The organism is Microbacterium sp. NPDC019599 (assembly GCF_040632175.1).
In the GTDB taxonomy this organism is placed as follows: domain Bacteria; phylum Actinomycetota; class Actinomycetes; order Actinomycetales; family Microbacteriaceae; genus Microbacterium.
Genome location: NZ_JBEYBL010000003.1, coordinates 399,848 through 455,841, shown reverse-complemented (window position 1 = coordinate 455,841; position 55,994 = coordinate 399,848). Strand labels below are relative to the sequence as shown.

Below are 55,994 nucleotides of genomic sequence, written 5' to 3'. Positions count from 1 at the left end.
CGACCCCTGCTGAACTGGGCGCGCGAGGCCGGCCGCCTCCACATCTACGTCGGAGAGTCGCCCGACGGGTATGACGAGGGTCTCGGGATCGGCGAGGGCGACGAAGTGCACCGCAGCTTCGCGACGTGGTACGCCGAGCTCGTCAAGTCGGCCGCGAAAGGTCGGGCGAGCTCGATCTACAAGCCGGGCGAAGTCCAGCTGACGCTCGCCGGCATGAAGGAGCACGTGGCGATGCTCCCCGCAGTGAGCCTCGTGCGCCTCCGGGGCGGGAAGGTCGGCCGAGTCGGCGCCGGATCGCGCAATTTCGCGCCGATCCCCCGCGCGATCATGTGGCCGTCGAATGCCCTGAGCAACTACACGCGCTGGCGAGACGTCCGCACTGCTGACTACCTCGGCTTCGGCCCCGCGATGCCCGATCTGGGCTTCGCGGAGGGCCTGGACGAGGCGGCGATCCGTGCGGCGATGCTCGACGACAGCCGCAACGTCTTCGCGATCTCCCTCCGCGAGGATGTCGAGGTCGCCCCTCGGCCCTACCCCGACGAGACGTGGCTTCGCGGCGTGCGGTCGTTCATCGAGGAGTCCGGCCTCGAGCCGTGGGTCGTGACGCAGGTCTCGGTCGACAACGACCGCTCTCGCCGCCTCGCCGCCGACCTCGGCGCCGACCTCCTGGAGTGGCCGGTGCTGTCCGGCCACCGGGAGCAGGAGGACCGGCTGCGCGCGCTCTACCGGCGAGCTCAGGTGGTCGCGAGCGATCGCCTGCACGTCATCATCGCCGCCTACACGGAGGGCGCCGCACCGGTCGGCCTGCAGCTCGACGACTCCGACAAGATCTCGAGGCACTTCGACACGATCGGGGTCGAGGACGTCGGACTCAACACGACGGGACTCTCCTCCGACGACATCCGCGCGGCTCTCGCGAAGGCGTCCGCAAGCCGCGAGGAGATGCTCGAGCACCTGCTCCCGGCTCGCGCACGCCTCACGCAGGTGCGATCCGACGTCGTCGCGCTGCTCTCGGGGAGTGACGCCTGATGGCAGCTGCTACGCGCCCGACGGTCTACCACGTCGGACGAGCAGGCGACATTCCCGGCGGCATGACCCAGGTCGTCAACGCCTATCTGCGCTGGCCCTTCCCGAACGTGACGGTGGACGTCATCCCGTCGCGCGGGGATCCGGGAGACCACGTCGCGTCGGCGAAGCGTCTGGTCGGCGCCCTGCGCAGGATCAGGGCGATCCGCAGGTCGCGCGAGCGCGCGGTCATCGTCGTGCATCTCTCGGAGCGCGGCTCGTTCATCCGCGAGGGACTGGTCGCCCGCTACGCGCGCCGCTGCGGCCTCCCCGTCATCGCGCACCTGCACGGCAGCGAGTTCGCGGCGTACGAGCGGACGAGTCCCGACCGCGTCGGCAAGGTCCTCAAGGCATCGACCCGCGTCATCACCCTCTCCGAGGAGACGAGCGAGATCTGCCGGCGCCACGTCAGCGCCGACATCGTCACGCTGGTCCCGAACGCGATCCCCCCGGGGCGACCCGTCGAGAAGACCCGCACGGTCGTCTTCGGCGGGGTCGTCTCGCACCGCAAGGGCATCGACGTGCTGCAGGCGGCCTGGCGCGAGCAGGAGCGCAACGGCTGGAAGCTCATCGTCGCCGGCCCGCTGCGCGAAGCCGAGCTGGTCGACAGCGGTCTTCCGGATGCCGAGTTCCGAGGCAGCCTCGAGCACGACGCGCTCATGGCGCTTCTCGACGAGGCCGCGGTCGCGGTCCTGCCGTCGCGCGACGAGGCCATGCCGATGTTCATCCTCGAGGCGATGGCGCGCAGAGCCTGCGTCATCTCCACGACGGTGGGCGGCATCGGTCCGGTCCTGTCCGACGATTGCGGCGTGCTGGTCGCACCGGGATCGGTGCGGGAGCTGTCGGCGGCATTGGGGCGCGTCATGCGTGACGACGCGGAGCGGGAGCGCATCGCTCAGCGCGGACTCGATCGATTCGAGTCGCGATTCTCGGCCACCGCCGTCTTCCCGGTCGTGGAGGAGATCTGGCTCGACGCCCTCGAGCCGAGGCGCAGGCCCGAGACCGTATCCACCACCTGAAAGGCCGGGCATGCCGATGAGCAACCCGATCGTGAGCGTCGTGATCCCGGCTTACAACGTCGCGGAGTTCCTCGGTTCCGCCGTGGATCAGCTCGTCGCGCAGACACTCGACGACATCGAGATCATCATCGTCGACGACGGGTCGACGGACGGCAGCGCTGAGCTGGCCCTCGAGCTGGCCGCGGCCGAACCCCGAGTGCGCGTCGTGATCCAGCCCGAGAACGCCGGCGTCGCCCGCGCGCGTCGACGCGCCACCCAGGAGGCCCGAGGGGAGTACCTCTGGTTCGTGGATGCCGATGACGCGTGGCCCGAGACGGCGCTGGAACAGCTGGTCGCCCGCGCTCGGCAGGGCGATCTCGATGTCACCGTCGCCGGTGCGACCTTCGTCTACGGAGGAGGCGCCTCGACGAGACCGCTCAGGGCCCCCGCCTCGCCCGACGTCGACGGACGCGACGCCTTCCAGATGCTGCTCACCGGCGGGATCACCGGCCATCTGTGGAACAAGCTCTTCCGTCGCGAACTCATGGCCCGGTGCACGTTCGCCCCGGCGCGGGTCCAGTCCGACTTGATCATGGTGGCGGACGCCCTCTCACGGGCCGGGCGAGTCGGCTTCCTCGATCGGTCCGTGTACGACTACCGGCTTCGGTCCGGGTCGATCATCACGTCGAACTCGCGGCGGGCGGAGTCCCTCGCGATCATCGATGCGGCCGTCGCCGAGAACGTCGAGCGACTCGGGCTCGCCGACAGCCCCGACTACCGGTACTTCCGAGCGCGCTACGTCCATCTCTCGGGCATCAAAGATGCGCTCGTCGCCTCGTACGACCGGCAGGAGCGCGCCGAGCTGCTCAAGAGCTGTCGTGAAGCCCTCTCGCTGTCCGATGTCTGGCGCTTCGCCCGCGACCGCGACTTCAAGCGGTTCACGCTCGCTGCGACGGCCAAGACGAGCGTCAGAGCGCACCACGCGATCCTCCGGGCCGCGGACCGCTGACACGGGTCCGCGCCACGGGCGACGGCCGTGCCGCTACCGGGTGCGGCCCTTGCGCGATGCGACCGTCCGCAGCCGGTCGGTCAGCGCTGCGAGCTGCGACCGCGTCTCGGCGATCGCCGCCATGATCTCCGGGCGGCGGCCGAGGGCGCCCTGGACGGCCGCGAGCACCTCATCGCGATCCGACAGGCCGCGCGGGATGCTGGTCCCGGTGATGCCGGCGCCCTCGAGGGTGCGCGTCACCTTGTCCAGCGGGCCCGCGCTGAGGGCGATGGGAACAGCCCCCTCCGTCGCCGCGATCACGACCGCGTGGAGGCGGTCGCTCAGGATCACGGCGCTCTCGCGATAGACCGCCCTCAGCCGCTCCTCCTGGCGCGCGTGGTTGTCGTCGAGCCAGGTCAGCGCCTCGCAGCCCAGCTGATCGGCGAGCTCCTTGGCCAGGGGTCCGTCCCGCTCGATCTGGGCGACCACGATCGGCTCCAGACCGAGCTGCTCGGCCACCCAGCTGATCGTCTGGACCCATTCGGCCGTCGGCTTCTCGCGCGGCGCGTGACTGAGCCCCTGCCGGTAGGCGATCGCGAGACGCGGCCGCGGCCGGTCTGCGTCGAGCAGCAGTTCATCGGGCGAGCCGAGGGCGAAGGCCCAATCGGGGGTGACCTTGCCGAAGCCCATGATCTCGCGGCTCATCGAGTCGCGCCACGACACCATGTGGCACAGCCTCAGGATCGCCGCGATCGGATACCGCCAGCCGGCCGATTCGCGGACGCCCACACCCAGCTGGACCGCGACGCCCCCGCGCAAGCGGTTCACGGCGAGCAGGGGCGCGATGCGGAAGTAGCGCTTCGCGAATGCGGCACGCACCTCGGCCTCGCCGGTGTCGAACGCGTAGATGCCGTCCCCGTTCAGCAGCTGCCGCGACACGGCGCGGCGCCACTCCTTGGAGTCGCGCACGGGGGTGTCGTCGGGGTGCAGGCCCAGGCCGCTGATGTAGTCGTCGGACTTGTCCCCGACGTAGACGCGCAAGGGGGCGATGGTTCGCAGGTGGTCGAGGAATCCTCGACGCAGCACGGTGTCGCCGACGTTGTCGTACTGCCCCACCGCGGACACGAGGATGGTCATGCGAGCCCTTTCAGTTCCCGAGCAATCCATTCGGCGCTCTGTCGGGACCCTACTGAAGCGATGTTGCGCGGTGGTTACCGGCATACTCCAGACGAGCACCCGTTGCCGCGCTGTCTCGAGTGTGACAGACCCGAACCTGCCCGCGACCCCGTCGGACTCGCTGTTGCCCCGTTCGTAACAGCGTCGTAACCACGAGTTGGCACGGAGCGACCAAGATGGCTGATGACCGTCCCTCGGGCGCGACGGAGAGCAACACTCTCGTCGCGCTCTCCTGCCGTTTCCGAGACCGCGATTCCGCCTCGGAGGTGTTCATCGGATGGCAGCGACCGTTGCACTAGACGACGATCGGGGTGCGATCCCCTCACCGCTGCGCGCCGCAGCGGCGACACGGCCCCTTCGCTGGGAGCGCCGGTATGCACGTGCGCTCGTCGTGTCGGACGTCGTCCTCACGACCTTCGCTCTCGCGGTGGTGACCTTCCTCGTCCCGCACCCGTGGACGCTGCGTGTCGACGAAGCGCCGAGCGACGTGACGATCTGGGTCGTCATCGCCGCGATCGCGATCGCGATCTGGCTTCTGCTGTCGCTCTCGGGCAGCCGCAGCGCGCGCGTCGTGGGCGTCGGCAGCCAGGAGTACCGGGCGATCGTCCAATCGACGTTCCTGGCGTTCACGACGGCCGCACTGGTGGCCTATGTCTTCCAGCTGACGGGCCTCCACTTCGTCCTCGCCTTCGGCCTGTGCGCGACGATCGGCGTCCTGGTCCTCAGCCGCTGGGTGTGGCGCAAGTGGCTCGTCGCTCAGCGGAAGGCCGGCCGGATGTCGAACCGCGTGCTCCTCGTGGGCTCGGAGGAGTCGATCGCCTCGACCGCGCGCGACCTCCGCAAGACGCCTGCAGCAGGCCTCTACGTCGTCGGGGCCTGCACGTCGTCCGGTCGCGTGGCGGATCACATACCCGGGACGGACATCGCCGTCTCCGGATCGGTGTCGAACGTGATCCATGCGCTCACGCGCGTCGATGCGGACACCGTGCTCATCACGAGCGCCAACGAGCTGAGCACCGAAACGGTCCGCTCGCTGAGCTGGCAGCTCGAGCCGGGTCAGCAGCACCTCATCGTGGCGCCGAGCCTCACCGACATCGGCGGCCCGCGCCTGCACACCCGCCCCGTCTCGGGTCTCCCGCTCGTGCATGTGGAGACGCCGCGATACGCGGGCGGAAAGCTCTACGCGAAGCGCACGTTCGACATCTTCGCCAGTGGAGCCCTCATCCTCCTGCTCGCACCCGTCCTGCTCGTCGTCGCGGCCGCCGTGAAGGTCTCAAGCCCCGGAGGCGTCCTCTTCCGTCAGGAGCGCATCGGCCTGCGCGGCGAGAAGTTCTCCATGCTCAAGTTCCGCTCGATGTACATCGACGCCGAGGCACGCCTGGAAGAACTGTCCAAGTCGGCGGACCGCGACCGTGGGAACGACATCCTGTTCAAGATGCGGGACGACCCCCGCGTCACGAACGTGGGGAAGGTCCTGCGCCGGTTCAGCCTCGACGAGCTCCCGCAGCTGTTCAACGTCTTCCTCGGTGACATGGCCCTCGTCGGGCCGCGGCCGCCGCTCGAGCGCGAAGTCCGTCAGTACGCGGACACGGTCCACCGCCGGTTCCTCGTCAAGCCCGGCGTGACGGGTCTCTGGCAGGTGAGCGGGCGCAGCGACCTCGACTGGGATGAGACGGTCCGTCTCGACCTCTTCTACGTCGAGAACTGGACCCTCACCGGCGACCTGACCATCCTCCTCAAGACGGTCAAGGCCGTCTTGAAGAGCGAAGGGGCGTACTGAGTAAGACCCCGGCGACCCTCAGGCCGATATGACGTCGGACTGAGGGGCTGTCTGTTCCGCGGCACCGACCTGGTCGCGCACGGCTTCCTCGCGACGGAAGGCCGCAAGCTCTCGCTCGTGCTCTGCGGCGACGGCCACGCGGCCGAAGATGTAGCCGCCGACGACGGCGCAGACGGTCCAGACGGCCAGGACGCAGCCGACGATGACCAACACGGTCACAACGTCCATGAGAGACTCCCCGATGAGTCGATTCCGACACGGTCGATGCCGGGTCCGAAGGGAGCACACCCCGACGTCAAGGAGAGACTTTACTCGGTGCGCAGCCGCAGCTCCAGACGACGCCGGATCGGCTTCGGGAGGTTGTACACGCCGCCCAGCGGGCCGAGGAGGGCATTCAGGCCCAGCGACAGGCCGATGGCGACGGCCGTGAACAGGACGGCTGCGACGACGGCCGACGTGACGCCGGCCGGCACGAGAGGAACCAGCACCGCCAGCAGCATCGCGTGCGTGACGTAGATCGGAAGAGTCCTGCGGCCGACGCCGATGAAGGGTGCGGCGAGCCACCGCACGCGAGCGATCATCGCCGCGATGACGATGCAGGCCGCGACGCAGACCACCGACAGGCACACTCGGGCCGGGCCGGCGAGGGAGTCCGGGAGCAGCCCGAACAGCAGGATTCCGGCAGGGATCGCCAGCAGGGCTGCCACAAGCAGCCGGAGATCCGCCCGCGCGGCAAGGGACTTCCACGCATCGCTCAACCGCGCACCCAGGAGGAAGAACAGCAGATACAGCGCGATGGAGCGCCAGACCGGATTCCCGCCGGTGGGGATCAGATCGTAGGCGGCGAGGCCCGAGATCACCGCCGCGACGCCGAGCGGGAGCCAGACCGGCAGGCGACGGGTGAGCCTGCCGATGACGATGTAGAGGATGAGCGCGAAGAGGAACCAGAGGCCGTTCGTCGGCCACAGGGGTGACAGCAGGAACGCCTGCCACGGCTCGACGTCCCCGAGCGGCCACGGCACGAGGCTGAACCAGATCGCGCGGAGCAGCATCCACAGGAAGTAGACGTAGACCAGCAGCGCAAGGCGCGACGCCCACAGCGCGCGCCACGACCTCTGGATCGCGCGCGCGGCGAAGATGCCCGCGACGAGGAAGAACAACGGCATGCGGATGGCCGTGAGATACAGGTTCGCGGTGTCGAGCCAGCCGAGCTCCCACCCGCCCACCTCCATGAGCTGGAGCGTGTGGGCGAGCACGACGAGCATCATCGCGCCGCCACGCGCGACATCGGCCCAGCCCAGCCGCGGCTCAGCCACGCGGATCGTCCCCGACCTGTTCAGCGGGGGTCCGAGTCGGCCGAGCGCCGTCCGCGGGGACCGCGGGCTTCGTCCGGGATCGGAACGGGTACACGAACAGCCACGAGATGCGGGTCAGGTAGCGCGTGATGACGATCGAGAGCAGGATGACCGCCGTCGTCAGCAGCGTTATGAGGATCAGTCCGCGTCCGGGCAGGATCGCGTCGAGCTGCGGGAAGAGGGCGAGCGGGGCCACCAGCAGCGCGATCACGTAGATGTGGACGAGGTAGATGTTGAGCGTGCGGACACCGATGTAGTTGATCCACGAGAGCGGTCTGAGCCGAACGAGGTAGAACGCGAGCGCGAAGCCGGCGCTGACGGCCGCGACCTGGCCGACGAGCGCGACACCGGGGATGCGGATGACGGCCGGGACGATCACGATGACCGCCGAGATCGCGATGAACCCGAGCACGATGGCGATCGCGGACCTCGGGCGCACCTTCTCGACGGTGTCGTAGATCCGGCGGTGGAAATACGCGCCGATGACGAAGAACAGCAGGTACTCGGTCATCCGGTTGATGCCGACGTTGCGAGCGTCCAGGAGCCCCGACGAGGAGAGGACCGACAGCACGCCCGCCAGCGCGAGCAGCACCCACGGCGGCGCTTTGCGGAAGAGCCAAACGACCACCGTGAAGAGGAACAGCGCGTAGATGAACCAGTACGAGCTGATCGGCCAGACCAGGATGAGAAGCAGGGCCAGCGGATCCGAGGCCGCGCCGCCGGCGCCGTCGGAGCGCACGTTGGGTGCGACGGCGTAGAAGAGGAATCGGATGACCGACCACAGGACGTACAGATAGAGATACTGGCGCAGTCGTCGGCGCCACAGATCCGCGAAGGACCAGCTGCCGACCCGCGACTGGAACAGGCCGGAGATGAGGAAGAAGGCCGGCATCGGGAAGAGCTCGAGAACGAACTTGAGTCGCCCCGTGCCCGCTGACGCCATGTCTATCGAGTTCAGGAAAAGGGTCGTGTGATACGCGACGATCAGGATGATCGCCGCCCCCTTCGCGAAGTCGACCCACTCTCGTCGGCCGACCTCGGCGCGGATCAGCCCGCCGACGCGTCGCTTCGTGTCGCCCATGCCGGCGCCCCCTGTTCATTGACGGCGCGACGTGACGTGGACACGTCTCCCAATGCGCCGATTCTTTCGATGTTGGCTCGAGCAGCTGCCCGCGCCCGTTCCGCGCCCCGCGACACGAGGTCACGCGGTCCCTGTCCGTCGAGTGCCGTCTCGGCGACGGACACGATGGTCTCCGACATGCCGGCTCGAGGCGTGACACACAGCTCCGGCCACTCGAAGAGCCTCATGAGGCCCTCCACCTTCCCCTGCGATGCGAGCGTGATCGCCGGCGTCCCTCTCGACAGCGACATGACGGCAAGGTGCATGCGTCCCGTGATCGCGAGGCTCGCGTCGGCGGCGAGGGCCCGGATGACGGACGGTGCAAGGGTCTCCTCGACGAGCGTGACGCCCTGCGGACCGGTCGCCTCGAAGACGGCTCGGCACGCCGCGAGATCGTCCGCGCTGCTCCGCACGACATGCGGGAGGAGCACGACATGCAGCCCGCGCGCACGGAGCCAGTCCGCGACGGCCGCATACTCCGGCACCTGATCCACCTTGCGCGCGATGAGCCCGCTCGCGTTGACCAGGGCATACGGACGGGGCAGATCCCGCAGCGGTGAGGAGGGACGGAGGATGCGGTCGTCGGTGAAGACGATGTCGGCAGTCTCGACGACGCCCTCGATGCCGGCATCCCGTACCCGTGCCGCCGATGCCGGATCGCGCAGCATCAGACGCACTCCCGAAGCGCCGGCGCGGCGCAGCGCGGCCCACGCGGGCCGCGGTGCCGCGCCGTTCCAGCTGAAGCCCACCACGGTGGTGTCGAACCCGCGGGAGGCGGCGGCTTCGGCCAGGCTCGCGCGGCGCAGAGACGGGCGCAGGACGTAGACGCCGTCCATGATGTCCGCGCCGACGATGGAGACCGTCGCCGCGCCGTTGAGGAGCGCGCCCAGCTCGCGGACGTCGGCGTAATGCCCGGCGCCGTCCCCGTAGAGCAGGTTCGGCAGCGCGGCCAGGCGGACGTTCCCGGACAGATCCTCGGGCAGCACGAAGTCGTCGGGATTCCGCGTCACGACGATGACGGGACGGTCCGCCGCCGCGACGAACGCCTCGACCATCGCCTGATCGCCGATGTTGCCCGCGCCGGGAGGTGCGATGAGCACGTGGTGCGATGCGCCGGGCACGGGGGCCGCGGCCACGAGCGCTCGGCGGAATCGCCTGGCGCTCCATCCGGTGCGGTCGATGACCTCGCGCGGCACGCGGCGCAGCCGCCGCCACAGTCGACGCAGTTTCATCATCGCTCCTCTTGGGTGGTCGTGGTCGGGTCGGGCGCCGCCGCAGGGGTGCGACGGAAGTAGCGCCGAGCAGAGGCCATCGCGAGCACATCCCGGCGATAGGGCGGGAAGACGAGCGCGACGATCGCGAGCGCTGCCAGGAGGGTCACGAACCCGACGACGAGCCGCACGATGGCCTGCTCTTCGGGGATCGCGATGGTCGATGCGAACGAGACAGCCGCGGCGATCCCGTAGACGACGAGGGTTCGCAGGGAGCCGAGGAAGAGCCTCAGCGCCGGTGCGATGGATCCGCGGACGATCCAGAACGAGCCGATCGGCCACAGCAGCGCGTTGCCGACGGCGAACGCGATCGCGACCCCCTGGACACCCCAGATCGCGCCGACGACGATGAGCCCGATCACGAGCGGCCGCGACACGATCGTGTAGGTCAGGTACCGCTTCATCAGCCCTTGCGAGAGCACCACCCAGTAGGTCGCGTACGCGGCCGCCTGGAAGAAGCCGGCGATCGCGAGCACCTGGAAGATCGGAACGGACGGCGCCCACTGCGGTCCCAGCGAGATCGAGATGACGGCCGGAGCCTGCGCGATGCTGAAGGCGAGGATCAGGCTCACGAGGTTCAGGAGGATCGTCTGTCCGAACAGGATGAACTCGGCGTACCTCTTGGGCTGGTCCTGCAGTCGGGCGAGCGTCGGGAGCGCGACCCTGGTCGACGGCGCGTTCACCTGATTGAGCGGCAGCAGCATGAGCTGGAACGCCCGGTTGTAGTAGCCGAGGCTCTGCGCGCCGAACATGCGACCGATGACGAGCGAGTCCACATTGCGGCTGGCGTAGACCAGGAGCTGAGCCGTCACGAGGCCTCCGCCGAAGGTCAGGAGCGAGCGCATCGGCTCACCGCGCCGTGGAAGCCCCGGCAGCCAGCGTGCGAGGAACGGCAGGATGACGACCTGGAGGAACGCCTGGATGACCTGCTGCGCGACCAGAGCCCAATAGCCCCAACCCCAGAGCGCCAGCATGAGGGCGATGCCGAGCGCGCAGGCCTGAGCGAAGATCTCGACGCCCGCGAGCTGCCCGAATCGGAACCGGCGGTTGAGGTCGGCGCGGAACTGCGTCGCGATTCCGTTGAACAGGAATGTGGGCGCCAGAGCGAGCGTGACCCCGAGGAGGCGCGGGTCGCCGTAGAAGTCCGCGATCGGCACGGCGAGCGCCGCGACGATGGTCGTGAGCACGGCGCCGATTCCGACGTTGATCCAGAAGAGGTTCGTGCGCTGACCGACCGAGAGCGTCTTGGCCTGGATGGCTGCGCTCGACAGGCCGAAGTCCCTCAGGATCTCGCCGACTCCGATGATGGCGAGGACCATCGCGGTGACGCCGTAGTCCGTGGGCGAGAGGAGGCGAGCCAGCAGGACGATCCCCGCGAGCTGCAATGTGACGCGCAGGATCTGGCCGACGAGGGTGACCGCGGCACCGCGCGACGCGATCTTCCCGAGCCCGCGCTTCGGCTGCACCGACGTCATGCGGCGCACGCTCCTCGAGGAAGCGCGCCGCGGCGCGGGGCCCGCCGGAAGGCAAGGTCGAAGGAGGTCACGTCAGTCCTTTCGATCTGTCGGGGCGCCCCACCGTCGGGACTGGCGTGCGATGGTCAGATGGTGGCGCGGATCCTCGGCTCGCTCGCCTTCGCCTGCGCGAAGGCGGGCATCGGCTTCGGTGCGTCGGCGAAGGACGCGGCGCCGTGCGTGGCGATGATGACGAGGAAGCCCAGAATGACGTGCATCGCGCGGACGGCGTCGAGGGAGTTGAAGCCCGAGATCGCCACGACGTAGGCGATGATCGCCAGGACGATCCCGAGGTTGCCTCGCACCCATGCCTGCCACATGAGCGACGCCATCAGGAGGAGGAAGAGCAGGAGGCCGGGGATGCCGACGCTGATCAGGAGCTGGAGCATCGAGTTCTCGATGATGATGTCGTCGAACAGGCGCCCGGTCACACCGGAGGTGCCGGGGCCCGTGCCGAGCCAGCCCGAGACCTGCGATGCCTGCAGCGCGACCTCGATCGCGCGGTCGCGCACACCCGCCGACAGCTGCGACTCGATCGAGCCCGCACGTTGGACGAGGGGCCCGAAGTTCAGGACCAGCACGCCGCCGACAACGGTGATGCCGAGCAGCTGGAGCCAGCGGGTGACGTTCTTCCAGCCGATGAAGACGGGACCGATCAGCAGTGCGAAACCCACCGCGACGCCGATCGCGGCGATGGCTCCGCGAGACACGGTCATCACGACGCCTGCCGCCGCCAACGCTCCGCAGACCAGCGCCCAGCGCCGGCCCGAGACGAGCCACGTGCCGATCCCGAGGGCGGCGGGGATCGTGAGGAACGCCGAGGCGAAGAGCGGGTGGGAGAACGCGGCACGCGCACGGTAGACCGAGAACATGAAGTCGTCGCCGCCGCCTACGAGGAGCCCGTAGATCGGGGAGGTGCCGAGCGTCCCCTCCACCAGGAGGTAGCCGCCGACGATCGCACCGAGGACGAGGAACACCCGCGCGAGCAATCGGGCCTCTGCTCGAGCATCGAACACGAGCAGCGGCAGGAGCACGCTCACGACGAAGCTGAGCGTCCAGCCGAGAGTCGTCTCGCTGATGCCGCCGAGGACCGTGCTGATCCCCAGCCAGACTGCGAGCAGTCCGGCGGTCGCGTAGACGGCGAAGCGCGGGCCCATGCGATCGTGATCCGGGAGCGGGGCCTCGTCACCAGGCGGGCGCTGGCCGAGCACGAAGCGACGGAACACCCAGATGCCCATGAGGATCGCAAGAGGCGGGAGCGCGTTGAACGGTCCGTCGTTCGGGATGAGCCGCGTCGGCACGAGCGCCAGCACGGCCAGCGCGAGGGCCGGAAGCGTGTGAACGGGCAGCGCGAACGCCAGGACGCCCACCACGGCGAGCACGGGAAGGGCGACCGCGAGTTCGATCGACGGCTCGGCGACCGCGAGCAGGGCGGCGGTCGTCAAGGCTGCGAGCACGAGTGCCGCGAGAACCGCGCCGAGGATCTGGAGCCGTCCCCGCGCGCTGCGTCGCACAACGAGATGGCCCTTGGCCGTCATACCTCTGCGGCTCCTCGGCTCCGGGCGAGTGGCGGCCGGAGGTGGTGCTTCGTGTGCATGGCCATGACGCTATCCCCCTCACATGAAGACTCTGTTTCGTACCAATTAATCCTGGCCGTCGATCTGGACCGCCCCTCGGCACGCTCTGGGCTTCGTCGACGCGACTCCGCCGTCCGAGGGGATTTCAAGTCTGTTAATTGTTGGTGAAACGGCGCCTGCGCCGCCGTCGCGCTCCGTAATCTCGGCCTCGAGAGTTGTTGCGCCGATGGGGTCACGGGACTCCCCGCGCGAACGAATCATCGGATTCGCGCGGGAACTGATCCGAACCCTGGATGGGCCATGACCTCTGACGCATTTCCGAGAATCACGAGCGGCAGGCTCGGGTGGGCGGATTTCGCGCGCGGTGCGGCCATCGTCTGCGTGGTCTACTTCCACGCGACGCTGTTCCTCGGCACGGTCGGAATCGACCAGACGCTCGGGCGCGTGAAGCTCGCGCTCGAGCTCTTCCCGCTCCCTGCGTTCTTCTTGATCGCCGGCATCTTCAGCGCGCGCAGCATCCTGGACGGCTCTTTCCGCGACCTCGTGCTCAAGCGGCTGCTCCCACTCGGCTACGTCTACGTCCTGTGGTCCGTGCTGCGCTTCGCCCTGTTCGCGGCGTTCCCCGCGCTCCCCTCCCGCGAGACCGACATCGCGCCGACCGACCCGATGTCCCTCGTTCTGCTGCCGGCGCTTCCCGCGAGCCTGTACTGGTTCCTGTACGCGCTCCTGCTGTTCACGATCGTGATGAGACTCGTCCGTCGACTTCGTCGGTGGATCGTCCTGACCGCCGCGGCGGTCCTGTCGACGCTGTTCACGACGGGCGTCGTCAATACCTCGACGATCGCGTGGGACCGGATCGGCGCCCTCCTCTTCTTCTTCGCTGCTGGGGTCCTCATGAGCCGCGAGATCATCGCCGCCATGAGTCGCGCCCGGGCACATCACCTCGTCTTCGCGGTGGCCGGCTATGCAGCGATCGTCGCGGTGCTGTTCTTCTTCCGCGGGGCGTCACGCGTGCCGTTCGTCGTGCTGGCGGGTCAGTGCCTCGCCGTCGCTGCGGCACTGCTCATCTCGAGACAGCTCGTCAAGGTGCCGATGCTGGGCTTCGTGTCGTCGATCGGCCGTACGTCGCTGCCGATCTATCTCGTTCACATCCTCGTCATCCCGCCGATCGCGTACGCACTGGGACTCGTCGACCCCGACTGGCCCGCCGTGGTCAACATCACCGTCACGGTCGCGGTGACGACCGTCGCCCTGCTCGCCGGCTACGGTCTCCAGGCACTCGCCTTCCGAGCACCCTGGCTTCTCGCCCCCATCCTCCGAGTCCGCTCCCGCGGTCGTCCCGATGCACAATCGGAACGGCACCCGACGAGATCGACCGCTCGATACCGGCAGAATTGAGAACGTTGAGAACGAGGAGACCCATGAAACTCTCTGTCATCGGATGCGGCTACCTCGGCGCGGTGCACGCCGCTGCCATGGCGTCGATCGGACACGAGGTCGTCGGCATCGATGTCGACGAGAGCAAGATCGCGACACTCTCGAAGGGCCTCGCGCCGTTCTTCGAGCCCGGATTGCAGGAGATCCTCGAAGAGGGCATCGCGTCGGGCCGCCTGAGCTTCACGACCGACATGTCCGCGGCATCCGGCGCCAAGGTCCACTTCATCGGCGTCGGCACGCCTCAGCAGAAGGACGGGTACGCCGCCGACCTCACGTACGTCAACGCCGCGGTCGACGGGCTCCTCCCGTACCTCGCTCCGGGCGACATCGTGGCGGGCAAGTCGACGGTCCCCGTCGGGACGGCCGCGAACCTCGCCGAGCGCGTGACCCCGACCGGCGCGACGCTCGTGTGGAACCCCGAGTTCCTCCGCGAGGGCTTCGCCGTCCAGGACACGGTCGACCCCGACCGTCTCGTCGCGGGCGTCCCCGCCGGCGAGGAGGGCGAGACCGCCGCCGACATCCTGCGCGAGGTCTACCACCCGTCCGTCGCGAAGAACACGCCCTTCATCGTCACCGACTACGCGACGGCCGAGCTCGTTAAGGTCTCGGCGAACGCGTTCCTGGCGACCAAGATCTCGTTCATCAACGCGATGGCCGAGATCGCGGAGGTCACGGGTGCCGACGTCACGCAGCTCGCGGATGCGATCGGGCACGACGCGCGCATCGGACGCCGCTTCCTCGGCGCCGGCATCGGCTTCGGCGGCGGCTGCCTCCCGAAGGACATCCGCGCGTTCTCGGCCCGGGCCGAGGAGCTCGGCCGCGGCGAGTCCGTCAACTTCCTCCGCGAGGTCGACGCCATCAACCTGCGCCGTCGCGACCGGGCAGTCGAGCTCGTCGTCGACGCGCTGGGGGGCACGGTCTTCGAGAAGAAGGTCGCCGTCCTCGGCGCGGCGTTCAAGCCGCACAGCGACGACATCCGCGACTCCCCCGCACTCGACGTCGCCGTGCGTCTCAAGGGTCTCGGCGCCGACGTCGTCGTGACCGACCCGGCCGCGATCGAGAACGCCAAGCGCGTGCACCCGCAGCTGACGTACAACGAGGATCTCGACGAGACGCTCCGCGATGCGGACGCCGTCATCGTCGTGACCGAGTGGGACGAGTGGCGCCGCGAGCTCGCCCCCGAGCACGCCGCCTCGCTCGTCGCGAACACGATCGTCGTCGACGGCCGCAACTGCCTCGACGCCGCCGCATGGCGCGACGCCGGCTGGACCTACTTCGGAATGGGCCGCCCCTAGCTCCGTTCTTCGGGCAGCACTCGACCGCACCGCTTCCGGCAGGCGATTGGCGGGCGACTGCGCACGCCGTAGACTCGGCCGCAGCATGTCTCGTGCCCTTCGCAGCGTCGTATCGGCGACGGTTCTCGCCGCCGCCGTCCTCGTCGTGTCCGCTCTCCTCCACATCGCAGCGCCGACCGCGCGCGCCGACACGATCTACCCTCCGTCGGGCTCGTGCACGACGAGTCCCGCGACGATCGCGCCCGGCGGCACGCTGAGCTTCCAATGCGCCGCCGCCACGTTCTCGGCCGACGAGGATGTCACGATCACGGTGACCGGCGAGAACGGCGGGGGCGCCGTCATCGGCATGATCAAGCTCGCGATCTCGACCGCGAGCGGCCACGCGACGTCCGCGGCCGACGGATCGCTCCCCGCCGTGGACATCACCTTCCCCACGGACGCGCGGGGCACCTACAACATCGAGGCCATCTCGCCCACCTCGGCCGGTGGGACCGCCGCCGTCACCGTCACGAACCCTGACGGCTCCCTGCCGATCACGGGCCTGGACTCGGGCACCCTGACGGGTTTGTGGATCGGCGGTGCGCTGCTGCTCCTCGCAGGCGCGGCGCTGGCCGTCGTCGCCGTCATCCGGCGCCGGCGCGGATCGGCCTGACCGACCCGTCAGGCGACGTCGATCTCGGCTTCCTCGCCCGCCGCCTTGGCCTTCGGCGTGGGGTTCGCCGTCACGAGGATCGGCAGGTGGTCGGAGAGGCCCTGCGGAAGGGTCGTGACCTTGTCGATCGAGAAGCCGACCGAGGTCGCGAAGTCGTAGTGACCGCGGAAGAAGCGGTAGCGCGTGTACGTGTGCGCGTCGCTGAGCGTCAGCTCGTACCCGTGCTCGCGCACCTTCTGCCCGAGGTTCTCCTTGAAGACGGGGTAGTTGTAGTCGCCCACCATGAGGATCGGGAGAGCCTCGCCGAGTCCGCCGAGCTCCGTCAGCGCCGTGCGGATCTGATGCCGTCGCAGCGAGTTGAGCGCCGTGAGCGGAGCGGCGTGGAACGACGCCACGATGAACTCGCGATTGTGGTCGATGTCGTACAGCCGGACGCCCAGCATCCGCTCTTCGGCGGGCTTGAGCACGCGATCGTGGAGCGACTTCTTGAGCGCCATCGACCGCACCTCCTGGGCACGGTAAGTGTTGTCGCGATAGTAGACGGCCAGGCCGAGCCGGTTGCGCTGCGTCGAGTCGGCCAGCCGCAGGCCCGAGATCGACTCGGGGATGTCGGTCGTGTCGGCCTCCTGAAGGCACAGCACGTCGACACCGTGCCGCTCGACGAGGGCCGCGAGTTCGCGCGCGGCCCTGTGCTTGCGGAGGTTGTACGAGATGAGCTTCAGCATGCTCGTTCCAGATTAGGACGACGGCGTTGCCTGCGGGTGTCCTCTTGACGAAGCGCTGAGGTGTTCACCACGAACCCCCAGGATTCGGTGCGCTGCGGCGAACAGGCCTGCGCAGAGTGGACTGCGATTGCGCATTGCGGCGCGGTCCATCCTCGTCGCGACAGCGGTCTGCGATAGTCGCACCACAGCGCCGGACTTCGGCACTCGCAGACCCGATCTCGCGAGCGCCGGCTGGGGGCCCGTCGCTGGACCGGGGCCCGGGCACTCGCCGGCGTCCCTTCGCACAGCGTCTCGCCGCGCTTTCGAGCATCGTCGCTGGGGGTTCAGGAGCTTGTCATGGGGGGCTCGCGGCCCGGTGCCGCGCGATGACGAAGGGGCGGATGCTGTGCCGCTCGCAGGCTTTCGGGCTGGAGGCGGCCGCGGCGATCGTGGGGGCGATCATCGCTGGGCCGCGCGGGCGCCCCAGGCGTACTTGGGAACGTCTGGGTCCGTGTCGGCGGTGGCGGGCTGGGGTGCCGATCGTGCCCGCCGCCGCCGACCATATGCGGGGACCGACCGTCCACGCATCGGAGTTCTGCCGGGGCCGGCGCACGTCGGGAACGCCGGTCCCGGCAGGCGTCACTCCCGGTCGCGGCGCGCGCGGGTCTGATCCGCACGGGCGGCCAGAAGCGCATCCTCGGGGTAGCCGACCGCAGTGAGTGTGAGCCCGCGCGCCGCCAGGACCTTCACCTCGGGCACGCGCTCGAGGCCGTCGCGGATCGATGCGACGTCCTCGATGTCGAGCCGCCCCTCGCCCACGGCGACGCAGGCGCCGACGAGCGCCCGGACCATCGAGTGGCAGAAGGCGTCGGCCTTGACGTTGGCCATGAGCACGCCGTCGGCCACCGCGCGGCGCCAGTCGAATTCGAGGAGCGTCCGGATCGTCGTCGCCTCTTCGCGCGGCTTGCAGTACGCGGCGAAGTCGTGGAGCCCCGTGAGACTGCGGGCTGCGGCATCCATCGCCTCGACGTCGAGGTCCGCGCGCACCGACGTCGTCCGCAGCCGCTCGAGCGGGTCGTAGCCCGCGATGCGGTCCGCGATCCGGTATTCGTAGCGCCGCCATACGGCCGAGAAGCGCGCGTCGAAGCCATCGGGAGCGATCGCCGTGCGCTGAACGGTGACGTCGGAATACGCACCCAGCACGCCGCGCAGTCGCGGTGCGAGCCGCTCGGCGGGGGTGGGCGGAGAGGCGGATGCCGCGTCCCCCCGCGCAGGGCGAGCCGTGAGCCGCGCGAGCTGGGCCTCGTCGAGGTCGAGGTGGGCGACCTGTCCCGAGGCGTGGACGCCCGCATCGGTGCGTCCCGCCACGACGAGCCGCGGCTCACCCCCGAGGACGCGCGCGATCGCGTCCTCGAGCGTGCCCTGCACCGACCGGAGGCCCGGCTGCCGCGCCCAGCCCCGGAACTGGGTGCCGTCGTAGGCGATGTCGAGGCGGATCCGCACCCGCCAAGCCTATGGCTCGTTCAGCCCATCACCCGGCGCGTCGGGTCGAGCCGCTCGCCCACCGCCTCGAGCGCCGACCGCGCGAGCCGGACGCGGTTGTCGTTCTCCCGGACGACCTCGCGGGCGAGCGACGGATGCTCCCGGACGATGTCGTCGAGGACGCGGACGGGGATGCTCACGACCTCGACCTCGGTGAGGGCGACGGCGCGCGAGATCGTCCGCGTGCGGGTCAGAGCAGTGAGCCCCACGGCGTCGTCGCGGCCGAGCTCGGTGATCTGGACGAACCCCGCATCGTCGGTCGGCACGCCGAGCATGACCCGCCCCACGAGGATGAACCGCGTCGCCTGCGGCACGGCGCCCGGGCGCAGCAGCACCTCGCCCTGCGCGAAGCGTTCGAGCCTTGCCGTGTCGGCGAGGGCCTCCGCGTCGGCCGGACGCAGGCTCAGCGCGGGGGCGATCTGCCGGAGCCCGGCGAGCAGCCGGTCGGGCGTGTTCCAGTCGTCCGTCACATCGCCGTCCAGGTGCAGGTCGGCCCGTCGCGCGGCATACCAGAGCCGCGTCGTGAAGGCATCGAGGACCACGCCCTCGTCGCCCGGGGACTGCAGCGGGATCGACACCTGGTACTTCGCCCCGCCCGCCGTCGACACCGACGGATCGCGGTCCGGCGCGACGAGCGGGATGTCGCGCGCGACGTCCATCAGCATGTCGCGGACGCGCAGCGGCGGATCGTCCGTCGAGAAGGAGACGTCCTTCGTCGCGGCGTAGGGCTCGGAGGCGCGGCTGAGATTCGTGAACGAGCCCTCGGCGAGCTCGGCCGTCGGCATCACGACGATGCCGTTTCCGGTGTCCAGGTGCACGGCGCGCCAGTTGACCTCGATGATCTGGCCGCGCGTGCCACCCGTCTCGATCCAGTCGCCGAGCTGGAAGGGCGACTCGAAGATGAGGAAGAGACCCGACACGATCGAGCCGACGGCGTTCTGCAGCGCCAGGCCGACGACGATCGACGTGATGCCGAGGGCTGCGAAGACGCCCGCGACATCGGCATCCCACACCCACCAGAACACGAGCGCGATGCCGACGATGATGAACACGAAGCGGATGAGGTCGCTGAAGATCGTGGGGAACCGGTCCCGCCAGGAGCCCTTTTCGGCGCGGTGGAAGACGAGGTGGTTGATCGCGTTGATCGTCACGACGATGACGAGCAGGCCGAACACCGTCCAGATGACCTTGGGCCAGGTGCCCGAGCCCTCCCACGCGCCGGGCTGGCTCAGCAGCACCAGGACGCCCGCGACGGGCACGAGGTAGTTGCGCACCATCAGGACGATGGGTGCGGCGCGACTGCCTTTTCGCACGAGCATGTTCGACAGCTCGGTGAGCCCGATGAGCACGAGCGGAAGCCCGACCGAGACGATGACCGCGGGCCAGAACCACGGCTGCGACGTGATGTCGTTCATCAGGCGACGCTCATCCCTCGATGACCGGCACGCCGGTCTCCACCCGCCACACGCGCTGACTGCCGCTCTTGGTCGTCACCTCGCCTGCCGGCACGACCGTGATCGTGTCCGGGATGCGGTCGGCGACGCGCTGCGTGATGTAGATGCCCGCCTCGTCGTAGTCGCCCTGGACGCGGTAGGCGAGGTTCACAGCATCCCCCCACATGTCGTAGACGATGCGCGCCCGCCCGATGAGGCCGCTCGTCACCTGTCCCGAGTCCAAGCCCGCGCGCAGGTCGAGCTCGATGTCCTGCTGAGCGGAGTAGCGCTCCAGGATCGTGTGCAGCTCGATCGCGAACTCGACGGCGCGGCGGGCGTTGTCGACGCGGGGCGTGCCGAGCCCGACGCTCGCGACGTAGGACTGGCGGGTCGTGCGGACGCGCTCGACGCCGTAGCGCTCGGCGGCCTCGTCGAAGATGCGGATGAGGTCGTTCAGCCGTGTGACGGCCTCCTCCGACGAGAGCGTCAGCGCGAGCTCCTCGAAGCCCACGATGTCGGCGAAGATCACCGTGACGTCGTCGTTGTCCTGCGTGATCGCGTCGTCGCCGTGCTTGTATCGGTCCGCGATGCCCTCGGGCATGAAGGAGCGGAGGAGCGCCTCGTTGGCCTTCTCCTGCTGCTCGATGAGGTTGGACTTGACCTGCAGGCTCCGGCTCATGTCGTTGAAGGCCCCGGCGACGTCGGCGAGCTCGTCGCTCGAGCCGGCATCCACCTGCACGCCCTCCTCGCCCGCCGCGATCCGCTGCGCCGCGAGCTTGAGCCGCCGCAGCGGCCGGACGAACACCTGCGCGAGGACGAGCGAGAGCAGGCAGACGAAGATGATCATGCCCGCCGTGGAGAGGATGAGGTTGCGCGTGAAGTCCTCGACGGGCGCCATCGCCTCGTTGTACGCCTCCTGCGCGACGATGACCCACGACAGTCCGTCGACGCTCAGCGGCGCGAACGCCGTGATGGCCTCACGGCCGAGGTAGTCGCGCTGCACGATCGCGCCGTTCTCGCCCGACTGGGCGCGTTCGATCGCCTCGCCGGCGACGACCTGCTGAAGGAGCGTGTTGCCGTTCTGGACGCTCAGCGCCGCGGCCGCGGGCGCGAGTCCGGCCGCCACCGCGGCATCCGCGTACGAGTCCGGAGAGGACTGCAGCTCGCGCGAGATCGAGCGCATCGTGCCGTCCTCGCCGACGAGGTACGTCTCGCCCGTCTGACCCAGCCCGTTGTCGGCCCACGCGCCGCTGACCGTCATGACCTCGTCGATGCGGTCGATGGGCAGCTCGATCGCGAGCGCTCCGACGATCTGGTCGTCGACGGCGATCGGCGTGACGGCCCATCCCGCCGGGTTGCCGAGGCTCGGGCTGTAGGCCGCGAAATCGGCCAGGACGACGTCACCGACGATGTTCCGGCTCATGACCTCGCGGTACGCATCGGCGAGGTTGGACAGCCGGTAGGGGCCGTCGAGCAGGTTCGCCCCGAGATCGACGCCCTTGAAGGCCGTGTAGACGACGTTCCCCTGCGTGTCGAGCATGAGGACGTCTTCGAAGCGGTGCAGCTCCGTCATCGACCGGTAGTAGTCGTGGTACTTCGCGTGCGCGGCCGACCAGGCGCTTCCGTCGCCCGCGTCGTCGATGAGGATCGCGTCCTCCCACGACCCGTACGGGATGACGTAGTGGTACTGGAGGTAGCGCGCCGCGGCGTCCTGAGGCGCGAACGCGGAGCCGTCGACGTCTTCGCCCGTCGCCTCCTCGAGCTGCGTCGCGAACGTCTCGTCGTAGTAGTCGTCGACGGCGTCGGAGGCCTCGGGGTCGAGCTGACCGTCCTCGAGCTGCCCGAACCCCTCCGTGAAGGCGACGACAGCCTGCTTGCTCGTGTCGTTCTTGGCGCTGAGCCGCACGGAGTTCTCGATCGTCCCGAACAGCGCGACGACCTCGCGCGCGCGGTTCTCGCGGATCTCGACGAGCTTCTCCGTCGCGATCGCGCGCAGCGCCTGCGTGCCGTTGACGTAGCCGATGACGCCCACGACGATGCTCGACAGCACGCTGACCGACAGGAGCATGATGAGCAGGATCGAGTAGATCGACAGACCGGCACGCCGACGGGGCCGCGGTGCGCCCACCCACTGGGCTCCTCCCGCCGCCGCCTCGATCCCGTCGGACTCCACCGTCCGCTCATCGGAACTGCGCGTGACGCACGCTCCCCTGTACCCCACGCCCCCGGCCCCCGGAGGCTGGGCTCAGGATAGCGGCACGATCGCCTCGCGGGGTAGGCGCGGCTGTGACCTGTGTTGCAGATGTGACCTGCGCAACCCCCTGGAACGGCGAGACCCGCGGGCCCCTGGGGGCACGCGGGTCTCGCGATACGGGATGCCGGTGACCCGGCGCAGCCGGATTACTCGGCCTTCTCCTCGACGGCGTCTTCGGCGGCGGCCTCGGCGGCAGCGCCCTCGTCCTGCGACTCGGCACCGGCCTCGGCGGCCTCGTCAGCGGCCTCGACCTCGGCGGTCTCGGCGGCCTCGTCCTCGGCGGGCTCCTCGGCGACCGGCGCGGCAGCGGCGGCCGGAGCGGCCTTCTTGGCCTTGGCCTTCGGCGTCACGGGCTCGAGGACGAGCTCGATGACGGCCATGGGCGCGTTGTCGCCCTTGCGGTTGCCGATCTTGGTGATGCGCGTGTAGCCGCCCTCGCGCTCCGCGACGAGCGGGGCGATCTCGGTGAAGAGCGTGTGCACGACTTCCTTGTCACCGATGACCGAGAGCACCCGGCGACGGGCGTGCAGGTCGCCGCGCTTGGCGAACGTGATGAGGCGCTCCGCGAGCGGACGGACGCGCTTGGCCTTCGTCTCGGTCGTCTGGATCGACTTGTGCGTGAAGAGGGCCGCGGCGAGGTTCGCAAGCAGCAGGCGCTCGTGGGCGGGGCCGCCTCCGAGGCGGGGACCCTTCGTGGGCTTGGGCATATCAGTTACTCCAGTGGGAAAAAGTCGGGCTCAGAGGATGCTCGGCCCGGCCGCGCGGCCGGGCCTGCGGCATCCGATCAGAGGTTCTCGTCGTCGTAGCCGCCGTAGAAGTGCGCGCCGTCGAACCCGGGGACCGAGTCCTTCAGCGACAGGCCGAGCGAGACGAGCTTGTCGCGCACCTCATCGACCGACTTCTGACCGAAGTTGCGGATGTTCATGAGCTGCGTCTCCGACAGGGCGACGAGCTCCGAGACCGTGTTGATGCCCTCGCGCTTGAGGCAGTTGTACGAGCGGACCGACAGGTCGAGGTCCTCGATCGGCATCGACAGCTCGTTCGAGAGCACCGTCTCGACCGGCGCGGGGCCGATCTCGATGCCCTCGGCCTCGACGTTCAGCTCGCGCGCGAGACCGAACAGCTCGGTCAGCGTGCGGCCGGCCGACGCGACGGCGTCGCGCGGCGCGATCGACGGCTTGGTCTCGACGTCCAGGACGAGCTTGTCGAAGTCGGTGCGCTCACCGGCACGGGTGGCGTCGACGCGGTAGCTGACCTTGAGCACGGGCGAGTAGATCGAGTCGACCGGGATCTGGCCGGCCTCGGCGTACTCGTTGCGGTTCTGCGTCGCCGAGACGTACCCGCGACCGCGCTCGATCGTGAGCTCGAGCTCGAACTTGGCGGTGTCGTTGAGGGTCGCGATGACCAGCTCGGGGTTGTGCACCTCGACGCCCGCGGGGGCGGAGATGTCGGCCGCCGTGACCTCGCCGGACCCCGTCTTGCGCAGGTACGCCGTGATGGGCTCGTCGCGCTCGCTCGAGACGACGAGCTGCTTGATGTTGAGGATGATCTCGGTGACATCCTCCTTGACACCCGGAATGGTGCTGAACTCGTGGAGGACGCCGTCGATGCGGATGCTCGTGACGGCCGCGCCGGGGATCGACGAGAGAAGGCTGCGACGCAGCGCGTTGCCGATCGTGTAGCCGAAGCCGGGCTCCAGCGGCTCGATGACGAAGCGGCTGCGGAACTCCCCGATCTTCTCCTCGGTCAGGGTGGGACGCTGTGCGATGAGCACTATGTGTTCCTTTCGATCACGTGCCCGCTATATGACACGTGCGGTGAGTGAGGTGTTGAGTTTTACTCGGGATGCCTCGAAGCGAGGCACCGTAAGCGTGCGGTAGCCGGGGCACCTGTGCAGGTGCCCCGGCTCCGGAAAGATCAGACGCGGCGGCGCTTGGGGGGACGGCAGCCGTTGTGAGCCTGGGGCGTGACGTCCTGGATCGAGCCCACCTCGAGGCCGGCGGCCTGCAGCGAGCGGATCGCGGTCTCGCGACCCGAGCCCGGGCCCTTCACGAAGACGTCGACCTTCTTGACACCGTGCTCCTGCGCCTGGCGGGCAGCGGACTCCGCGGCCATGCCGGCGGCGTACGGCGTCGACTTGCGCGAGCCCTTGAAGCCCACGCCACCCGACGACGCCCAGCTGATGACGGCGCCCGACGGGTCGGTGATCGAGACGATCGTGTTGTTGAACGTCGACTTGATGTGGGCCTGGCCCAGCGCGATGTTCTTCTTCTCCTTGCGGCGCGGCTTGCGCGCGGCGGTCTTGGCCTGTGCCATTGCTTTGCTCTCCTAAACCTTCGGGCCCGCGATTACTTGCGGCCGGCCTTCTTCTTGCCGGCGACGGTGCGCTTCGGGCCCTTGCGGGTACGCGCGTTCGTCTTCGTGCGCTGACCGCGCACGGGGAGGCCGCGGCGGTGGCGCAGGCCCTCGTAGGAGCCGATCTCGACCTTGCGGCGGATGTCGGCGGCCACCTCACGGCGGAGGTCACCCTCGACCTTGTAGTTGGCCTCGATGTAGTCGCGGAGCGCGATGAGCTGGTCGTCGCTGAGGTCCTTGACGCGGATGTTCTCGTCGATCTCCGTCGCTGCGAGGATCTCGTTCGAGCGGGTACGGCCAACGCCGTAGATGTAGGTAAGGGCGATCACCACGCGCTTGTCGCGCGGGATGTCGACGCCGGCAAGACGTGCCATGCGGCTCTCCTAGGAGTGAGTGGAGGTGTGGAGCAGGATCGGTGCCCGGGCCTCCGCCCGAGGTGTCCCCCGCTCTCGCGGGATCTGATCCTGCCTGTATGCGTATTCAGTTATGAGTTCACGGGCTGCGTGCTGCGCAGCATCCGATCAGCCCTGGCGCTGCTTGTGACGCGGGTTGCTCTTGCAGATCACCATGACGCGGCCGTGGCGGCGGATGACCTTGCAGTGGTCGCAGATGGGCTTGACGGAGGGGTTGACCTTCATGATGTTTCCTTTTCGCTGTCTTCACCGGGCAGGCGCGAGCGCCTGGGGTGTTACTTCCCGACCGGACTAGCGGTAGCGATAGACGATGCGGCCGCGGGTGAGGTCGTAGGGGCTGAGCTCCACGACGACGCGGTCCTCGGGGATGATGCGGATGTAGTTCTGCCGCATCTTGCCGGAGATCGTGGCGAGCACCTTGTGTCCGTTGGTGAGCTCAACGCGGAACATCGCGTTGGGCAGCGCCTCCGACACTGTGCCTTCGATCTCGATGACACCGTCTTTCTTGGCCATAGCCTCGCTAACGCTTCTGCAGACCGGTCGGTCTGCGGTGGATGGGTGGTTCGGTGCCGGGACACGCCAATACAGGCGCAACGCACCAAAGGACAAGCATACGTGATAAAGGGGGACCCGGCAAGCCGAGTCCCCCTTGCCGGACGCTCAGCCCTGCAGCGCGTCGACGATGTCGGCCTGCGGGTCGCCCGTGAGCTCGACGAACTCGTCGTTCAGGAGGACCGTGGGGGTGCCGATGCCGCCCGCGCCGGGCTTGACGGGGGTCTCGTCGGTCATCGCCGTGACGTACTTCGAGTAGCGGCCGTCGTTGACGCAGTCGTCGATGCCTGTCACGCCGACCCCCGACGCGATGTCGAGGATCTGCTCGTCGGTCAGGCCCGTCGAGCCCTCCTCGGGCTGGTTCTCGTACATCGCCTGCAGGAACGGAAGGGACGCGTCGGCATCCGCCACCGCGACGCAGTACATCGCGTTGGCAGCGCGCGTCGAGAACTCCGTGCCCTGCGATGCGCGGTCGAGGATCGAGATCGGGTGGATGTTGAGGGTGATCGAGCCGTCGTCGACGAGCCCTTCGATGGTCTCGCCGTACAGCTGCTCGAACTGGTTGCAGACGGGGCACATGAAGTCGATGTACGTGTCGAGCTGGTCGGGACCGTCGCCGACCATGATCGCGCCCGTGTCTGCGTTGATGTTCGATGCCTCGGGCGCCTCGCCGGGCCCCGACGCTGCGCTGTTCATCCAGATGACGAGTCCGGCCACGACGACGAGCGCGACGACGACGCCGACGCTGATCCAGATCGCGAACCAGTTGACCTTGCGCTGCTGAGCCATGGCTCTCCTCTTATCCCACAGGCACGGGAGTCACGCCGAAGGGCGCGAGTCCCGCCTTGCCGCCGTCCGGCGACGTGAACACCCAGATGCCGTCCTCGTGTACAGCGACGCTGTGCTCCCAGTGCGAGCCGGCCGTGCCGTCGACCGTCGAGACGGTCCATCCGTCGTCCTCGACCAGCGTCTCCTGGTCGCCGATGACGACCATCGGCTCGATCGCGAGCGCGAGTCCGGGACGCACCTCGGGTCCCGGGTCTGCGACGCGGTAGTTGAAGACCGACGGCGACTCGTGCATCTTGCGGCCGATGCCGTGGCCCACGTAGTCGCGCAGGATGCCGTAGCCGTGGCCGGACCCGTCGATGTGGTCCTGGATGGCCGCGCCGACCTCTGCGAGGTTGCGCGCCGACGCGAGCGCCGCGATGCCGGCCCAGAGGGACCCCTCCGTCACGCGCGAGAGCTCCTCGCGCTCCGCGACGAGCTCGGGCCGCGACGGATCGGGCACGACGATCGTGAAGGCCGAGTCGCCGTTCCACCCCTGGTACTCCGCGCCCGCGTCGATCGACAGGATGTCGCCCGGCTCGAGCGCCCGAGAGGACGGGATGCCGTGCACGACCTGCTCGTTGACCGAGGCGCAGATCGTGTGGCGGTAGCCGCGGACGAGCTGGAAGTTCGAGCGCGCGCCGCGGGAGCGGATGACGTCGTTCGCGACAGCATCCAGCTCCTGCGTGGTCACTCCGGGGGCGACCAGAGCGCGGACAGCGTCCAGGGCCGCCGCCGTGATGAGGCCCGGCTCCACCATCGACCGCAGCTGGGCGGGCGACTTGTAGATGGAGCGGCGCAGTGCCACCACGTCAGGCTGCGGCCGAGCGCGCGAGGCCTCGCGCGTGGAGGGCCGCGATGATCCGGTCGGTGATCTCGTCGAGCGATCCGACGCCGTCGACCTCGTCGACGATGCCGCGCTCGCCGTACACCTCGAGGATCGGCGCCGTCTCGGTCTCGTAGATCGACAGCCGCGCCGCGATGACCTCGTCGGTGTCGTCGGCGCGTCCCTGCTCAGCGGCGCGCTTGTGCAGACGCGCGATGCTCTCCTCACGCGACACGGCCAGGACGACCACGGCGTCCAGCGCCTCGTCCCGCGACGAGAGGAACTCGTCGAGGTGCCGCACCTGCGCGAGGTTGCGGGGGTAGCCGTCCAAGAGGAAGCCCGCCGCCGCATCGGGCTGCGCGAGGCGGTCGCGGACGACGGCGCTCGTCAGCTCGTCGGGCACGAGCTGCCCGGCGTCGATGATGCTCTTGACCTGCTGGCCGAGATCGGTGCCCTGGGCCACGTTCGCACGGAACACGTCGCCGGTCGAGACGACCGGGATGCCGAACGTCTCCGCGATCCGGATGCCCTGTGTGCCCTTTCCGGAGCCCTGGGGACCGACGATCAGGAGACGGACGGGACGTGAAGTCATCGAAGAAGCCCTTCGTAGTGTCGCTGCTGGAGCTGTGCGTCGATCTGCTTCACGGTCTCCAGACCCACACCGACGATGATGAGGATCGACGCGCCGCCGAACGGGAAGTTCTGGTTGGCGCCGACCGTCGCGAGGGCGATGAGCGGCAGGAGCGCGATGAGGCCGAGGTAGATCGAGCCGGGGAGCGTGATGCGAGTGAGCACGTAGTCGAGGTACTCGGCCGTCGGACGACCGGCACGGATGCCGGGGATGAATCCGCCGTACTTCTTCATGTTGTCGGCGACCTCGACGGGGTTGAACGTGATCGCGACGTAGAAGTACGTGAAGCCGACGATGAGCAGGAAGTACAGGACCATGTAGAGCGGGTGGTCGCCGCGCACGAGGTACTGCTGGATCCACGCGACCCACGCCGGGACTTCCTCGCCCGGCTGCGGCTGGTTGAACTGCGCGATGAGCGCCGGGATGTACAGCAGCGAGGAGGCGAAGATGACGGGCACGACGCCGGCCATGTTGACCTTGATCGGGATGTACGTGTTCGTCCCGCCGTACGTGCGGCGGCCGACCATGCGCTTGGCGTACTGCACCGGGATGCGGCGCTGCGACTGCTCGACGAAGACGACGAGGGCGACCACGACGACGCCGACGGCGAGGACCAGGAGGAAGACCTCGAAGCCGCGCGACTGCCAGATGGCCCACATCGACGCGGGGAAGGCCGCCGCGATCGACGTGAAGATGAGGATCGACATGCCGTTGCCGATGCCGCGCTCGGTGACGAGCTCGGCGAACCACATGATGAGGCCCGTGCCGGCGGTCATGGTGATGATCATGAGCAGCTGCGCCCACCACACGTCGTTGGTGAGGAGCTGCTCGCACTCGGGGATGCCCGTCGTGCCGAAGAGCTGGCCGCTGCGGGCGACCGTCACGAGCGTCGTCGACTGCAGCAGTGCGAGCGCGATCGTCAGGTAACGGGTGTACTGCGTGAGCTTCGCCTGGCCGGACTGGCCCTCCTTGTAGAGGGTCTCGAAGTGCGGGATGACGACACGGAGGAGCTGGACGATGATCGTCGCCGTGATGTACGGCATGACGCCCAGCGCGAAGATCGACAGCTGCAGCAGCGCGCCGCCGGAGAAGAGGTTGACCAGCGAGAGCAGGCCCTCAGTGCCCGCGCTCTGGCGCAGACACTCCTGCACGTTCGGGAAGTCGACGAAGGGGGCCGGGATGTGTGCACCGAGCCGGTAGATGGCGATGATCGCCAGGGTGAATGCGATCTTCCGACGAAGGTCGGGGGTACGGAAGACCCGCGCGATTGCGCTGAACAAGAGACTGCCTCCAGAAGGGGTGCCGGCATGCTCCGAGGCACGCCGTCAACCAGAGTAACCCAGCGAGTCTCCATCGACATTGCGAGGCGTTGCGCCGGGGGACGACAGCGGGGGCCGGAACGGATGCTCCGACCCCCGCTGGGTACTACTTGACGGTGCCGCCCGCCGCGACGATCTTCTGCTCTGCCGAGCCGGAGACCTTGTCGACGGCCACGTTGAGCTTGACCGCGATGTCGCCGGTGCCGAGCACCTTGACCTTCTCGTTCTTGCGAACGGCGCCCTTCGCGACCAGGTCGCTCACGGTGACGTCGCCACCGCTGGGGTAGAGCTCCGCGAGCTTGTCCAGGTTCACGACCTGGTACTCGACGCGGAACGGGTTCTTGAAGCCGCGCAGCTTGGGGGTGCGCATGTGCAGCGGCATCTGCCCACCCTCGAAGCCGACCTTGACCTGGTAGCGGGCCTTCGTGCCCTTCGTGCCACGGCCGGCCGTCTTGCCCTTCGAGCCCTCACCGCGACCCACGCGGGTCTTGGGGGTGTTGGCACCGGGGACGGGACGGAGGTGGTGCACCTTCAGCACGCCGGGGCGGGCTGCCGGAGCATCCTTCTTCACGGCGTCCTTCTTGGGCGCAGCCTTGGCGGGCGCCTTCTTCTCAGCAGCCGGCTTCTTGGCGGCGACTGTCTTTTCTGACGCCTTCTTGGGGGCAGCCGCGCCCTTGGCGGCCTCCGCCTCGACGGCCTCGTTCTTCTCGGCCTTCTCAGCCATCAGTCGATCTCCTCAACCTTCACGAGGTGCGCGACGGTCTTGACGTAGCCGCGCGTCTGCGCGTCGTCGGGACGGACGACGGAGTCGCCGATCCGCTTGAGACCCAGCGAACGCAGCGTGTCGCGCTGGTTCTGCTTCTCGCTCACCTTGGACTTGACCTGGGTAACCTTCAGGCGCGCGGCCATCAGACACCTGCCTTCACTGCGGCCGCGGCCTCAGCCTCGGCACGGACGAGACGGGCGGGGGCGACCTGGTCGAACTCGAGGCCACGACGCGCGGCGACCGCACGGGGCTCCTCGAGCTGCTTCAGGGCCTCCACCGTCGCGTGGACGATGTTGATCGTGTTCGACGAGCCGAGCGACTTCGAGAGCACGTCGTGGATGCCGGCGCACTCGAGCACCGCGCGGACGGGACCACCGGCGATGACACCGGTACCGGCCGCGGCGGGACGGAGGAGCACGACACCGGCGGCCGCCTCACCCTGCACGGGGTGCGGGATGGTCGAGCCGGCGCGGGGCACGCGGAAGAAGTTGCGCTTGGCCTCTTCGACACCCTTCGAGATCGCGAGGGGGACCTCACGGGCCTTGCCGTAGCCGACGCCGACGACGCCGTTGCCATCGCCCACGACGACCAGCGCCGTGAAGCTGAAGCGACGACCGCCCTTGACGACCTTCGACACGCGGTTGATCGTGACGACGCGCTCGAGGAACTGGCTCTCGGCGCGGTCGCGGCCACCGCGGTCGCGGTTGGGGTTGCGCTCGCGACCGCCGCGACGGGGCTCGCGCTCGCGCTCGCCGGTCGCCGTGGCGCCCTCGGCCGGAGCCTCGGTCGGAGCCTCTGCGGTCACGTTGTTCTCCTTGATCTCACTCACAGGTTCAGACCTCCCTCGCGGGCGCCGTCGGCGATCGCCGCGACACGGCCCGCATAGCGGTTTCCACCGCGGTCGAACACGGCGTCCGAGACGCCGGCGGCCTTCGCGCGCTCGGCGACGAGCTCGCCGACCTTGCGGGCCTTCGCGGTCTTGTCCGCGTCAGACGAGCGCAGGTCGACCTCGAGCGTCGACGCCGAGGCCACGGTGTGGCCCTTGCTGTCGTCGACGAGCTGAACGAAGACGTGGCGCGACGAGCGCGTCACTACGAGGCGGGGACGCTCGGCAGTGCCGACGACCTTCTTGCGAAGGCGGGCGTGACGACGCGCGCGGGCGTCGGACTTCGACTTCACAGCCATGCTTACTTACCAGCCTTTCCGGCCTTGCGCCGAACGACCTCGCCGGCGTAGCGCACACCCTTGCCCTTGTACGGCTCGGGCTTGCGGATCTTGCGGATGTTGGCAGCCGCCTCGCCGACGGCCTGCTTGTCGATGCCGCTGACCGTGAGCTTGTTGTTGCCCTCGACGGTCAGGGTGATGCCCTCGGGCGCCTCGACGAGGACGGGGTGCGAGAAGCCGAGCGCGAACTCGACCGCCGTGCCCTTCTGCGCGACGCGGTAGCCCGTGCCGACGACCTCGAGGCCCTTGGTGTAGCCCTGGGTGACACCGATGATGTTGTTGTTGATGAGCGTGCGGGTCAGGCCGTGCAGCGAACGCGAGGAGCGCTCGTCGTCGGGACGGGTGACGAGCACCTGGCCCTCTTCGACCTTGACTTCGATGGGGCGGGCCACGGCGAGCGACAGCTCGCCCTTGGGGCCCTTGACCGCGACATCCTGGCCCTCGACCGTGACGGTCACACCGGCGGGGATGTCGATCGGGAGACGACCGATACGCGACATGTCAGATCACCACACGTAGGCGAGGACTTCCCCACCCACGCCCTTCGACTCGGCCTGGCGGTCCGTGAGGAGGCCAGAAGAGGTGGACAGGATGGCGACGCCGAGGCCGCCGAGGACCTTGGGGATCTCGGTCGACTTCGCGTAGACGCGGAGGCCGGGCTTCGAGACGCGCTTGATGCCGGCGATCGACCGCTCGCGGTTCGGGCCGTACTTGAGCGTGAGCGTGAGGGTCTGGCCGACGCGGGCGTCGCTGACCTCCCACGCGGAGATGTAGCCCTCCTGCTTGAGGATCTCGGCGATGTGGGTCTTGAGCTTGGAGCTCGGCAGCGACACGGAGTCGTGGTGCGCCGAGTTCGCGTTGCGCAGACGGGTCAGCATGTCTGCGACCGGGTCTGTCATTGTCATTTCTTGATTCCTTCGTTCACGAGGTTTCGGCTGCCGTTACACGCCAGACGACCTTCTATGACCATGCGGTGTTCGGTTGTGGAGTGCGGGCACTCCGGCAGGCTCAGCGACCGTGCGGTCCCTGAGCCTGCCGAGGTGTCACGCCTGTGCGTCGTCCGCGCGGAACGGGAAGCCCAGGTGACGCAGCAGCGCCCGGCCCTCGGCATCCGTCTTGGCGGAGGTGACGATCGTGATGTCGAAGCCGCGGACGCGGTCGATCTTGTCCTGGTTGATCTCGTGGAACACGGACTGCTCCTGGAGACCGAACGTGTAGTTGCCGTGGCCGTCGAACTGCTTGCCCGAGAGGCCGCGGAAGTCGCGGATGCGGGGCAGCGCGAGGTTCACGAGACGGTCGATGAACTCCCACGCGCGGTCGCCGCGGAGGGTGACGTGCGCGCCGATGGCCTGTCCCTCGCGCAGCTTGAACTGCGCGATCGACTTGCGGGCCTTCGTGACGACCGGCTTCTGACCGGTGATCTTGGTGAGGTCGTCGACCGCGCCATCGATCACCTTGCTGTCGCGCGCGGCCTCGCCGACACCCGTGTTCACGACGACCTTGACCAGGCCGGGGATCTGCATGACGTTCGGGTAGCCGAACTCTTCCTGCAGAGCCTTCTTGATCTCGCCGTTGTACTTCTGCTTCAGGCGGGGCTGGATCTTGCCAGCCTCCACGGCAGTGGTGCTGCTCATGTTCAGAGGTCCTTGCCTGACTTCTTCGCGTAGCGGACGCGGACGGTGCGCTTGACGCCGTCCTTCGTGCGCTCCTCGACACGGTGGCCGACGCGCGTGGGCTTCTTCGACGAGGGGTCGACGAGCGCCACGTTGGAGATGTGGATGGGGGCCTCGAACGTCTCGATGCCACCCGTCTTGGTGCCGCGCTGGGTCTGGCCGACGCGGTTGTGCTTGGTGACGTAGTTCACGCCCTCGACGATGACGCGGTTCTGCTCGGTAAGGACCTCGAGGACCTTGCCCTGCTTGCCGCGGTCTCCGCCGCGCTCGGGCTTGGCGCCCGAGATGACCTGAACCAGGTCGCCCTTCTTGATCTTCGCCATGATCAGATGACCTCCGGGGCGAGCGAGACGATCTTCATGAACTTCTTGTCACGAAGCTCACGACCGACCGGCCCGAAGATGCGGGTGCCGCGGGGCTCCCCGTCGTTCTTCAGGATCACGGCGGCGTTCTCGTCGAACTTGATGTACGAGCCGTCGGGACGGCGCGTCTGCTTGACCGTGCGGACGACGACCGCCTTGACGACGTCGCCCTTCTTGACGTTGCCGCCCGGGATCGCGTCCTTGACCGTGGCGACGATGACGTCGCCCAGGCCCGCGTAACGCCGGTTGGAGCCGCCGAGCACACGGATCGTGAGCAGCTCCTTGGCGCCGGTGTTGTCGGCGACCTTGAGGCGGGATTCGTTCTGAATCACTGTTCTCTACTCCTTGGGTTCCAAGCAGCGCGAGGCTTACTTGGCCTTCTCGAGGATCTCGACCAGGCGCCAGCGCTTGGTGGCGCTCAGCGGACGGGTCTCGTTGATGAGGACCAGGTCGCCGATGCCGGCGGTGTTGCCCTCGTCGTGCGCCTTGACCTTCGACGTGCGACGGATGACCTTGCCGTAGAGGGGGTGCTTCACGCGGTCCTCGACCTCGACGACGATCGTCTTGTCCATCTTGTCGCTCACGACGTAGCCGCGGCGGGCCTTGCGGTAGCCGCGGGCGTTCACGTCGCGGACGTCGTGCTCAGCCGACTCGTGCCCTTCGGCACGCTCAGGGGTCGTGGTCTCGACGACCTCGGCCTCTGCCTTCTTCGCGGTAGCCATCACTCGGCCTCTTCCTTCACGGCCTCGTCGGCGGCATCCGCCTTCTTGGCCTTGGTCTTCTTCGCCTTCGTCGCGACCTCGACGGGCGCGGGCGTGGCACGGATGCCGAGCTCGCGCTCACGGATCACGGTGTAGAGCCGCGCGATGTCGCGCTTGACCGCACGGATGCGGCCGTGGCTCTCGAGCTGGCCCGTGGCCGACTGGAAGCGCAGGTTGAACAGCTCTTCCTTGGCCTTGCGCAGCTCCTCGACGAGGCGCTGGTCTTCGAACGTGTCGAGCTCGCTCGGGGCGAGCGTCTTGGTGCCGATCGCCATTACGCGTCGCCCTCCTCGCGCTTGATGATGCGTGCCTTGAGAGGCAGCTTGTGGATGGCACGGGTCAGGGCCTCACGAGCGAGCTGCTCGTTGACGCCGGCGACCTCGAAGAGGACGCGACCCGGCTTGACGTTTGCGACCCACCACTCCGGCGAGCCCTTGCCCGAACCCATGCGGGTTTCGGCGGGCTTCTTCGTGAGCGGACGGTCGGGGTAGATGTTGATCCACACCTTGCCGCCACGCTTGATGTGACGCGTCATGGCGATACGAGCGGACTCGATCTGACGGTTCGTCACGTAAGCGGGCGAAAGGGCCTGGATGCCGAACTCGCCGAAGCTGACCTTCGTGCCACCGGTCGCCTGACCGGCACGGCCGGGGTGGTGCTGCTTGCGGTGCTTGACCTTGCGGGGGATGAGCATTACGCCGACGCTCCTTCTGCCACGGGGGCCTCGTTGCGGGGGCCACGACGACGGTCGCCGCCACGGTCGTCGCGACCGCGGGACTGCTTCGGCGCGTTGGCCTGCTCGCGCGCGAGCTCCTTGTTGGTGAGGTCGCCCTTGTAGATCCAGACCTTCACGCCGATGCGGCCGAAGGTCGTCTTCGCCTCGTAGAAGCCGTAGTCGATGTTCGCGCGAAGCGTGTGCAGCGGCACACGGCCCTCGCGGTAGAACTCCGAGCGGCTCATCTCGGCGCCGCCGAGGCGGCCGGAGACCTGGATGCGGACGCCCTTGGCGCCGGCGCGCTGCGCGCCCTGCAGACCCTTGCGCATCGCGCGGCGGAACGCCACGCGAGCGGAGAGCTGCTCGGCGATGCCCTGCGCGACGAGCTGGGCGTCGGCCTCGGGGTTCTTGACCTCGAGGATGTTCAGCTGGATCTGCTTGCCGGTGAGCTTCTCGAGGTCGGCGCGGATGCGCTCGGCCTCGGCGCCGCGGCGACCGATCACGATGCCCGGACGGGCGGTGTGGATGTCGACGCGGACGCGGTCACGCGTGCGCTCGATCTCGATGTTGCTCACGCCGGCGCGGTCGAGCTGCGTCTGCAGGAGCTTGCGGATACGGATGTCCTCGGCGACGTAGTCGGCGTAGCGCTGGCCCGGCTTCGTCGAGTCCGAGAACCACCGCGACACGTGGTCGGTGGTGATGCCGAGGCGGAAGCCGTACGGGTTTACCTTCTGTCCCATTACTTGCTCGCCTTCTTGCTGTTCTTGACGGGGGCAGCGTCGGCCGTCTCCGGCGTCGACAGCACGACCGTGATGTGGCTCGTGCGCTTCTTGATCTGGAACGCGCGGCCCTGGGCGCGGGGCTGGAAACGCTTGAGCGTCGTGCCCTCGTCCACGTAGGCGTTCGCGACGTACAGGTCCTGCTCGTCCAGGTACTCGTTGACCTGGTCGGCCTTGACCCGTGCGTTGGCGATCGCCGCTGCCACGAGCTTGTAGATCGGCTCGCTCGCGCTCTGCGGCGCGAACTTCAGGATGGCCAGGGCCTCCTGAGCCTGCTTGCCCTTGATGAGCGCGACGACACGACGAGCCTTCTGAGGGGTCACGCGGATGTGTCGCACGCGTGCGATGGACTCCACCATTTCTCTCTCCTCTATGCGCCCCCGCGTCAGCGGCGGCGGCCCTTCTTGTCGTCCTTCTCGTGGCCGCGGAAGGTGCGGGTGGGCGCGAATTCGCCCAGCTTGTGGCCGACCATGGTCTCGGTCACGAACACGGGGATGTGCTTGCGACCGTCGTGGACGGCGATCGTGTGGCCGAGCATCGCGGGGATGATCATCGAGCGACGCGACCAGGTCTTGATGACGTTCTTGGTACCGGCTTCGTTCTGGACGACGACCTTGCGAAGCAGGTGCTCGTCGACGAAGGGGCCCTTCTTAAGGCTACGAGGCATCTTCCTCTACTCCTACTTGCGCTTCTTGCCGGCGTTGCGACGACGGACGATGTACTTGTCGCTTTCCTTGTTGGCGTGGCGGGTGCGACCCTCAGCCTGGCCCCAAGGAGTGACGGGGTGACGTCCACCGGAGGTCTTGCCCTCACCACCACCGTGCGGGTGGTCGACCGGGTTCATGGCGACACCGCGGACGGTCGGGCGGACGCCCTTCCAGCGCTTGCGGCCGGCCTTGCCCCAGTTGATGTTCGACTGCTCGGCGTTGCCGACCTCGCCGATCGTCGCGCGGCAGCGCGCGTCGACGTTGCGGATCTCGCCCGAGGGGAGACGCAGCTGAGCGAACGGGCCGTCCTTCGCGACGAGACGCACCGAGGTGCCGGCCGATCGGGCGAGCTTGGCGCCGCCGCCGGGACGGAGCTCGATCGCGTGGATGACCGTACCCGTCGGGATGTTGCGGAGGGGCAGGTTGTTGCCGGGCTTGATGTCGGCGCCGGCACCCGACTCGACGATGTCGCCCTGCTGCAGCTTGTTCGGCGCGAGGATGTAGCGCTTCTCGCCGTCGAAGTAGTGCAGGAGCGCGATGCGCGCGGTGCGGTTGGGGTCGTACTCGATGTGAGCGACCTTCGCGTTGACGCCGTCCTTGTCGTTGCGACGGAAGTCGATCACGCGGTACTGGCGCTTGTGGCCACCACCGATGTGACGCGTCGTGATGCGGCCCTGGTTGTTGCGGCCACCGGTCTTGGCGAGCGGGCGCAGCAGCGACTTCTCAGGCGTCGATCGCGTGATCTCGGCGAAGTCGGCCACCGACGAACCGCGACGACCCGGGGTCGTGGGCTTGTACTTGCGAATAGCCATAGTTCTCTAGTCCTCTGTCCCGACCGTCAGCCGACTGCCGTGAAGATGTCGATGGTGCCCGACTTGAGCGTCACGATGGCGCGCTTGGTGTCCTTGCGCTTGCCCGTGCCGAAGCGGGTGCGGCGGGCCTTGCCGACGCGGTTGATCGTGTTGACCGCTGCGACCTTGACGCCGAAGATCTTCTCGATCGCGAGCTTGATCTCGGTCTTCGAGGCGCGGGGGTCCACGAGGAAGGTGTACTTGCCCTCGTCGATGAGCCCGTAGCTCTTCTCCGACACGACCGGCTTCAGGATGATGTCGCGCGGGTCCTTGTTAACGGCGATGTTGCTCATGCCGAGACCTCCTCGGTGGCGCCGGACTTCGACGCGACGAACGCGTCGTAGGCGGCCTTGGTGAAGACGATGTCGTCCGAGACGAGCACGTCGTAGGCGTTCAGCTGGTCGAAGGGCAGCACGTGGACGTACGCGAGGTTGCGCACGCTCTTGACGCTGAGCTCGTCGTCACGCTCGATGACGACGAGGACGTTCTTCGTCGGGGCGAGCTCGGCGAGCACCGCGGCAGCGGCCTTCGTCGAAGGGGCGCCCTCGATGCCGAACGAGTCGACGATGTGCAGGCGGTCGCCGCGGGCGCGGTCGCTGAGCGCTCCGAGGAGCGCGGCGGCGACCATCTTCTTGGGCGTGCGCTGCGAGTAGTCGCGCGGCTTGGGGCCGTGCACGATGCCACCGCCGGTCATGTGCGGCGCGCGGATCGAGCCCTGGCGGGCGTTACCCGTGCCCTTCTGCTTGAAGGGCTTGCGGCCGGCGCCCGAGACCTCACCGCGACGCTTGGTCGAGTGGGTGCCCTGGCGAGCCGCCGCGAGCTGCGCGACGACGACCTGGTGGATGAGCGGGATGTTCGTCTTGACGTCGAAGAGCGCGGCGGGCAGCTCGACAGAGCCGGCCTTCTTGCCGTCGGCCTTCAGGACGTCGAGCGCGAGAGTCGAGTCAGCCATGAGATCAGGCACCCTTCACTGCGTTGCGGACGTAGACGATGCGGCCGCGCGCGCCGGGGACGGCGCCCTTGACGAGCAGCAGACCCTTCTCGGCGTCGACGGCGTGCACCGTGAGGTTGAGGACGGTCACGCGCTCGCCACCCATACGGCCGGCCATGCGCATGCCCTTGAAGACGCGGCTCGGGGTCGACGATGCGCCGATCGAACCGGGCTTGCGGTGATTGCGGTGCGCACCGTGCGAAGCCGAGACGCCCTTGAAGTTGTGGCGCTTCATGACACCCGCGGTGCCCTTGCCCTTGCTGGTGCCGACGACGTCGACCAGCTGGCCGGCCTCGAACACGCCGTCCACCGTGAGCTGCTGACCGAGTGAGTAGTCAGCGGCGTCCGCCGTGCGGATCTCGGTGAGGTGACGACGCGGCGTCACACCGGCGGCCGCGAAGTGCGCCGTGAGGGGCTTGTTGACCTTGCGGGGGTCGATCTGGCCCGCAGCGATCTGAACGGCGTTGTAGCCGTCCTTCTCCGGCGTGCGCACCTGGGTGACGACGTTCGGGGCGATCTCGATGACGGTGACGGGAACGAGCTTGCCGTTCTCGTTCCACACCTGGGTCATGCCGAGCTTGGTGCCCAGCAGGCCCTTGGAAGTCTTGTTGTTGATGTCAGCCATGTCGAACCTCAGAGCTTGATCTCGATGTTGACGTCGGCCGGCAGGTCAAGGCGCATCAGCGAGTCGACGGCCTTGGGCGTCGGGTCGATGATGTCGATCAGACGCTTGTGGGTGCGCATCTCGAAGTGCTCGCGGCTGTCCTTGTACTTGTGGGGCGACCGGATGACGCACACGACGTTCTTCTCGGTCGGAAGGGGCACGGGGCCCACGACGGTCGCGCCCGCACGGGTCACGGTGTCGACGATCTTGCGCGCCGACGAGTCGAGGCCGGCGTGGTCGTACGACTTCAGGCGAATGCGGATCTTCTGTCCCGCCATTGTCTGCTCACTCTCTTTCCGCGTCTTACCTCTGAGGGCATCGGACGCACGCGACGCTCCGCGATTGCGAAGCGCCTGGGCACTTTCCACCGGTTCGCACCGGCGATGCTGCACCGCTGTTCTGCTGTCAAACCGGATGCCGGGGCATCCGGTTCCGCTCTCTCACGCACACGCGGACGCAGGCGCCCACGAAGGTGAGAGGTGTCGGATTTGCTGTTCTGCTGCCCGCGGCCTAGGTCCCTGCGCTCTTCGCGCCGCCTATGCACTGCCCTGGCAGTGATCCTGCGCACGCCAAAAGGGGCGCAGGAATGTGGAACCTGACTATTCTACGGGTCGCCCGGGCGTGTCGCAAACCCGGGCGTGTCGCGGACGCGCTTGCAAGGCGCCTTCACAGGGACGGGATGCCGAAGGGGCGGCCGCGCTCACGCGCGACCGCCCCTCAGGACTGCAGTCGTCAGGCCTTGGCGCGGCGCTTCGCGCTGATGACCGTGATCGCGACGCCCGCGGCGAGGGCGAGGGCGCCCAGTCCGAGCGCGCCCACCGAGAGCACGCCACCGGTCACCGCGAGGCTGCCGGGGTCGGACGGGTCGGACGGGTCGTCCGTCGAGAACAGCGACGGGCTCGCGCAGAGGGCGGTCGCCTGGGGGTACTCCACCGTCGTCTGGTACGTCGGGTTGACCTCGAACACGACCGTCACGCCCTCGCGGGTCCAGCGGAAGTTGCCGTCCGTCTCGACGTACTCACCGTCGACCAGCGCCCATCCCGGCCACATCTTCGGCTCGTCCGCCGAGGCGCCGGGCCACAGGAGCGTGCCCTGAAGAGGCTGGTTCTCGACCACGTAGTCCTCGCCGTCCGGGTTGACGAACGTGATGGTCACGGTGGCGGGGTCGGTGGCCGGCACGAAGCCCTCGGGGAGGGTCACGGCGTAGCTGAGGTAGGGCACGTCGCTCACGCACTGCGACTGGATGCCGCCGGGAAGCAGCGGGCACGTGCCGATCTCGGCGTTCGTGAGGTCGCGCGTGCGGGTCTCGATGGCGACGGAGGACTTGCCCGTCGGCAGCCCCTGCTCATCGACCTCGAACACCGTCGTCGTGATCTCGCGCGTCTGGGTGACCGTCGTGTCACCGCAGACCCACACGCCGTCCGCCCACTCGCCGTACTCGACAGTGGTGTCGGGCGGGCAGGTGGCCGCCTTCTCGCCGTCGGTCATGGCGCGACGTTCCGACTCGACGGTCTCGATCGGGTCCTCCTCGACCCAGTCGCCCAGCGACTCCTCCCAGCGGTACGAGATGGTGGTCGTGGTGGTGGTCACCAGCGCGGTCCCGCTCTCGCAGTCGAACTCGGTGTCGACCTTCTCGGTCACCTTCGGGTCCGGCTGCTCGGACTCGTCGCACGCCCCGGTGAGCTTCTCGAGGTTGGGCACGACCCACACCGGGACGAAGGTCTCGGCGAAGGCGGCACCGGTGCGCGGGGTCGCCGTCCACGTCGTCAGCTTGGTCACCTCGTCGTAGACGGACGACCAGTCGACGTCATCGCTCTTGGTCACGACGCCCGCCGTGTAGCAGTCGGGCAGCGTCCATTCGAGCGTCGGCGTGACGATCGTCGGCGGAGTCTCGGGTGCGTCGCCGGCGCATACGATCCAATGCGAGACGTCGGCCTGAGGACCGCCGGGCTTCGTCAGGGGCGATGCGTACGGCGTGCCCGCGGCGGGGTCCTCGACGACGTTGTTGCTCGTCGCGGCCTTGACGACCAGGACGACCCAGACCTTGCCGGCCGGCGGCTCCGACAGAGTCACCGTCTTGCTTCCATCGGTCACGATCCCGTAGTCGGAAGAGTCCTTGAAGCACTCGACGTCGAACGCGTCGTACCGGGCCTCCCAGTAGTCGGTCCCGTTGCCCTTCGCGGTGGCGGGCTCGATGGTCCCGACGGTCCCGATCACCGGCTCGGTCGCCGAGGCGCTCGTGGCCACGAGCGGTGCCACGACGAGCGCGGCTGCCGCCGCCACACTCGCGAGGGCCGTGAAAATTCGCTTGCGCACGGTCGGCACAGCGTTCCCCAAACTCGGCGCAGAGAGCGCCGTCTCCCAGCGGCGCACAAGGGTGCGCCGTCACTTCCCAGTGGTGCACGGGCGCGCACCACGATGACCGGTGACGCGGGGTCACCGCGTGCGGACCCAGATCCGCACAAAGCCCCAGACCCGTCGCTCGGGTGGCGACGGACTCACGGGTACGAGACCCGTGTGGGAAACACTAACGGGAAGATCCGACACGACACGAATCGACACCTTCAGCATGCCGAAACCGTTACCGAAACGCCGAGAACCCCTCCGCACGGCCGAGGCGCGGAGGGGTTCCCGAACGCCGACGGCCGCGCAATCCCGTCGAGGACTGCGCGGCCGTCGGAGTGCTGGCTACGACTCTGTGTTCACCTGACCCCTCCGTCGCCGGATCACGAGCAGCGTGAGTGCGCCGCCGAGAACCGCGATCAGTCCGAGGATCACGAGGCCTGTCACCGCGGGGCCGCCTGTCACAGGCAGTGCGCCGAGCAGCACCGTCGCGTCGTCGGAGTCGCGACCCGGGTCATCCGGATCACCGAACGTGTGGTAGTCGACCACGCCGACGTTCGTGATGGAGCTCGCCGTGGACGACGGGTTGACGGTCGCCGCGAGGGTGATCGTCGGTGCGCTCGAGACTCCGTCGGGGACGTCGACAGCCTGGAGCGGGCCGAACAGCTCGCAGGTCAGCGTTCCGCCGTACCCTGCCGAGTTCTGACCTGTCACCTCGCAGCTCTCCCAGTTCGGGAACGCCGCGGGGTCGCCCTCACCGGGCCACGACACATCCGTGATCCTCAGATCGGCCGGAATCGCGTCCGTGACGATCACGCCCTCCGCCGCGGAGTCGTCGCTCACGTTGGCCACCGCGAGGCTGTACGTGAAGGACTTGCCCGGGTCGGTCTTCTCCACGCTCGCCGTCTTCTCGATCTGAAGCTCGGTGTGGCGCGCCTGGAAGCACTCGGGAGTCGCAGGCGGATAGGAGACCTCGGCGGTCACCTCGGGGTTCACCGAGATCGTCACCGTCGTGTTCGCGCTCGTCTCCAGATCTCCCGCGAACCGCCAGGCGGCGTCGGCCTCGGTCAGGTCCGCGATGAGCCCGTTGTATACGAACATCGATCGCTGCTCCGCCGTCATCTCGGTGTTGGTTCCCGGGATGAAGTAGTTCAGCGGGCTGGAGCCCGGCACGATGTCCGTCAGCTCGATCGGCCGCCATCCGGGGTAGTCGACCGCGACACCGCTCGGAGTGAACGCGGCACCCGGCCATGCGGCCAGACCTGTCCACAACGGACCGACAGGGCCCTCAGCCGCCTCGTCGATGACCACGACGGAAGGATCGCTCGTCGGGCTCGGCGGGTTCGGCTGCCACGTCAGCGTTCCCGGCTCGGACGCGAGCAGGGCCGACTTCGCCACGACCCAGCCGAGCACGGCCACGTCGCTCTGGCACGTCGTGTAGACCACGGCTGCCATGTCGCGCGTCGGGACCGAATCGTCGTCGCAGTTGTTGTCGGGGTTGCCGTCGAACCGGGCCGCCACGCAGACGAGGTTGTCGATCGAGTCGAGCGGCGGGATCTCCGGCACCGGCGGGGTCTCGCCAGGCTCGACCTGCCCGCCCTCCTCGGCCTCGGCCGGAAGGAACTCCGCCGTCACCGTGATCGTCGCCGACTCGCCGACGGCGAGCTCGTCGATCGTGAGGTTGATCACGTTGCCGGCGAGGTCGGAGTTGTCGGTGAAGGCCAGACCGCCCGGCTCGACGCCGATGGTTCCGACGAGCTGCACACGGTCGACGTAAGGCGCCTCGCTCAGCGAGTCGTCCAGGACGATGACGTCGTAGGCGGGGCCCGTGCCGTTGTTCGTCACGGTGATGACGTAGTCGAACTGATCGCCCGGCTCGACCGACGTCTCGCCGTCGGGAAGTTCGGACGTCTTCACGACACCGACGTCGTCGTAGTGGACCACCTGGCACGCGTCATCATCGGCCGTATAGCCGCCGGAGGTGACGGTCGCGCCGTTGACGACGACGATCCCGGTCTCCCCGGTGTCTTCGCACTCCGCGAGCGGCTCCACGGGAGGCCCGGTGACGCTCACGACCGCTGTGATCGTGTAGACGTGCTCGAGGATTCCGTCCTCGGCCGGGTCGAACCCGGCCGTGACGATCGTCCACGTGCCATCGCCGTCGAAGGTCGGGTTGTCGGGCGTCGGAGCGTCACCGGTCGCGGTGGCCGTCCACTCACCCTGCAGCTCGACGCCGTCCGGCAGCTGCGGCTCGTCGGTCAGGACGTAGCCGAGGCTCGGCTGAGGATCAGGCGTGCCCGCCGGGTACGTGACTCTGATCTCGTAGCTCAGCGTCCAGTCGCCGTCTGCACCCTGGTCGGCGATCCCGTCCGCCGACTTGGCGATCGTCGGGAACACCGGCTCCGAGCAGGCTTCGACGGGCGTCTCCTGCCCACCAGAGGTCAGCAGTGCGGTGTTCAGGAACCCGCCCGTCTCGCCGTCGCCCGGCTCGCACGCGGTCGTCCCGTTCTCGATAGCCGCCTCTCCCACCGAGGCGACCGCGGTCACCGTGTAGGTGTGCGTCGCACCGGCCGCGATGGCCTTGCCCGAGGCGAGGGTCGCAGGGTCGGTCACAGGCTCGAACGGGCCGGACGATTCACCGGACCAGCTGGCCTCGTTGACGGTGATGTCCCCGCCGAAGTCCAGCGTGTCGGAGAGGTCGTACTTCGCCGACAGCCCGTCGGGGTTGCTCGGACCGACCGGCGCGAGGTTCACGACGATGTCGTACGTGATCGTCCAGTCACCCGAGGCGGGATCCTGATCGGTCGCCGTGACGGTCTTGGTGATCGTCGGGTACACGCGATCGGCGACCGGGATGCAGTCCGTGTCGTCGATCGGGATGTCGCCGACCAGCAGCGTCGCCGTGTTGAAGAAGCCGCTGCCCGGCTCTCCCGTGCACTCGGCGGCATCCACCTCGAACGCGTCGGTCACCTCGACGAGCCACGTCACGCGGTACACGTGCGTCGCACCGGCGGGCAGAGCGACTCCGGTCACGAAGTCGGTGCCCGGTGCGATCGGCAGCACGGGTCCGGCGACGTCGGTGCGCTGAGCCGTTCCGTCTCCGAGCGTGATCCCCGAAGCGAAGTCCGGCGTGTCGGAGAGCGAGTAGAACGTGTCATACCCGCCGGATGTCACCGTCACGTCGTACGAGACGAGCCACATGGCGGGGTCGACAGCATCCTGCACCGCCGAGATGCCGACCTTCACGATCGTCGGCAGCGCCGGCTCGGAGCAGTCGTCGGCGGGGATCTCGATGCCGTTGACCGTCACGGTCGCGACGTTGAGGAACCCGCCGGCCGTCGGCGTCTCGCCGTCGACGCACGTGAGCGTGTCACCGTCCCACGCCGCAGCATCGACGGTCGCCAGCGCCGTCACCGTGTAGGTCTCGATGCCGTCAGGCGCCAGCACCCGATCGGTCGCGAGAACGGCCGTGCCGTCGGGCGCGAAGGCACCGCCGCCCGTCGGTCCGGCCCACGAGGCGCCGTCGAGGGTGATGTCGCCGCCGAAGTCGACTGTGTCCTCCAGGCTGTAGACGGCGGCGAGGGACGCCGACGAGTTGGTGACCACGACGTCGTAGGTGATCTCCCACTGCCCGTCCACCAGCTGCGTGGTTCCGGTCACCGTCTTGGTGATCGTCACGTCGGGCCGGTCGATGTCGACGCAGTCGGACGAGTCGACGACGGTGATCCCGTTCGTGACGGATGCCGTGTTCCACACGCCTCCGCCCTGACCCGGTGCCTGGCCGCACGTGAGCAGCGCATCGGTCACAGTCGCGGCGACCGTGACGGTCCGCGTGATCGTGTACACGTGCACCGCTCCGGCGGGGAGGGTCCCCGTCGCGAGCTGTCCCGTGCCTGCCCACGCACCGTTCCTCACGAACGAGCCCTGGCCGCCCGTCGTCGGGTCGGATGCCGCCCACGAGCCGCCCGTCACACCGGCGGGCAGCGCCGCCGCGGTGTCGCTGAGCGTGTACGCGAGCGGAATCGTCGTCGTGTTGGAGACGGCGACGAGGTAGGACAGCGTCCAGGCGCCCGTCGTGGTGTTCTGCACCGCCGCCTGGGCGGTCTTCTGGACCGTCGGCGAGCCGGGGACGGCACATCCCGTGTCACTGTTCGTGCCGCCGGGGAACGTCACCGTCGCGCGGTTGAAGAAGCCGCCGCCGTCGGTCGGCGAGCACACGACGGCAGTCGGATCCACCGGCGGATCCACAACCTCGGCGATCACGACGTAGGTGTAGGTGTCGCTGCCGCCGCCCTCGATCGGGATGTCCGTGACATCCGGCGCGCCTTCCCAGCCCTCGCTGACGACAGAGAAGCTCGAGTCGAACTCCGGGGTGTCGGTCAGCGAGTAAGTCGTCGCGAGCGTCGGGCTGCCGTTGGTGACGACGACCTCGTACTCGATCCGCCACGTGCCGTCGGCGAGCTGCTCGACGGTGCCGTCGCTCTTGGCGACCGTCACGGGCACGAGGATGTCGTTGTTGTTCAGCGTGCACGTGACGTCATCGCCGGGGGCGAGCGTCAGCGTGGGGCTGCCCGTCGTCGTGTTCGGGTAGCCCGTGCAGACGAGGGAGTCCAGCGCATAGGCGGCCGGGCCGCCCGTCTCGCCGATCGTGTAGACGACGCCTGCCTGCACCGCCTGGTCCGTCACATCGGCCGTGCCTGTCTGGCCGCTGAGATCGGGGCCACCCGGAGTGGTCGCGGTGAGCGTCCACGCGCTCGGCTGAGCCGTGCCGCCGTTGTCGTTCGTCACGGTCTTGACGAGCGTGAGGAGCGGAGCGACGTCGTCGTTGACGAACCGGTAGACGTGGTTGTCGAGCGGGTCGACCGTGATCAGCCAGTCGCCGTCCCCGTTCTGCCGCGGGTACCCCAGCGGGTTCGGGTTGGCCACGACGTCCTCCCACACGCCGTTCACCAGGTGCTCGAGCTTCGAGAACTGGTAGCCGGTCACATCGGACTCGGTGAGGGTGTAGACGTGGTCCGGCCGGACGGCGAAGGTGCTTCCGGGAAGCGCGTTCTCGGAGCCGTCGACGGTCGTCGCGCTCAGACCGGCGAAGTCATCCGGCGTGCCCGTGAGGTCCCATGCGCTCGGAACGGCGCCGCCGCCGTTGTCGTTCACGACGCGCTTGAGGAGCGTGAGGTCAGCCGTCTGGTTCACGAAGGTGCAGGCCACGCGGAAGCCGAGCGGCACGTTGACACCGCCGTTGATGCCGTCCGAGAAGCCGCTGCCGGGGAACGGGTCGCCGTTCTCATCGACGCGGATACACGTCGCGGATCCTGTCGAAAGCGGGTTGGACTGCAGCGCAGTGCGGTTGTCCGTCTGCCGGTAGGTCGCATCGCCGCCGCTCTCGAACAGCTGGTAGCGCGCGTTGGGGGTGACGGTCTGAGAGGTCACGGCCGCGCTTCCGGCGGCACCGGAGAAGCCCGGAAGTGCTGTCGGAACCTCGGCACTCGCCAGGAATGAGGCGTTGAGCGTCCAGCTCGCGGGCGAGGCGTCGCCTCCCTCGACCTGCTTGATCAGAGTCAGCTCGCTGCTGCAGGTGACCGTGTTCGTGATCGTCGCAGTGTTGTTGACCTGGGTCAGATCGAAGTCGTAGCCGCCGGCGAGCGGAATGTTCGCAGACGCTCCGTTGATTTCGGTGACCACCGGGTCGTTCATACACAGGTCCGGGTCGATCAGCGTCACGTCTTCCGTCAGCGTCGTCGAGTCGCCGACCGAGTAGCCGGTGCGCACGACGCCCCAGCCCTGGTCGGTGGCCCCGGCGCCGTCGGGCCCCGTCAGCTGGAGCTGAGCGCTCAACCCGCCGGGCTGTGCGCCGTTGTCGTACTCCACGCCGTTGACGACCCAGTTCTTCGTGACCGTGATGTCGGCCGCGGGTGCGGGAGCGCGGTTGAAGATCGTGCAGTTGACAGCCTGTGAACTGGGCACGTCGACCGTGAAGCCCAATGCGGGATCGGCCGTCGGCGTCACCACCGCGTTCGTGTTGAGGTTCACGCAGACGGCGTTGTGGCCGTTGACCGGCTGCAGCGTGAATCCGTCCTGCTGCGTCTCGATGACGGTGACGGAGGCGCTCGTCGTGCCGCCCGTGAAGGTCAGCGGGTAGGTCACCGTGCCGGTGCCGTCCGCGATCGTGGTCTGGGCGGCGGCGGGGGTCGTGACTCCGGCGGTGTTGACCGTCCCCGTGAACTGCCAGCCGGCGCCCGCGGCCACGGCTCCCGTCGTCTGGCCGACGGGCGTCGTGTTCGGGATGACCTGCTTCGTGACCGTCAGGGTGCCCTCGCAGTTGCCGAGGGCGAGCGCGCGCAGCGCCGCGCCGACGGCAGGGTAGTCGCTCGTCTGGAAGAAGTCCGCGACCGAGCCGTTGCTGCCGTTGTAGGCCGTCGGACCCGAGATGGCCCGCAGGTTGAGTCCGTTCGTCGCACCCGTCGCGCCCGCGCCGACACCGAAGGCGATGACGCGCGTGGGGGCGGCGCCTCCGGGTCCTGCCTTCAGCGAGTTGGCGGAGAAGATGCCGTTCTCCGTCTCCCGGAAGCGGTTGTCCGAGCTGTTCCCCTGCGGAGGCTCGTTGTACCGCGTGGGGTTGCCGTCGGTGATGATGACGGCGAGGTCGAAGCTGTTCGCCGGGCTGTTGGCCGCGGCCGCGGTGCCGAGGCCCCGGTCCCAGTTCGTGCCGCCGCCGGCGGTCCAGCCGGCGTAGAGCGTCTTGAAGGCGGTCGCCTGCGCGGGCGTCGAGACCGAGGTGAGGTTCGGGAAGTTCGCCGTCGAGCCGGCGGCCGGGCTGATGTCTGCGAAGGAGAACAGCGCCATGCGCGAGGGCGTCCCCTGGAGGGCGTCGACGAACGTGTCCGCCGATGCCTTGAGGTCGGCAAGAGAGGGCGCGACGGAGCCCGAGAGGTCGAGGATCAGCGCGACATCCAGTCCACAGGACGGGTCGAGCCCCGGGTTGTTGCGGGACTGCTGCCAGATGCCGCCCGAGGCCGTCGGGACCGCGCCCGAAGACAGCATGAAGTCGTTGGCGTTCTGCGACGAGTACGTGGTGTTGGCGCGCAGCTGCGTGCCGGTCCGGAACGTGTACGCAGTCGCGTTGTTGACATTGCCGAAGGCGTCACCGGTGCGCAGCGTCGGGTTCGTGTAGTAGCCGGTGGGAGCCGGAGCCCCCGTCGCGGCCACGACCCAGTACCGGGCATCGCGGTTGGCGCCGCCGGCCTGAGTGTTGGGGACCACGAACGAGCAGTCGCCGTCCGCGTCCGAGATGCACAGGGCCCACCCGGGGTCGACGCCCGCGACACCGTCGGGCCGGTTGCCGCTCGGGGCGGTCGTGCCGGTGTTGAGCACGAGCACTCGCCCGGCCAGCGGCGTGACGCCCGTGACGCCGGTGCGGTCCGACCCCACCTTCACCGTGATGACGGCGGTGTTCGCGGTCGGATCGGGGACGAGCAGGATGCCGATGCCGGCGTCCTCCTCCGCTGCCGACTTGTCGGTGGGCGCGGCGGTCTTGTCGTCCGCGGGGGCCGTGGGCTCATCCGTCGGAACCACGGGGTCGGTCGGCTCGTCGGTGGGCTCGGCCGGGTCGGTCGCGCCGTCGGAGGGCTCGGTCGGCTCCTCCGTCGGCACGGCCGGGTCGGCGGGCTCTGCGGGCTCTTCCGCGGGAGGCGTCGCCTCCTCCGCAGGGGTCTCGGTCGCCGAGGTCTCTTCGGGCGAGGGAGTCGGAGTGATCTCCTCAGCGGCGGCCAATCCGACGCCGCTGAACATGAGCGCAGCCGACAGCAGCGTGGCGATCCCGCCCGCGTACCACCGGTGCCGCAGTGTCAGCTGACGCTGCCGCTCCCGCTCCTCCCGCATGGAACGGCGCACGCCGGTGCGCCCCGAATTCTGCCCGCCCAGAAAACCAGACATCATTGTTAGCCCTGTCGCCCTCGGGCCTCGCGAACGAGACCCCGCCCGAGGCTCCCCCGAATGGAAACCCCGAGAAGAAGCGAGCCCGCATCGCCCTCAGCCCCCCGGCCGATGATGCGAAGTCCCCTCTCCCCGATGCGAACGTATAGCCCGCGAGACGCGGGGGTCAACCCCCGACTCCGGCCGCGGCTCGTCGGAGCCGCGGCACCCGATGCTGAACCCCAGGCGCGAGAAAGGCCCGGGCGGTCCCCCGCCCGGGCCTGCTGTGCCGTCCTACGGCTCGGTTCCGATCGCGCCGTCCGCCTTGTCGCGGAGGTCGTCGACCGCCGGGTCGAACTGGTCGGGCGCGATCTTCTTGGCGAGATCCGCGGCGCTGTCGAACACCTGGTCGCTCACCTGCTCGGCCTGTTCCGAGTTCAAGGCGTCGTCGATCTTGTCCTTGTTGTCCTCGAAGAGCTGCTTGCCCTGGTTGATGAGGTCGTCGATGCCCATCTGCACTCCTTCAGCGCCGCTGTGACGCTCTGGCGACCATGCTGACCGAGGCGACAGCATCCGTCAACGACACCGCGGCATGCACGACGAGAGGGCCGCACCCGATCGGGTGCGGCCCTCCGCAAGTGTCCGGGAAGGACTTACTTGATGATCTTCGTGACCGTGCCGGCGCCGACGGTGCGGCCACCCTCACGGATCGCGTAGCCGAGGCCCTCCTCCATGGCGATCGGCTGGATGAGCTCGACCGTCATGTCGGTGGTGTCGCCGGGCATGACCATCTCGGTACCCTCGGGCAGCGTGATGACGCCGGTGACGTCGGTGGTGCGGAAGTAGAACTGCGGACGGTAGTTCGTGAAGAACGGGTTGTGACGGCCGCCCTCCTCCTTGGACAGGATGTACGCCGTGCCCTCGAAGTTGGTGTGCGGGGTGACCGAACCGGGCTTCACGACGACCTGGCCGCGCTCGACGTCGTCACGCTTGGTGCCGCGCAGGAGCAGACCGCAGTTCTCGCCGGCCCAGGCCTCGTCGAGCTGCTTGTGGAACATCTCGATACCCGTGACGATCGTCTTCTGCGTCGGTCGCAGGCCGACGATCTCGACCTCCGAGTTGATCGCGAGCGTGCCACGCTCGGCGCGGCCCGTGACGACCGTGCCACGACCGGTGATCGTGAAGACGTCCTCGATGGGCATGAGGAACGGCTTGTCCTTGTCGCGCACCGGGTCCGGGATCGACTCGTCGACAGCATCCATGAGCTCGACGATCTTCTCGGTCCACTCGGCGTCGCCCTCGAGCGCCTTCAGGCCCGAGACGCGGACGACGGGGGCGTTGTCGCCGTCGAAGTCCTGCGACGAGAGCAGCTCGCGGACCTCGAGCTCGACGAGCTCCAGGATCTCCTCGTCGTCGACCATGTCCGACTTGTTGAGCGCGACGAGCAGGTAGGGGACGCCGACCTGCTTGGCGAGCAGCACGTGCTCACGCGTCTGAGCCATCGGGCCGTCGGTGGCGGCGACCACGAGGATCGCGCCGTCCATCTGAGCGGCACCGGTGATCATGTTCTTGATGTAGTCGGCGTGACCCGGGGCGTCGACGTGCGCGTAGTGGCGCTTCGGCGTCTCGTACTCGACGTGCGAGATGTTGATCGTGATGCCGCGCTGGCGCTCCTCGGGAGCGGAGTCGATCGACGCGAAGTCGCGCTGCACGTTGGTGGCCGACGGGTACTTGTCGGCGAGCACCTTCGAGATCGCGGCGGTGAGCGTGGTCTTGCCGTGGTCGACGTGACCGATCGTTCCGATGTTCACGTGCGGCTTGGTCCGCTCGAACTTGGCCTTAGCCACTTGGTCCTCCTCAGGACGGTCGTGTAGAGATTCCGGGCACTGGTTTGCGACCGGTTCTCTACGGGGATGTCTCTAGCTTAGTAGAGGGGTTTCGGTTGAATCTGTGAAGTTATGTGAAGGGCGGATGCTGCGACCGGCGCCGGCATCGGCGCTAGGCCGCAGCATCCCGAGGCGATTACTCGCCCTTGTTCTTCTGGACGATCTCGTCGGCCACGTTGCGAGGAACCTCGGCGTAGCTGTCGAACTCCATCGAGTAGACGGCGCGGCCCGAGGTCTTCGAACGCAGGTCGCCGATGTAGCCGAACATCTCGGAGAGCGGCACGAGCGCACGCACGACCTTGACGCCGGCAGCGTCCTCCATCGACTGGATCTGGCCGCGACGGCTGTTGAGGTCGCCGATGACGTCGCCCATGTACTCCTCGGGAGTACGCACCTCGACGGCCATGAGCGGCTCGAGGATGACGGGGTTCGCCTTGCGGACGGCCTCCTTGAAGCCCATCGAGCCGGCGATCTTGAACGCCATCTCGGACGAGTCGACGTCGTGCGACGCGCCGTCCATGAGGATGGCCTTCACGCCCACCATGGGGTAGCCGGCGAGCACGCCGACGTTCATGGCGTCCTGGAAGCCCTGGTTGGTCGGCTCGATGTACTCGCGCGGGATGCGGCCACCGGTGACCTTGTTCTCGAACTCGTACGTCTTGTCGGCCGTGACCTCGAGGGGCTCGAGCGCGAACTGGATCTTCGCGAACTGGCCCGACCCACCGGTCTGCTTCTTGTGCGTGTAGTCGTGGCGCTCCACGGTCTTCTTGATCGTCTCGCGGTACGCGACCTGGGGCTTTCCGACGTTGGCCTCGACCTTGAACTCGCGCTTCATGCGGTCCACGAGGATGTCGAGGTGCAGCTCGCCCATGCCCTTGATGACGGTCTGGCCGGTCTCGGCGTTCTGCTCGACGCGGAACGTCGGGTCCTCTTCGGCGAGCTTCTGGATGGCGACACCCAGCTTCTCCTGGTCGGCCTTCGTCTTGGGCTCGATGGCGACCTCGATGACGGGCTCGGGGAACGTCATCGACTCGAGGACGACCTGGTTGGCCGCGTCCGACAGCGTGTCACCGGTCGTCGTGTCCTTCAGGCCGATGACGGCGTAGATGTGGCCCGCGGTGACCGAGTCGACCGGGTTCTCCTTGTTGGCGTGCATCTGGAAGATCTTCCCGATGCGCTCCTTCTTGCCCTTGGTCGCGTTGACGACCTGCGCGCCCGAGTCGAGGTGACCCGAGTACACGCGGATGTAGGTCAGGCGGCCGAAGAAGGGGTGCGACACGATCTTGAACGCGAGCGCCGCGAAGGGCTCGTTGCGGTCGGCGTGACGCTCGATGATCCTCTCTTCGTCCTTCGGGTCGTGCGCCTCGATGGCGGGCACGTCCAGAGGAGTCGGGAGGTAGTCCACGACCGCGTCGAGCATGGGCTGCACACCGCGGTTCTTGAACGCCGAGCCGCACAGGACGGGGTAGATCTCGGAGTTGATCGTGAGCTTGCGGATCGCGCCCTTGATCTCGGCGACCGTGAGCTCCTCACCGCCGAAGTACTTCTCGAGCAGGTGCTCGTCGGTCTCGGCGACCGTCTCGAGCAGGTGCTGGCGGTACTCGGCGGCCTTGTCGGCGAGGTCGGCCGGGATCTCCTGGATCTCGTACTTGGCACCCATCGTCACGTCGCCCTTGGCGTCGCCGGGCCAGACCAGCGCGCGCATCTCGACGAGGTCGATGACGCCGATGAAGTCGTTCTCGACACCGATCGGGAGCTGCAGCACGAGCGGCTTGGCCTTCAGTCGGTTGACGATCGTGTCGACCGTGAAGTAGAAGTCGGCGCCCAGCTTGTCCATCTTGTTGACGAAGCAGATGCGGGGCACGTCGTACTTGTCGGCCTGGCGCCACACCGTCTCGGACTGGGGCTCGACGCCCTCCTTGCCGTCGAAGACGGCGACCGCGCCGTCGAGCACGCGGAGCGAGCGCTCGACCTCGACCGTGAAGTCGACGTGGCCGGGCGTGTCGATGATGTTGATCTGGTTCTTGTCCCAGAAGCACGTGACGGCGGCCGACGTGATCGTGATGCCGCGCTCCTGCTCCTGCTCCATCCAGTCGGTGGTCGCAGCGCCGTCGTGCGTCTCGCCGATCTTGTGGTTGACGCCCGTGTAGAAGAGGATGCGCTCGGTCGTCGTCGTCTTGCCGGCATCGATGTGCGCCATGATGCCGATGTTGCGGACCTTGGTGAGGTCGGTGAGCACTTCTTGTGCCACGGGGTGTCCTTACGTGTAGTGACGGATGTCGCGGGGAAGCCGGCCGGACGGGTTGCGTCCGGCCGGCATCCGGATGCTGATTACCAGCGGTAGTGCGCGAAGGCGCGGTTCGACTCGGCCATCTTGTGGGTGTCTTCGCGGCGCTTGACCGCGGCACCCAGGCCGTTCGAGGCGTCCAGGATCTCGTTCTGGAGGCGCTCGGTCATCGTCTTCTCACGACGGCCCTTGGCGTAGCTGACGAGCCAGCGGAGGGCGAGCGTGTTGGCGCGGTGAGGCTTGACCTCGACCGGCACCTGGTAGGTCGAGCCGCCGACGCGGCGCGACTTGACCTCGAGGGTCGGGCGGACGTTGTCGAGCGCCTTCTTGAGCGTCGCGACGGCGTCCTGGCCGTTCTTGGCCTCGACGCCGCGGAGGGCGCCGTAGACGATCGACTCGGCGAGCGACTTCTTGCCGTCCACGAGGATCTTGTTGACGAGCGACGTGACGATCGGCGCGCCGTAGACGGGGTCGTTGACGACGGGGCGCTTCGGGGCGGGTCCCTTGCGAGGCATTGTTCTCAGCCCTTCTTCGCGCCGTAGCGGCTGCGAGCCTGCTTGCGGTTCTTGACGGCCTGGGTGTCCAGGGCACCGCGGACGATCTTGTAGCGGACACCCGGGAGGTCCTTCACACGACCGCCGCGGACGAGCACGAGCGAGTGCTCCTGCAGGTTGTGGCCCTCGCCCGGGATGTAGGCGGTGACCTCGGTGCCGTTGCGGAGCTTGACACGGGCGACCTTGCGCATCGCCGAGTTCGGCTTCTTGGGCGTGGTCGTGTACACGCGGGTGCAGACACCCGCCTGCTGCGGGTTCGCCTTGAGCGCCGGCGCCTTGGTCTTCGAGACCTTGGGCGAGCGACCCTTGCGAACCAACTGCTGAATGGTTGGCACGTTCTCTCCTTGTTGGTGCTGCACGGTGACAGCGTCGTGGGTCTCCCCCGGTCGTCACGGATCTTGCGATCTGTTTCGCTCCGGGCTCACGTGGATCCGCCGGCGCGGCATGATGGTGCCGCGCCTCGTGTGGTGGATATGCCGTGGGGGTGGCCTGTTCGCAGGCCGTTCCCTGAGATGGGGCGCCCTGCTGCCGCCTTCCGCGCCGAGGCACGGCGGACGGCGCGCGTGAGCGCACACCCGATCCATGATACGCGGGATCGGGGAGGGTGGTCAAACGCGCGGGATGCCTCGCGGCGCTCCGCGTCAGTCCTCCCAGCGCACGGTGCGGGCGAGCTCCTCGAAGTGCGGACGGAACCGCTCGAAGGCGGTGAAGTCGGTCGTGGACGTGCCGAGCATGAGAAAGCCCTCCGGCACCTCGAAGACGTACGTCCCGATGAGATTGGCGACGTGGACGGCGCGGTCGTCGAGGGGGGCGTGCCGCTCGACGTAGACGCCGGGCACTCCGCTGTCGGTCACGACGTCGCGCACGATGGGCGGGACGTAGTCGCCGTCGCCGCGACCGCCCGCGATGTCGACGGCGGGCGCGTCGCCCACCTCGCTCCGGGGGATCGGGATGCTGCCCACGAGGAACGGCGCGGTCTCGAGCGTGTCGATCCAGATGTAGCCCGACTGCGCTCCGATCTCCTGGACGCTGCCGCCCAGGAGCGCGAGGGCGTCCACGAGCGCCGCCCGCTGACGACGCCGCGGCTTGGGTCGGAACGCGGGAGCGATCTCGGCGACGAGCGCCGTCGCCCAGTCCCGCGGCGTGGCGAAGACTTCGCCGTCGCCGAACTGCGGCACGCCGATCCAGTCGTCGGGATAGTGGATGTAGAAGCTCACGGCTGCCGGCCCTCCTCACGCTGGGCGGCCTCGCGGTCGTCCGCCGCGCGCGCCCGGGTCGCGGCATCCCCGATCGTCTCATCGCCGAAGGCGACCGTCGCCATGAGCGCATCGACGAAGAACTCGCTCGCCCGCGCGATCTCGTCCGCTTCGTCCGTGTCGGGGACGATGATCTCGGCGAGGAAGGCCAGCCATTCGCCGTCGGCCGGCGGGCTCACGGTGTAGACGACGCGCCGTCGGGGGAACGACGTGTACGTGCCCTCGGCATCCTGCTCCCCCGGAATGTCGTCCGTCGTGCGGACCCCGAGGAGTCCCCCGACGTCGACGGCGCGGGCTCCCGGCGACGCGGCCGCCATGGCCAGGAGCACGTCCGCGATCGAGCGGCGGGGATCCGGCCGGGTGGGCAGCGGCCCGACCGTGACGGTGACCGGGATCGTGACGCCGCCCGTCGTCCCCACGGGAAGCCACACCTCGTAGGCGCGCCCGCGCGCGCTGTCGGCGAGCTCCCGCAGCGACCGGCGCAGCTGAGCCCGCACGAGGTCTCGGCGGGCAGGCTCGGCGGAGCGTGCCAGAGCGGCGCTGAGCTCGGCGATCCGTTCCTCCACGTCGTCGTCGATGCGCAGCCGGACCCAGCCCTCGGGCTGCACGACCGAGATGCGGGTCCGCGCGGCGGCCGGCCTCATCGCGCGGCTCCCGCCGTCCGGCGCCGGGCGGCGACACGGCCCGCAACGATCCGCACGACGATCGCGACCGCGAGCGCGCCGAGGAGCGCGAGCAGGACGTCCAGGCCCCAGCGGAAGCCGCCGAAGAAGGGCGTTCCGAGAACGAGGTACCACGTCGCCGCAGCGGCGACGAGGACGACGAGTCCCAGCATCCCGACCCGCGGCCCGCCGCGCGGACCGTCGAGCGGATGACGGATGCCGGCGACGAACGTGACCGCGAGCGCGAGGGCCAGCGCCCAGGGCACCCACACCAGGATGAGCAGCAGCGCGAACGGCCCAGGCTCTGCCGCAGGAGCCGACACGAGCAGGACCACGGTGGCGACGAGGATCGGCAGCGCGCACAGGATGCCGAAGCACCAGGCGATCCACACGAGGGCCGCGCGCGTCCAGCGCAGTGCGCGGCGCCGCCGCTGTGCGCGCGTGGGCGGAGCCGGCACACGAGGTCCGCCATGCGCCGCGCGGAGCCGGCGCTCGGCGGGCAGGAGCCAGATCTCGTCGA

General features: G+C 68.6%; 58 protein-coding genes (2 of these 58 running past the window's edge). 7 read left to right on the top strand and 51 right to left on the bottom strand.

Translation table 11 applies throughout. The annotated features are described in order from the left end of the window. The 3 genes in view from ABZ477_RS08735 to ABZ477_RS08725 are tightly spaced (at most 16 nt apart) and all read left to right on the top strand, a layout consistent with a single transcriptional unit that may run on beyond the window. On the top strand, positions 1–1,029 hold the 3' portion of the coding sequence (locus tag ABZ477_RS08735) for a hypothetical protein (protein ID WP_360130974.1). 84 nt of this gene lie to the left of the window's left edge; 1,029 of the gene's 1,113 nt are visible here — the last part of the coding sequence; its start codon lies beyond the left edge, outside the window; it ends in the stop codon at positions 1,027–1,029. Further along, positions 1,029–2,084: a glycosyltransferase family 4 protein gene (locus ABZ477_RS08730; protein WP_360130971.1), complete on the top strand. Its 1,056-nt coding sequence runs from the start codon at positions 1,029–1,031 to the stop codon at positions 2,082–2,084. Before ABZ477_RS08735 ends, ABZ477_RS08730 begins: the two co-directional genes overlap by 1 nt. Positions 2,085–2,100: 16 nt before the next feature. Then, complete coding sequence (locus ABZ477_RS08725) at positions 2,101–3,072, top strand: glycosyltransferase (RefSeq protein WP_360130968.1); 972 nt, start codon at positions 2,101–2,103, stop codon at positions 3,070–3,072. 33 nt (positions 3,073–3,105) lie between these two features. Here the strand turns inward: ABZ477_RS08725 and ABZ477_RS08720 are convergent, their stop codons facing one another. Then, positions 3,106–4,188 (bottom strand): polysaccharide pyruvyl transferase family protein, encoded by a 1,083-nt coding sequence (locus ABZ477_RS08720; protein ID WP_360130966.1) that lies wholly within the window; start codon positions 4,186–4,188, stop codon positions 3,106–3,108. A gap of 316 nt (positions 4,189–4,504) precedes the next feature. Here ABZ477_RS08720 and ABZ477_RS08715 point away from each other — a divergent pair, with 316 nt between their 5' ends. After that, the gene (locus ABZ477_RS08715) at positions 4,505–6,007 is read left to right on the top strand and encodes a sugar transferase (RefSeq protein WP_360130963.1); all 1,503 of its coding nucleotides are present in this window, start codon (positions 4,505–4,507) and stop codon (positions 6,005–6,007) included. An 18-nt stretch (positions 6,008–6,025) separates the two neighbouring features. Here ABZ477_RS08715 and ABZ477_RS08710 read toward each other — a convergent pair whose 3' ends face one another. The 6 genes from ABZ477_RS08710 to ABZ477_RS08685 form a co-directional block, all read right to left on the bottom strand. Next, the gene (locus ABZ477_RS08710) at positions 6,026–6,235 is read right to left on the bottom strand and encodes a hypothetical protein (RefSeq protein WP_360130960.1); all 210 of its coding nucleotides are present in this window, start codon (positions 6,233–6,235) and stop codon (positions 6,026–6,028) included. 80 nt (positions 6,236–6,315) lie between these two features. Continuing rightward, positions 6,316–7,323, bottom strand: a complete 1,008-nt coding sequence (locus tag ABZ477_RS08705) for an acyltransferase family protein (RefSeq protein WP_360130957.1) — start codon at positions 7,321–7,323, stop codon at positions 6,316–6,318. Further along, on the bottom strand, positions 7,316–8,443 hold the full coding sequence (locus ABZ477_RS08700; protein ID WP_360130954.1) for an acyltransferase family protein: 1,128 nt from the start codon (positions 8,441–8,443) through the stop codon (positions 7,316–7,318). The genes ABZ477_RS08705 and ABZ477_RS08700 overlap by 8 nt, the downstream gene beginning before the upstream one ends. Further along, positions 8,410–9,714, bottom strand: coding sequence for a polysaccharide pyruvyl transferase family protein (locus ABZ477_RS08695; RefSeq protein ID WP_360130951.1), 1,305 nt, complete (start codon positions 9,712–9,714; stop codon positions 8,410–8,412). Before ABZ477_RS08695 ends, ABZ477_RS08700 begins: the two co-directional genes overlap by 34 nt. After that, positions 9,714–11,228, bottom strand: a complete 1,515-nt coding sequence (locus tag ABZ477_RS08690) for a lipopolysaccharide biosynthesis protein (protein ID WP_360130948.1) — start codon at positions 11,226–11,228, stop codon at positions 9,714–9,716. The genes ABZ477_RS08695 and ABZ477_RS08690 overlap by 1 nt, the downstream gene beginning before the upstream one ends. 125 nt (positions 11,229–11,353) lie before the next feature. After that, positions 11,354–12,805 carry a hypothetical protein gene (locus tag ABZ477_RS08685; RefSeq protein WP_360130945.1) on the bottom strand — a complete coding sequence of 484 codons (1,452 nt, stop codon included), beginning with the start codon at positions 12,803–12,805 and terminating at the stop codon, positions 11,354–11,356. Positions 12,806–13,144: 339 nt separating this feature from the next. On the opposite strand from ABZ477_RS08685, the gene ABZ477_RS08680 reads away from it, so the two are divergent. The 3 genes from ABZ477_RS08680 to ABZ477_RS08670 all read left to right on the top strand — a co-directional run bounded on the left by ABZ477_RS08680 (position 13,145) and on the right by ABZ477_RS08670 (position 16,228). Further along, positions 13,145–14,242, top strand: a complete 1,098-nt coding sequence (locus tag ABZ477_RS08680) for an acyltransferase (protein WP_360130942.1) — start codon at positions 13,145–13,147, stop codon at positions 14,240–14,242. Between the two features lie 23 nt (positions 14,243–14,265). Next, positions 14,266–15,576, top strand: coding sequence for a UDP-glucose/GDP-mannose dehydrogenase family protein (locus tag ABZ477_RS08675; protein ID WP_360130939.1), 1,311 nt, complete (start codon positions 14,266–14,268; stop codon positions 15,574–15,576). 85 nt (positions 15,577–15,661) lie between these two features. Then, on the top strand, positions 15,662–16,228 hold the full coding sequence (locus ABZ477_RS08670) for a cell wall protein (RefSeq protein ID WP_360130936.1): 567 nt from the start codon (positions 15,662–15,664) through the stop codon (positions 16,226–16,228). 8 nt (positions 16,229–16,236) lie between these two features. Here the strand turns inward: ABZ477_RS08670 and ABZ477_RS08665 are convergent, their stop codons facing one another. From ABZ477_RS08665 to ABZ477_RS08450, 44 genes are all read right to left on the bottom strand, one after another. Further along, a complete protein-coding gene (locus tag ABZ477_RS08665) occupies positions 16,237–16,950 on the bottom strand; it encodes an endonuclease/exonuclease/phosphatase family protein (RefSeq protein WP_360131093.1) in 714 nt (237 codons plus the stop codon). 621 nt (positions 16,951–17,571) lie between these two features. Next, positions 17,572–18,435, bottom strand: a complete 864-nt coding sequence (truA, locus tag ABZ477_RS08660; protein WP_360130933.1) for a tRNA pseudouridine(38-40) synthase TruA — start codon at positions 18,433–18,435, stop codon at positions 17,572–17,574. 20 nt (positions 18,436–18,455) lie between these two features. After that, on the bottom strand, positions 18,456–19,889 hold the full coding sequence (locus ABZ477_RS08655; protein ID WP_360130930.1) for a mechanosensitive ion channel domain-containing protein: 1,434 nt from the start codon (positions 19,887–19,889) through the stop codon (positions 18,456–18,458). Positions 19,890–19,899: 10 nt separating this feature from the next. Further along, positions 19,900–22,080, bottom strand: a complete 2,181-nt coding sequence (locus ABZ477_RS08650; RefSeq protein ID WP_360130927.1) for an adenylate/guanylate cyclase domain-containing protein — start codon at positions 22,078–22,080, stop codon at positions 19,900–19,902. Between the two features lie 227 nt (positions 22,081–22,307). Next, positions 22,308–22,868 carry a 50S ribosomal protein L17 gene (gene rplQ / locus ABZ477_RS08645; RefSeq protein WP_360130924.1) on the bottom strand — a complete coding sequence of 187 codons (561 nt, stop codon included), beginning with the start codon at positions 22,866–22,868 and terminating at the stop codon, positions 22,308–22,310. Between the two features lie 77 nt (positions 22,869–22,945). Continuing rightward, entirely contained in the window at positions 22,946–23,935 is a 990-nt protein-coding gene (locus tag ABZ477_RS08640; RefSeq protein ID WP_360130921.1) for a DNA-directed RNA polymerase subunit alpha, read from the bottom strand. A gap of 143 nt (positions 23,936–24,078) precedes the next feature. Next, positions 24,079–24,477 (bottom strand): 30S ribosomal protein S11, encoded by a 399-nt coding sequence (gene rpsK, locus ABZ477_RS08635; RefSeq protein ID WP_056117708.1) that lies wholly within the window; start codon positions 24,475–24,477, stop codon positions 24,079–24,081. Positions 24,478–24,509: 32 nt separating this feature from the next. Beyond that, positions 24,510–24,890, bottom strand: a complete 381-nt coding sequence (rpsM, locus tag ABZ477_RS08630) for a 30S ribosomal protein S13 (protein WP_360130918.1) — start codon at positions 24,888–24,890, stop codon at positions 24,510–24,512. A gap of 147 nt (positions 24,891–25,037) precedes the next feature. After that, a complete protein-coding gene (gene rpmJ, locus ABZ477_RS08625) occupies positions 25,038–25,154 on the bottom strand; it encodes a 50S ribosomal protein L36 (RefSeq protein ID WP_005050492.1) in 117 nt (38 codons plus the stop codon). A 66-nt stretch (positions 25,155–25,220) separates the two neighbouring features. Beyond that, positions 25,221–25,442 carry a translation initiation factor IF-1 gene (infA, locus tag ABZ477_RS08620; protein ID WP_013583992.1) on the bottom strand — a complete coding sequence of 74 codons (222 nt, stop codon included), beginning with the start codon at positions 25,440–25,442 and terminating at the stop codon, positions 25,221–25,223. Between the two features lie 147 nt (positions 25,443–25,589). After that, positions 25,590–26,270 (bottom strand): thioredoxin domain-containing protein, encoded by a 681-nt coding sequence (locus tag ABZ477_RS08615; RefSeq protein ID WP_360130914.1) that lies wholly within the window; start codon positions 26,268–26,270, stop codon positions 25,590–25,592. Positions 26,271–26,280: 10 nt separating this feature from the next. Further along, complete coding sequence (gene map, locus ABZ477_RS08610) at positions 26,281–27,114, bottom strand: type I methionyl aminopeptidase (RefSeq protein ID WP_360130911.1); 834 nt, start codon at positions 27,112–27,114, stop codon at positions 26,281–26,283. A gap of 4 nt (positions 27,115–27,118) precedes the next feature. Further along, positions 27,119–27,724 (bottom strand): adenylate kinase, encoded by a 606-nt coding sequence (locus tag ABZ477_RS08605; RefSeq protein ID WP_360130908.1) that lies wholly within the window; start codon positions 27,722–27,724, stop codon positions 27,119–27,121. After that, complete coding sequence (gene secY / locus ABZ477_RS08600) at positions 27,721–29,043, bottom strand: preprotein translocase subunit SecY (RefSeq protein ID WP_360130905.1); 1,323 nt, start codon at positions 29,041–29,043, stop codon at positions 27,721–27,723. Before secY ends, ABZ477_RS08605 begins: the two co-directional genes overlap by 4 nt. 145 nt (positions 29,044–29,188) lie before the next feature. Further along, positions 29,189–29,806 (bottom strand): 50S ribosomal protein L15, encoded by a 618-nt coding sequence (rplO, locus tag ABZ477_RS08595; RefSeq protein ID WP_360130902.1) that lies wholly within the window; start codon positions 29,804–29,806, stop codon positions 29,189–29,191. Then, positions 29,806–29,991, bottom strand: coding sequence for a 50S ribosomal protein L30 (rpmD, locus tag ABZ477_RS08590; protein WP_023954062.1), 186 nt, complete (start codon positions 29,989–29,991; stop codon positions 29,806–29,808). Before rpmD ends, rplO begins: the two co-directional genes overlap by 1 nt. Next, a complete protein-coding gene (rpsE, locus tag ABZ477_RS08585) occupies positions 29,991–30,653 on the bottom strand; it encodes a 30S ribosomal protein S5 (RefSeq protein ID WP_360130897.1) in 663 nt (220 codons plus the stop codon). Before rpsE ends, rpmD begins: the two co-directional genes overlap by 1 nt. Positions 30,654–30,673: 20 nt before the next feature. Further along, positions 30,674–31,033, bottom strand: a complete 360-nt coding sequence (rplR, locus tag ABZ477_RS08580) for a 50S ribosomal protein L18 (RefSeq protein ID WP_360130894.1) — start codon at positions 31,031–31,033, stop codon at positions 30,674–30,676. Between the two features lie 2 nt (positions 31,034–31,035). Further along, positions 31,036–31,572 carry a 50S ribosomal protein L6 gene (gene rplF / locus ABZ477_RS08575; protein ID WP_360130891.1) on the bottom strand — a complete coding sequence of 179 codons (537 nt, stop codon included), beginning with the start codon at positions 31,570–31,572 and terminating at the stop codon, positions 31,036–31,038. 6 nt (positions 31,573–31,578) lie between these two features. Continuing rightward, complete coding sequence (gene rpsH / locus ABZ477_RS08570) at positions 31,579–31,977, bottom strand: 30S ribosomal protein S8 (RefSeq protein WP_360130888.1); 399 nt, start codon at positions 31,975–31,977, stop codon at positions 31,579–31,581. Between the two features lie 138 nt (positions 31,978–32,115). Next, positions 32,116–32,706: a 50S ribosomal protein L5 gene (gene rplE / locus ABZ477_RS08565; protein WP_360130885.1), complete on the bottom strand. Its 591-nt coding sequence runs from the start codon at positions 32,704–32,706 to the stop codon at positions 32,116–32,118. A 2-nt stretch (positions 32,707–32,708) separates the two neighbouring features. Then, entirely contained in the window at positions 32,709–33,068 is a 360-nt protein-coding gene (rplX, locus tag ABZ477_RS08560; RefSeq protein WP_360130882.1) for a 50S ribosomal protein L24, read from the bottom strand. A 2-nt stretch (positions 33,069–33,070) separates the two neighbouring features. Then, entirely contained in the window at positions 33,071–33,439 is a 369-nt protein-coding gene (gene rplN, locus ABZ477_RS08555) for a 50S ribosomal protein L14 (protein WP_045246799.1), read from the bottom strand. A 36-nt stretch (positions 33,440–33,475) separates the two neighbouring features. Then, positions 33,476–33,829: a 30S ribosomal protein S17 gene (gene rpsQ, locus ABZ477_RS08550; protein ID WP_360130879.1), complete on the bottom strand. Its 354-nt coding sequence runs from the start codon at positions 33,827–33,829 to the stop codon at positions 33,476–33,478. Further along, on the bottom strand, positions 33,829–34,143 hold the full coding sequence (rpmC, locus tag ABZ477_RS08545; protein ID WP_360130876.1) for a 50S ribosomal protein L29: 315 nt from the start codon (positions 34,141–34,143) through the stop codon (positions 33,829–33,831). The genes rpsQ and rpmC overlap by 1 nt, the downstream gene beginning before the upstream one ends. After that, positions 34,143–34,562, bottom strand: a complete 420-nt coding sequence (rplP, locus tag ABZ477_RS08540; RefSeq protein ID WP_360130873.1) for a 50S ribosomal protein L16 — start codon at positions 34,560–34,562, stop codon at positions 34,143–34,145. The genes rpmC and rplP overlap by 1 nt, the downstream gene beginning before the upstream one ends. Continuing rightward, positions 34,562–35,323, bottom strand: coding sequence for a 30S ribosomal protein S3 (rpsC, locus tag ABZ477_RS08535; protein WP_360130870.1), 762 nt, complete (start codon positions 35,321–35,323; stop codon positions 34,562–34,564). The genes rplP and rpsC overlap by 1 nt, the downstream gene beginning before the upstream one ends. Beyond that, the gene (gene rplV / locus ABZ477_RS08530) at positions 35,323–35,721 is read right to left on the bottom strand and encodes a 50S ribosomal protein L22 (protein ID WP_360130867.1); all 399 of its coding nucleotides are present in this window, start codon (positions 35,719–35,721) and stop codon (positions 35,323–35,325) included. The genes rpsC and rplV overlap by 1 nt, the downstream gene beginning before the upstream one ends. A 26-nt stretch (positions 35,722–35,747) precedes the next feature. Further along, positions 35,748–36,029 carry a 30S ribosomal protein S19 gene (rpsS, locus tag ABZ477_RS08525; protein WP_120229702.1) on the bottom strand — a complete coding sequence of 94 codons (282 nt, stop codon included), beginning with the start codon at positions 36,027–36,029 and terminating at the stop codon, positions 35,748–35,750. Positions 36,030–36,041: 12 nt separating this feature from the next. Beyond that, positions 36,042–36,881, bottom strand: a complete 840-nt coding sequence (rplB, locus tag ABZ477_RS08520) for a 50S ribosomal protein L2 (RefSeq protein WP_360130863.1) — start codon at positions 36,879–36,881, stop codon at positions 36,042–36,044. 26 nt (positions 36,882–36,907) lie between these two features. Then, positions 36,908–37,213 (bottom strand): 50S ribosomal protein L23, encoded by a 306-nt coding sequence (rplW, locus tag ABZ477_RS08515; RefSeq protein WP_127818507.1) that lies wholly within the window; start codon positions 37,211–37,213, stop codon positions 36,908–36,910. After that, on the bottom strand, positions 37,210–37,872 hold the full coding sequence (rplD, locus tag ABZ477_RS08510; RefSeq protein WP_360130860.1) for a 50S ribosomal protein L4: 663 nt from the start codon (positions 37,870–37,872) through the stop codon (positions 37,210–37,212). Before rplD ends, rplW begins: the two co-directional genes overlap by 4 nt. A gap of 4 nt (positions 37,873–37,876) precedes the next feature. Then, complete coding sequence (gene rplC / locus ABZ477_RS08505) at positions 37,877–38,536, bottom strand: 50S ribosomal protein L3 (RefSeq protein WP_360130857.1); 660 nt, start codon at positions 38,534–38,536, stop codon at positions 37,877–37,879. Positions 38,537–38,544: 8 nt separating this feature from the next. Further along, entirely contained in the window at positions 38,545–38,853 is a 309-nt protein-coding gene (gene rpsJ / locus ABZ477_RS08500) for a 30S ribosomal protein S10 (protein ID WP_013584016.1), read from the bottom strand. Positions 38,854–39,307: 454 nt separating this feature from the next. Beyond that, on the bottom strand, positions 39,308–40,891 hold the full coding sequence (locus tag ABZ477_RS08495) for a hypothetical protein (RefSeq protein ID WP_360130853.1): 1,584 nt from the start codon (positions 40,889–40,891) through the stop codon (positions 39,308–39,310). 372 nt (positions 40,892–41,263) lie between these two features. Further along, on the bottom strand, positions 41,264–48,808 hold the full coding sequence (locus ABZ477_RS08490; protein WP_360130850.1) for a hypothetical protein: 7,545 nt from the start codon (positions 48,806–48,808) through the stop codon (positions 41,264–41,266). A 315-nt stretch (positions 48,809–49,123) separates the two neighbouring features. Continuing rightward, on the bottom strand, positions 49,124–49,342 hold the full coding sequence (locus tag ABZ477_RS08485; RefSeq protein WP_360130847.1) for a hypothetical protein: 219 nt from the start codon (positions 49,340–49,342) through the stop codon (positions 49,124–49,126). A gap of 140 nt (positions 49,343–49,482) precedes the next feature. Then, a complete protein-coding gene (tuf, locus tag ABZ477_RS08480; RefSeq protein WP_360130844.1) occupies positions 49,483–50,676 on the bottom strand; it encodes an elongation factor Tu in 1,194 nt (397 codons plus the stop codon). A gap of 175 nt (positions 50,677–50,851) precedes the next feature. Next, positions 50,852–52,966: an elongation factor G gene (gene fusA, locus ABZ477_RS08475; RefSeq protein WP_360130841.1), complete on the bottom strand. Its 2,115-nt coding sequence runs from the start codon at positions 52,964–52,966 to the stop codon at positions 50,852–50,854. Positions 52,967–53,046: 80 nt separating this feature from the next. Further along, positions 53,047–53,517 carry a 30S ribosomal protein S7 gene (gene rpsG, locus ABZ477_RS08470; RefSeq protein WP_360130838.1) on the bottom strand — a complete coding sequence of 157 codons (471 nt, stop codon included), beginning with the start codon at positions 53,515–53,517 and terminating at the stop codon, positions 53,047–53,049. Positions 53,518–53,522: 5 nt separating this feature from the next. Continuing rightward, entirely contained in the window at positions 53,523–53,891 is a 369-nt protein-coding gene (gene rpsL, locus ABZ477_RS08465; RefSeq protein ID WP_018171438.1) for a 30S ribosomal protein S12, read from the bottom strand. Between the two features lie 306 nt (positions 53,892–54,197). After that, positions 54,198–54,773: a hypothetical protein gene (locus ABZ477_RS08460; RefSeq protein ID WP_360130835.1), complete on the bottom strand. Its 576-nt coding sequence runs from the start codon at positions 54,771–54,773 to the stop codon at positions 54,198–54,200. Next, entirely contained in the window at positions 54,770–55,456 is a 687-nt protein-coding gene (locus tag ABZ477_RS08455; RefSeq protein WP_360130832.1) for a hypothetical protein, read from the bottom strand. Before ABZ477_RS08455 ends, ABZ477_RS08460 begins: the two co-directional genes overlap by 4 nt. Next, on the bottom strand, positions 55,453–55,994 hold the 3' portion of the coding sequence (locus ABZ477_RS08450) for a hypothetical protein (RefSeq protein ID WP_360130829.1). 514 nt of this gene lie beyond the right edge of the window; only the last 542 of its 1,056 coding nucleotides appear in the window; the start codon falls outside the window, past its right edge; it ends in the stop codon at positions 55,453–55,455. The genes ABZ477_RS08455 and ABZ477_RS08450 overlap by 4 nt, the downstream gene beginning before the upstream one ends.

Coding starts and splice junctions, on each gene's coding strand:
- ABZ477_RS08730 (WP_360130971.1), top strand. CDS start 1,029: ATGGCAGCTGCTACGCGCCCGACGGTCTACCACGTCGGACGAGCAGGC.
- ABZ477_RS08725 (WP_360130968.1), top strand. CDS start 2,101: ATGAGCAACCCGATCGTGAGCGTCGTGATCCCGGCTTACAACGTCGCG.
- ABZ477_RS08720 (WP_360130966.1), bottom strand. CDS start 4,188: ATGACCATCCTCGTGTCCGCGGTGGGGCAGTACGACAACGTCGGCGAC.
- ABZ477_RS08715 (WP_360130963.1), top strand. CDS start 4,505: ATGGCAGCGACCGTTGCACTAGACGACGATCGGGGTGCGATCCCCTCA.
- ABZ477_RS08710 (WP_360130960.1), bottom strand. CDS start 6,235: ATGGACGTTGTGACCGTGTTGGTCATCGTCGGCTGCGTCCTGGCCGTC.
- ABZ477_RS08700 (WP_360130954.1), bottom strand. CDS start 8,443: ATGGGCGACACGAAGCGACGCGTCGGCGGGCTGATCCGCGCCGAGGTC.
- ABZ477_RS08695 (WP_360130951.1), bottom strand. CDS start 9,714: ATGAAACTGCGTCGACTGTGGCGGCGGCTGCGCCGCGTGCCGCGCGAG.
- ABZ477_RS08690 (WP_360130948.1), bottom strand. CDS start 11,228: ATGACGTCGGTGCAGCCGAAGCGCGGGCTCGGGAAGATCGCGTCGCGC.
- ABZ477_RS08685 (WP_360130945.1), bottom strand. CDS start 12,805: ATGACGGCCAAGGGCCATCTCGTTGTGCGACGCAGCGCGCGGGGACGG.
- ABZ477_RS08680 (WP_360130942.1), top strand. CDS start 13,145: ATGACCTCTGACGCATTTCCGAGAATCACGAGCGGCAGGCTCGGGTGG.
- ABZ477_RS08675 (WP_360130939.1), top strand. CDS start 14,266: ATGAAACTCTCTGTCATCGGATGCGGCTACCTCGGCGCGGTGCACGCC.
- ABZ477_RS08670 (WP_360130936.1), top strand. CDS start 15,662: ATGTCTCGTGCCCTTCGCAGCGTCGTATCGGCGACGGTTCTCGCCGCC.
- ABZ477_RS08655 (WP_360130930.1), bottom strand. CDS start 19,889: ATGAACGACATCACGTCGCAGCCGTGGTTCTGGCCCGCGGTCATCGTC.
- rplQ (WP_360130924.1), bottom strand. CDS start 22,868: ATGCCCAAGCCCACGAAGGGTCCCCGCCTCGGAGGCGGCCCCGCCCAC.
- rpsK (WP_056117708.1), bottom strand. CDS start 24,477: ATGGCACAGGCCAAGACCGCCGCGCGCAAGCCGCGCCGCAAGGAGAAG.
- rpsM (WP_360130918.1), bottom strand. CDS start 24,890: ATGGCACGTCTTGCCGGCGTCGACATCCCGCGCGACAAGCGCGTGGTG.
- rpmJ (WP_005050492.1), bottom strand. CDS start 25,154: ATGAAGGTCAACCCCTCCGTCAAGCCCATCTGCGACCACTGCAAGGTC.
- infA (WP_013583992.1), bottom strand. CDS start 25,442: ATGGCCAAGAAAGACGGTGTCATCGAGATCGAAGGCACAGTGTCGGAG.
- ABZ477_RS08615 (WP_360130914.1), bottom strand. CDS start 26,270: ATGGCTCAGCAGCGCAAGGTCAACTGGTTCGCGATCTGGATCAGCGTC.
- ABZ477_RS08605 (WP_360130908.1), bottom strand. CDS start 27,724: ATGACTTCACGTCCCGTCCGTCTCCTGATCGTCGGTCCCCAGGGCTCC.
- rplO (WP_360130902.1), bottom strand. CDS start 29,806: ATGGCTGAGAAGGCCGAGAAGAACGAGGCCGTCGAGGCGGAGGCCGCC.
- rpmD (WP_023954062.1), bottom strand. CDS start 29,991: ATGGCCGCGCGCCTGAAGGTTACCCAGGTCAAGTCCAAGGTGAGCGAG.
- rplR (WP_360130894.1), bottom strand. CDS start 31,033: ATGGCTGTGAAGTCGAAGTCCGACGCCCGCGCGCGTCGTCACGCCCGC.
- rplF (WP_360130891.1), bottom strand. CDS start 31,572: ATGTCGCGTATCGGTCGTCTCCCGATCGACATCCCCGCCGGTGTGACC.
- rpsH (WP_360130888.1), bottom strand. CDS start 31,977: ATGACAATGACAGACCCGGTCGCAGACATGCTGACCCGTCTGCGCAAC.
- rplE (WP_360130885.1), bottom strand. CDS start 32,706: ATGAGCAGCACCACTGCCGTGGAGGCTGGCAAGATCCAGCCCCGCCTG.
- rplX (WP_360130882.1), bottom strand. CDS start 33,068: ATGGCGAAGATCAAGAAGGGCGACCTGGTTCAGGTCATCTCGGGCGCC.
- rpsQ (WP_360130879.1), bottom strand. CDS start 33,829: ATGGCTACCGCGAAGAAGGCAGAGGCCGAGGTCGTCGAGACCACGACC.
- rpmC (WP_360130876.1), bottom strand. CDS start 34,143: ATGGCGATCGGCACCAAGACGCTCGCCCCGAGCGAGCTCGACACGTTC.
- rplP (WP_360130873.1), bottom strand. CDS start 34,562: ATGCTCATCCCCCGCAAGGTCAAGCACCGCAAGCAGCACCACCCCGGC.
- rpsC (WP_360130870.1), bottom strand. CDS start 35,323: ATGGGACAGAAGGTAAACCCGTACGGCTTCCGCCTCGGCATCACCACC.
- rplV (WP_360130867.1), bottom strand. CDS start 35,721: ATGGTGGAGTCCATCGCACGCGTGCGACACATCCGCGTGACCCCTCAG.
- rpsS (WP_120229702.1), bottom strand. CDS start 36,029: ATGCCTCGTAGCCTTAAGAAGGGCCCCTTCGTCGACGAGCACCTGCTT.
- rplB (WP_360130863.1), bottom strand. CDS start 36,881: ATGGCTATTCGCAAGTACAAGCCCACGACCCCGGGTCGTCGCGGTTCG.
- rplW (WP_127818507.1), bottom strand. CDS start 37,213: ATGAGCAACATCGCCGTTAACAAGGACCCGCGCGACATCATCCTGAAG.
- rplD (WP_360130860.1), bottom strand. CDS start 37,872: ATGGCTGACTCGACTCTCGCGCTCGACGTCCTGAAGGCCGACGGCAAG.
- rplC (WP_360130857.1), bottom strand. CDS start 38,536: ATGGCTGACATCAACAACAAGACTTCCAAGGGCCTGCTGGGCACCAAG.
- rpsJ (WP_013584016.1), bottom strand. CDS start 38,853: ATGGCGGGACAGAAGATCCGCATTCGCCTGAAGTCGTACGACCACGCC.
- ABZ477_RS08485 (WP_360130847.1), bottom strand. CDS start 49,342: ATGGGCATCGACGACCTCATCAACCAGGGCAAGCAGCTCTTCGAGGAC.
- rpsG (WP_360130838.1), bottom strand. CDS start 53,517: ATGCCTCGCAAGGGACCCGCCCCGAAGCGCCCCGTCGTCAACGACCCC.
- ABZ477_RS08455 (WP_360130832.1), bottom strand. CDS start 55,456: ATGAGGCCGGCCGCCGCGCGGACCCGCATCTCGGTCGTGCAGCCCGAG.